The 57,671-nt window shown below is 73.1% G+C and carries 47 protein-coding genes and 1 tRNA gene (2 of these 48 cut by a window edge); 21 read left to right on the plus strand and 27 right to left on the minus strand.

Features of this window, described 5'->3' with window-relative positions; all coding sequences use genetic code 11:
• The 4 genes from AC3EVP_RS07575 to AC3EVP_RS07590 all read right to left on the minus strand — a co-directional run.
• Positions 1 to 206, minus strand: the 5' portion of a protein-coding gene (locus AC3EVP_RS07575; RefSeq protein ID WP_435127465.1) for a hypothetical protein. 181 nt of this gene lie to the left of the window's left edge; the window shows 206 of its 387 coding nt (coding positions 1–206); it begins with the start codon at positions 204 to 206; its stop codon lies beyond the left edge, outside the window.
• A 93-nt stretch (positions 207 to 299) separates the two neighbouring features.
• Positions 300 to 1,094, minus strand: a complete 795-nt coding sequence (locus tag AC3EVP_RS07580) for a hypothetical protein (RefSeq protein ID WP_435127467.1) — start codon at positions 1,092 to 1,094, stop codon at positions 300 to 302.
• Positions 1,095 to 1,252: 158 nt separating this feature from the next.
• Positions 1,253 to 2,368, minus strand: coding sequence for a metallophosphoesterase (locus tag AC3EVP_RS07585; RefSeq protein ID WP_335971706.1), 1,116 nt, complete (start codon positions 2,366 to 2,368; stop codon positions 1,253 to 1,255).
• A 142-nt stretch (positions 2,369 to 2,510) separates the two neighbouring features.
• On the minus strand, positions 2,511 to 3,617 hold the full coding sequence (locus tag AC3EVP_RS07590; RefSeq protein WP_335971704.1) for a LacI family DNA-binding transcriptional regulator: 1,107 nt from the start codon (positions 3,615 to 3,617) through the stop codon (positions 2,511 to 2,513).
• Between the two features lie 293 nt (positions 3,618 to 3,910).
• Between AC3EVP_RS07590 and hisC the strand changes: the two genes are divergently transcribed.
• The 4 genes from hisC (at position 3,911) to cydD (ending at position 11,368) form a co-directional block, all read left to right on the plus strand.
• Positions 3,911 to 4,996, plus strand: a complete 1,086-nt coding sequence (gene hisC / locus AC3EVP_RS07595; protein WP_435127470.1) for a histidinol-phosphate transaminase — start codon at positions 3,911 to 3,913, stop codon at positions 4,994 to 4,996.
• A gap of 195 nt (positions 4,997 to 5,191) precedes the next feature.
• Positions 5,192 to 6,721 (plus strand): cytochrome ubiquinol oxidase subunit I, encoded by a 1,530-nt coding sequence (locus tag AC3EVP_RS07600; protein WP_335971700.1) that lies wholly within the window; start codon positions 5,192 to 5,194, stop codon positions 6,719 to 6,721.
• Between the two features lie 38 nt (positions 6,722 to 6,759).
• Positions 6,760 to 7,764: a cytochrome d ubiquinol oxidase subunit II gene (cydB, locus tag AC3EVP_RS07605; protein WP_435127473.1), complete on the plus strand. Its 1,005-nt coding sequence runs from the start codon at positions 6,760 to 6,762 to the stop codon at positions 7,762 to 7,764.
• Between the two features lie 67 nt (positions 7,765 to 7,831).
• Entirely contained in the window at positions 7,832 to 11,368 is a 3,537-nt protein-coding gene (gene cydD / locus AC3EVP_RS07610) for a thiol reductant ABC exporter subunit CydD (protein WP_435127475.1), read from the plus strand.
• 23 nt (positions 11,369 to 11,391) lie between these two features.
• Here cydD and AC3EVP_RS07615 read toward each other — a convergent pair whose 3' ends face one another.
• The 3 genes from AC3EVP_RS07615 to AC3EVP_RS07625 all read right to left on the minus strand — a co-directional run bounded on the left by AC3EVP_RS07615 (position 11,392) and on the right by AC3EVP_RS07625 (position 14,432).
• Positions 11,392 to 12,294 (minus strand): HAD family hydrolase, encoded by a 903-nt coding sequence (locus AC3EVP_RS07615; RefSeq protein ID WP_335972217.1) that lies wholly within the window; start codon positions 12,292 to 12,294, stop codon positions 11,392 to 11,394.
• A 360-nt stretch (positions 12,295 to 12,654) separates the two neighbouring features.
• Positions 12,655 to 13,236, minus strand: coding sequence for a DUF6344 domain-containing protein (locus AC3EVP_RS07620; RefSeq protein ID WP_435127477.1), 582 nt, complete (start codon positions 13,234 to 13,236; stop codon positions 12,655 to 12,657).
• Positions 13,237 to 13,448: 212 nt separating this feature from the next.
• A complete protein-coding gene (locus AC3EVP_RS07625) occupies positions 13,449 to 14,432 on the minus strand; it encodes a tellurite resistance/C4-dicarboxylate transporter family protein (protein WP_435127479.1) in 984 nt (327 codons plus the stop codon).
• A 176-nt stretch (positions 14,433 to 14,608) separates the two neighbouring features.
• Here AC3EVP_RS07625 and AC3EVP_RS07630 point away from each other — a divergent pair, with 176 nt between their 5' ends.
• From AC3EVP_RS07630 to narI, 4 genes are read left to right on the plus strand one after another with little or no spacing between them, the layout of a single operon-like run.
• Positions 14,609 to 18,490 carry a nitrate reductase subunit alpha gene (locus AC3EVP_RS07630; RefSeq protein ID WP_435127481.1) on the plus strand — a complete coding sequence of 1,294 codons (3,882 nt, stop codon included), beginning with the start codon at positions 14,609 to 14,611 and terminating at the stop codon, positions 18,488 to 18,490.
• Positions 18,490 to 20,193 (plus strand): nitrate reductase subunit beta, encoded by a 1,704-nt coding sequence (locus AC3EVP_RS07635; protein ID WP_435127483.1) that lies wholly within the window; start codon positions 18,490 to 18,492, stop codon positions 20,191 to 20,193. The genes AC3EVP_RS07630 and AC3EVP_RS07635 overlap by 1 nt, the downstream gene beginning before the upstream one ends.
• Positions 20,190 to 20,969 carry a nitrate reductase molybdenum cofactor assembly chaperone gene (gene narJ / locus AC3EVP_RS07640; RefSeq protein WP_435127485.1) on the plus strand — a complete coding sequence of 260 codons (780 nt, stop codon included), beginning with the start codon at positions 20,190 to 20,192 and terminating at the stop codon, positions 20,967 to 20,969. Before AC3EVP_RS07635 ends, narJ begins: the two co-directional genes overlap by 4 nt.
• Entirely contained in the window at positions 20,969 to 21,688 is a 720-nt protein-coding gene (gene narI, locus AC3EVP_RS07645; RefSeq protein WP_335971684.1) for a respiratory nitrate reductase subunit gamma, read from the plus strand. Before narJ ends, narI begins: the two co-directional genes overlap by 1 nt.
• Here narI and AC3EVP_RS07650 read toward each other — a convergent pair.
• Both AC3EVP_RS07650 and AC3EVP_RS07655 read right to left on the minus strand, forming a co-directional pair.
• A complete protein-coding gene (locus tag AC3EVP_RS07650) occupies positions 21,613 to 22,032 on the minus strand; it encodes a hypothetical protein (protein WP_435127488.1) in 420 nt (139 codons plus the stop codon). The genes narI and AC3EVP_RS07650 overlap by 76 nt on opposite strands.
• A gap of 66 nt (positions 22,033 to 22,098) precedes the next feature.
• Positions 22,099 to 22,320, minus strand: coding sequence for a hypothetical protein (locus tag AC3EVP_RS07655; protein WP_335971679.1), 222 nt, complete (start codon positions 22,318 to 22,320; stop codon positions 22,099 to 22,101).
• A gap of 113 nt (positions 22,321 to 22,433) precedes the next feature.
• Between AC3EVP_RS07655 and AC3EVP_RS07660 the strand changes: the two genes are divergently transcribed.
• A complete protein-coding gene (locus AC3EVP_RS07660) occupies positions 22,434 to 23,336 on the plus strand; it encodes an LLM class flavin-dependent oxidoreductase (protein WP_435127490.1) in 903 nt (300 codons plus the stop codon).
• Positions 23,337 to 23,375: 39 nt separating this feature from the next.
• Here AC3EVP_RS07660 and AC3EVP_RS07665 read toward each other — a convergent pair whose 3' ends face one another.
• The 3 genes from AC3EVP_RS07665 to AC3EVP_RS07675 form a co-directional block, all read right to left on the minus strand.
• Positions 23,376 to 24,392 (minus strand): MerR family transcriptional regulator, encoded by a 1,017-nt coding sequence (locus AC3EVP_RS07665; RefSeq protein ID WP_435127492.1) that lies wholly within the window; start codon positions 24,390 to 24,392, stop codon positions 23,376 to 23,378.
• A 34-nt stretch (positions 24,393 to 24,426) separates the two neighbouring features.
• Positions 24,427 to 25,338, minus strand: a complete 912-nt coding sequence (locus AC3EVP_RS07670; protein WP_435127494.1) for a metal-dependent hydrolase — start codon at positions 25,336 to 25,338, stop codon at positions 24,427 to 24,429.
• A 146-nt stretch (positions 25,339 to 25,484) separates the two neighbouring features.
• Entirely contained in the window at positions 25,485 to 27,401 is a 1,917-nt protein-coding gene (locus tag AC3EVP_RS07675) for an SDR family oxidoreductase (RefSeq protein WP_435127496.1), read from the minus strand.
• 212 nt (positions 27,402 to 27,613) lie between these two features.
• On the opposite strand from AC3EVP_RS07675, the gene AC3EVP_RS07680 reads away from it, so the two are divergent.
• The 5 genes from AC3EVP_RS07680 to AC3EVP_RS07700 all read left to right on the plus strand — a co-directional run bounded on the left by AC3EVP_RS07680 (position 27,614) and on the right by AC3EVP_RS07700 (position 32,084).
• On the plus strand, positions 27,614 to 28,591 hold the full coding sequence (locus tag AC3EVP_RS07680; RefSeq protein WP_335972216.1) for an ABC transporter ATP-binding protein: 978 nt from the start codon (positions 27,614 to 27,616) through the stop codon (positions 28,589 to 28,591).
• Positions 28,588 to 29,487, plus strand: a complete 900-nt coding sequence (locus AC3EVP_RS07685) for an ABC transporter permease (protein ID WP_335971669.1) — start codon at positions 28,588 to 28,590, stop codon at positions 29,485 to 29,487. The genes AC3EVP_RS07680 and AC3EVP_RS07685 overlap by 4 nt, the downstream gene beginning before the upstream one ends.
• Positions 29,484 to 30,401: an ABC transporter ATP-binding protein gene (locus AC3EVP_RS07690; protein ID WP_335971667.1), complete on the plus strand. Its 918-nt coding sequence runs from the start codon at positions 29,484 to 29,486 to the stop codon at positions 30,399 to 30,401. Before AC3EVP_RS07685 ends, AC3EVP_RS07690 begins: the two co-directional genes overlap by 4 nt.
• A 12-nt stretch (positions 30,402 to 30,413) precedes the next feature.
• Positions 30,414 to 31,205: an ABC transporter permease subunit gene (locus AC3EVP_RS07695; RefSeq protein WP_435127499.1), complete on the plus strand. Its 792-nt coding sequence runs from the start codon at positions 30,414 to 30,416 to the stop codon at positions 31,203 to 31,205.
• Between the two features lie 114 nt (positions 31,206 to 31,319).
• The gene (locus tag AC3EVP_RS07700; protein ID WP_435127501.1) at positions 31,320 to 32,084 is read left to right on the plus strand and encodes a rhomboid-like protein; all 765 of its coding nucleotides are present in this window, start codon (positions 31,320 to 31,322) and stop codon (positions 32,082 to 32,084) included.
• On the opposite strand, the gene AC3EVP_RS07705 is transcribed toward AC3EVP_RS07700, so the two are convergent.
• From AC3EVP_RS07705 to AC3EVP_RS07745, 9 genes are all read right to left on the minus strand, one after another.
• Positions 32,062 to 32,913 (minus strand): HAD family hydrolase, encoded by an 852-nt coding sequence (locus AC3EVP_RS07705; protein WP_435127503.1) that lies wholly within the window; start codon positions 32,911 to 32,913, stop codon positions 32,062 to 32,064. The two genes, AC3EVP_RS07700 and AC3EVP_RS07705, sit on opposite strands and share 23 nt — an antisense overlap.
• A complete protein-coding gene (gene serS / locus AC3EVP_RS07710; protein ID WP_335971659.1) occupies positions 32,910 to 34,208 on the minus strand; it encodes a serine--tRNA ligase in 1,299 nt (432 codons plus the stop codon). Before serS ends, AC3EVP_RS07705 begins: the two co-directional genes overlap by 4 nt.
• Positions 34,209 to 34,876: 668 nt before the next feature.
• On the minus strand, positions 34,877 to 35,806 hold the full coding sequence (pheA, locus tag AC3EVP_RS07715; protein WP_435127505.1) for a prephenate dehydratase: 930 nt from the start codon (positions 35,804 to 35,806) through the stop codon (positions 34,877 to 34,879).
• A 141-nt stretch (positions 35,807 to 35,947) separates the two neighbouring features.
• Positions 35,948 to 37,282, minus strand: a complete 1,335-nt coding sequence (gene efeB / locus AC3EVP_RS07720; protein ID WP_435127507.1) for an iron uptake transporter deferrochelatase/peroxidase subunit — start codon at positions 37,280 to 37,282, stop codon at positions 35,948 to 35,950.
• Complete coding sequence (locus AC3EVP_RS07725; RefSeq protein WP_435127509.1) at positions 37,279 to 39,333, minus strand: copper resistance protein CopC; 2,055 nt, start codon at positions 39,331 to 39,333, stop codon at positions 37,279 to 37,281. Before AC3EVP_RS07725 ends, efeB begins: the two co-directional genes overlap by 4 nt.
• A gap of 7 nt (positions 39,334 to 39,340) precedes the next feature.
• Complete coding sequence (locus AC3EVP_RS07730) at positions 39,341 to 39,907, minus strand: copper chaperone PCu(A)C (RefSeq protein WP_435127511.1); 567 nt, start codon at positions 39,905 to 39,907, stop codon at positions 39,341 to 39,343.
• On the minus strand, positions 39,904 to 40,563 hold the full coding sequence (locus AC3EVP_RS07735) for an SCO family protein (protein WP_335971654.1): 660 nt from the start codon (positions 40,561 to 40,563) through the stop codon (positions 39,904 to 39,906). The genes AC3EVP_RS07730 and AC3EVP_RS07735 overlap by 4 nt, the downstream gene beginning before the upstream one ends.
• Positions 40,564 to 40,655: 92 nt before the next feature.
• Entirely contained in the window at positions 40,656 to 41,474 is an 819-nt protein-coding gene (locus AC3EVP_RS07740) for a YcnI family copper-binding membrane protein (RefSeq protein ID WP_435127514.1), read from the minus strand.
• 233 nt (positions 41,475 to 41,707) lie between these two features.
• A complete protein-coding gene (locus tag AC3EVP_RS07745) occupies positions 41,708 to 42,586 on the minus strand; it encodes a hypothetical protein (RefSeq protein ID WP_435127516.1) in 879 nt (292 codons plus the stop codon).
• Positions 42,587 to 42,787: 201 nt separating this feature from the next.
• On the opposite strand from AC3EVP_RS07745, the gene AC3EVP_RS07750 reads away from it, so the two are divergent.
• Complete coding sequence (locus AC3EVP_RS07750) at positions 42,788 to 43,231, plus strand: ATP-binding protein (RefSeq protein ID WP_335971649.1); 444 nt, start codon at positions 42,788 to 42,790, stop codon at positions 43,229 to 43,231.
• A gap of 81 nt (positions 43,232 to 43,312) precedes the next feature.
• On the opposite strand, the gene AC3EVP_RS07755 is transcribed toward AC3EVP_RS07750, so the two are convergent.
• Together AC3EVP_RS07755 and AC3EVP_RS07760 are read right to left on the minus strand one after the other, a co-directional pair.
• Positions 43,313 to 44,725: an aminopeptidase P family protein gene (locus AC3EVP_RS07755; protein ID WP_335972214.1), complete on the minus strand. Its 1,413-nt coding sequence runs from the start codon at positions 44,723 to 44,725 to the stop codon at positions 43,313 to 43,315.
• Between the two features lie 386 nt (positions 44,726 to 45,111).
• Positions 45,112 to 46,812, minus strand: coding sequence for a PP2C family protein-serine/threonine phosphatase (locus tag AC3EVP_RS07760; RefSeq protein WP_435127518.1), 1,701 nt, complete (start codon positions 46,810 to 46,812; stop codon positions 45,112 to 45,114).
• 585 nt (positions 46,813 to 47,397) lie between these two features.
• Here AC3EVP_RS07760 and AC3EVP_RS07765 point away from each other — a divergent pair.
• Together AC3EVP_RS07765 and AC3EVP_RS07770 are read left to right on the plus strand one after the other, a co-directional pair.
• Positions 47,398 to 48,132, plus strand: coding sequence for a bifunctional DNA primase/polymerase (locus tag AC3EVP_RS07765; protein ID WP_435127520.1), 735 nt, complete (start codon positions 47,398 to 47,400; stop codon positions 48,130 to 48,132).
• 257 nt (positions 48,133 to 48,389) lie between these two features.
• The gene (locus AC3EVP_RS07770) at positions 48,390 to 48,644 is read left to right on the plus strand and encodes a hypothetical protein (protein ID WP_435127522.1); all 255 of its coding nucleotides are present in this window, start codon (positions 48,390 to 48,392) and stop codon (positions 48,642 to 48,644) included.
• Between the two features lie 266 nt (positions 48,645 to 48,910).
• Here the strand turns inward: AC3EVP_RS07770 and AC3EVP_RS07775 are convergent, their stop codons facing one another.
• The 3 genes from AC3EVP_RS07775 to AC3EVP_RS07785 form a co-directional block, all read right to left on the minus strand.
• Entirely contained in the window at positions 48,911 to 49,882 is a 972-nt protein-coding gene (locus AC3EVP_RS07775) for a DUF5926 family protein (RefSeq protein ID WP_335971643.1), read from the minus strand.
• A gap of 239 nt (positions 49,883 to 50,121) precedes the next feature.
• A complete protein-coding gene (locus AC3EVP_RS07780) occupies positions 50,122 to 50,688 on the minus strand; it encodes an ATP-binding protein (RefSeq protein WP_435127525.1) in 567 nt (188 codons plus the stop codon).
• Between the two features lie 445 nt (positions 50,689 to 51,133).
• Entirely contained in the window at positions 51,134 to 52,036 is a 903-nt protein-coding gene (locus tag AC3EVP_RS07785) for a glycerophosphodiester phosphodiesterase (protein ID WP_435127527.1), read from the minus strand.
• A gap of 235 nt (positions 52,037 to 52,271) precedes the next feature.
• On the opposite strand from AC3EVP_RS07785, the gene AC3EVP_RS07790 reads away from it, so the two are divergent.
• Together AC3EVP_RS07790 and AC3EVP_RS07795 are read left to right on the plus strand one after the other, a co-directional pair.
• Positions 52,272 to 54,122, plus strand: coding sequence for a S1C family serine protease (locus AC3EVP_RS07790; RefSeq protein WP_435127529.1), 1,851 nt, complete (start codon positions 52,272 to 52,274; stop codon positions 54,120 to 54,122).
• 84 nt (positions 54,123 to 54,206) lie between these two features.
• Positions 54,207 to 54,293: transfer RNA gene (locus tag AC3EVP_RS07795), tRNA-Ser, on the plus strand.
• Between the two features lie 88 nt (positions 54,294 to 54,381).
• On the opposite strand, the gene AC3EVP_RS07800 is transcribed toward AC3EVP_RS07795, so the two are convergent.
• Positions 54,382 to 54,807: an EthD domain-containing protein gene (locus AC3EVP_RS07800; RefSeq protein WP_435127531.1), complete on the minus strand. Its 426-nt coding sequence runs from the start codon at positions 54,805 to 54,807 to the stop codon at positions 54,382 to 54,384.
• 71 nt (positions 54,808 to 54,878) lie between these two features.
• Here AC3EVP_RS07800 and AC3EVP_RS07805 point away from each other — a divergent pair, with 71 nt between their 5' ends.
• Both AC3EVP_RS07805 and AC3EVP_RS07810 read left to right on the plus strand, forming a co-directional pair.
• Positions 54,879 to 55,268: a MerR family transcriptional regulator gene (locus tag AC3EVP_RS07805; RefSeq protein WP_435127533.1), complete on the plus strand. Its 390-nt coding sequence runs from the start codon at positions 54,879 to 54,881 to the stop codon at positions 55,266 to 55,268.
• Between the two features lie 579 nt (positions 55,269 to 55,847).
• Positions 55,848 to 57,671 carry the 5' portion of a phosphocholine-specific phospholipase C gene (locus AC3EVP_RS07810; protein WP_435127535.1) on the plus strand. Its footprint extends 240 nt past the window's final position, so the window shows 1,824 of its 2,064 coding nt (coding positions 1–1,824); the start codon lies at positions 55,848 to 55,850; its stop codon lies off the right edge, out of view.

Here is a 57,671-nt window from a genome sequence, read left to right on the forward strand (position 1 = left end):
GTGTTGTTGGTGACGTGGTCGACCCCGCTCGGGGCGAAACGGTGGCAGGCGCCGTTGCCCTGGGCGGGGTTGGCGATGGTCTGGCTGAAGTGGAGGCCCCGGGTGCCGGTCACCTGGCCCGCGGACGAGTCGGAGCAGCCCGCCACCGCGACGGCGAGCGGGACGGTCGTGAGCAGAGCAGCGAGCGTACGGCGGCGGACGCGCATGGGCCTCTCCCGTTCTGACCAGGTACGGGAGCAGTCAAGCAACGGCGGACGCCCACCGCGAGCTGGGACGGCCATCCGTGCGGGCTCCCGAGCTCACACCGGCGGCCGCCGATGGGCCGTCCCGCGGCTCGGGTGCTGCGGGGAGGAGAAGTCCGGCCGGGTGTAGCCCAGGTGCGGCATGCGCGGACCCGTGGTGGGCGCGGCGGGCGGCGGCACGACGGCCCGCCCGGCCAGCGCGTCGTCGAGAAAGGGCAGCAGCCCGCGGTCGAGCAGGGCGCGCTGCCACGCGTCTCGGGCCCCGGCGACCTCCGGCGGGAGCGAGTCGGGCGCGTCCCGGATCGCGGTGGAGCCGTCGCGCAGCGCGGTGATCAGCAGGCCGATGCCGCCGAGCACGATCGAGGCGGCGGTCACCGCGGCGAAGAACCAGCCCGCGGTGCGCAGCGGCGCGGCGATCCCCGGCTCCGGGGACACCGCCTGGAGCGCGTATCCGATCAGCAGGAAGATCAGTGCCGCGGCGCCGGCGAGCAGCGGTGTGAGCACGGCCAGCACCGCGAGGAAGCCGGCGCCGGAGCCGGCGCGGTCCGCGACGCCCATCGCCGCGTAGCTGAACGCGCGGCTGTCGCGGGCGCGGGCGGACTCGCGTACCGCCTCGCGGCTGTCGGCCCGGACCCGGCGGTACGCCTCGTACTCCTCGGCGGCCCGGGCGCTGATCGACTCGGCGGCGGCGAGCGCCATGGTGCGCAACTGCTCGGCGTTCAGCGGGGCGCCGGGCGCGCGGTCATCGGCCCCCTGGGCCTCGACGCCGTCCAACGCGATGCGCAGCGCCTCGTCGAGGACGTGCTCGAAGTCCGGGCGGTCCTCGGTGAGCAGGTGTGGAGCGCTGGTCATGTGCATCCCCCGATGCTCCGACTCTCCGCGTGCGGCCGGTGTTCCACGTGGAACATCCGCCTTCTGCCGGATACCCGGAGAGCGGTGGGACTACGGATACAGCCGATGGTAGGGCGGTACCCGGGGCCTTGACAGGGCGCAACCAGGAAATGTGGAAGCTATCCCACCAGCGGGAGTTGGGCAACGAGCAACCGGCCGTCCATCGTGACGCCGCCGTCCATCGCGACCGCGAGGTTCTCCGCGTAGACCATGGGTCCCTGGACCACGGGCGCGGCCGACTCGCCGTCCGCGAGCGGTTCCCCGCCCTCGCCGAGCAGGTAGGGGATCGGGCTGTGCCCGTGGACGACCCGCTCGCCTCCGTAGGTGCCGAGCATCTCGCGGGCCGCTTCGGCGCCGCCGTCGCCGCGGAAGGCGAACCGCTTGGTGAACTTGCGGAACAGGTCCCAGCATTCGTCGGCGTCGGCGCGCTGGAGCACACCGGTGACCGCGTCGTTCATCTCCTCGATGCTGCGGCCGTAGTCGAGGTAGGCGGTGGTGTCGGAGTGCAGCAGCAGGTGGCCGTCGGTGAGATGGGCGGCGTCGAGCCGGGAGATCCAGGTCAGGTGCCGGTCCTCCAGCCGCTCCATGTCCGACGGCTGGCCGCCGTTGAGCCGCCAGGCGGCGAGGAAGGAGGCGGTGCCCCCGGTGGAGTTGACCGGGGTGTCGCCGAACCGGTGGGCGCCCAGCAGCAGCAGTTCGTGATTGCCCATCAGCGCGCGGCAGTAGCCGCCGGCCGCCGCGGCCTCGGCGGACAGCTGCATCACCAGCTCGATCACGCCGATGCCGTCCGGGCCGCGGTCGGTGAAGTCCCCGAGGAACCACAGCCGGGCGCTGCCCGCCGACCAGTGGCCGTCCTCGTCGACGAGCCCCGACTCCCGCAGGGCGGCGAGGAGTTCGTCGAGGTAGCCGTGCACGTCACCGACCACGTAGAGCGGGCCGGGGCGCTCGCCCGGCAGCGCGGCGTCGCCGATCACCGGCAGGTCGTGGGCGGTGGGGGTGTAACCCGGCGGCACCAGCGGGGTGTCGGGGCGGGTCGGTTCGTAGCCGGGCGGAGCCGCGACCGGTGCCGGGGCGGCAGGGGCCGCGGGCGGCGGTGCTCCCTCGTAGCCGGCCGGGGCCGGCTGGTAGCCCGGTTCGTACCCGGCGGACGGCTGGAAGTCGGGCGCCGTCCCGTAGCCGGGCGCGGGCTCGTACCCGGTGTCGGGCTCATGCCCCTGACCTGCCCCCTGAGTCATCGACCCCTCCACGCTCGCGCCGCCATCCGCCCATCATAGGAATGCGGCTGGCGCGTTGTGACATACCCAGGCACCTCGTTTTCGTGGGCCTCGGACAAACCGCCACGTAGTCACCCGGCCGGGCGTGTCGGATCACGGCTGATCACGCCTCCCCGCGGGCCGGGCCGCGCGGCGGGCTGACGGTGGTGCGGTGCGCCCGCCGCTGCGAGGACGCCCGCACGATCAACTCGGTGGGCATGACCTGCTGTACGGGGTGGCTGGGTCCGATTCCCTCGATCGCGTCGATCAGCAACTGGACGACGGCGGTGCCGATCCGCCGGGGTTGCAGCGACAGCGTGGTGATCGGCGGGTCGGTGCCCGCGTAGCCGCCGCTCTCGCTGCAGCAGACCAGCAGCAGGTCGTCGGGGACGCGCAGGCCGTAGCGGCGGGCGGCGGCGAGCAGGTCGGTGCCGTTGGGGTCGAAGAGGCCGTGCACGGCGTCCGGGCGGTCCGGGCGGGCGAGTAACCGGTCGGCGGCCACGGCCCCGGCGCACGGGTCGTGGGCGGGGTACGCCTCGTACACCGGCTCCTGGCCGACGCGTTCGCACCACTCCAGGTAGGCGGTGGTGGACAGCCGGGTGTACGTGTCGGTGCTGGTGCCGGTGAGCAGGCCGATCCGCCGGGCCCCGGCCGCGGACAGGTGGTCGAGGATGCCGAGGACGGCCTCCTCGTGGTCGTTGTCGACCCAGGCGTGCACCGGCAGGCTGCCGGCCGGGCGGCCGTCGCTGACCACCGGCACGCCCTGCCGGACGAGTTCGGCCACCAGCGGGTCCTGGTCGGACGGGTCGATGACCACGGTGCCGTCCAGCGCCACGTTGCCCCACACGTCGTGCCGGGAGGACGCGGGCAGGATGACCAGGGCGTAGCCGCGGGCCAGTGCCGCGGAGGTGGCGGCTCTGGCCATCTCCGCGAAGTACGCGAACTCGGTGAAGGTGAACGGTTCTTCGCCGTATGTCGTCACTGTCAGGCCGATCAGGCCCGATCTCCCGGTGCGCAGCGTGCGGGCGGCGGCCGACGGGCGGTAGCCCAGCCGGTCGGCGACCTCGCGGACGTGGCGCCTGGTGCTGTCGGGCAGTCGGCCCTTGCCGTTGAGCGCGTCGGAGACAGTCGTGATCGAGACACCGGCGGCGGCGGCGACGTCTCTGATCCCCGCGCGTTCCAGCCGGCGTCCGACGGGGCGGCTCGCCTGGTGATTCCCTGCTGCTGTCATGGCGAGCCGATAGTAGGGCGGCACTGGTCCGTACGGCTTCCGGCGACGTGGCCCCCGTGCAGAACAGTTTCTGCAAGATCGAAAGCCGTATGCGAGGTGGAATATGCAGGCGGCAGGGCGGTCGGTCGAGGCGGATGGCGGCCGCGGGCGGCCTTCGCCCGGCCATTGGCCCGCCGCTATCGACCTCGGCAACTCACTCCTACGGGGGACGTGCGCCAGGGCGCGCACTACCAGCGCACTTCGCGGCGGCACGCACCTGCCGGGTGGTGCGGCCGCCCTCGTAGGGTGGGCGCATGACCACCCCGAAGCTGCGCGCGGAACTGGACGGCATCCCGACGTACAAGCCCGGGCGACCCCCGGCAGCGGCGGAGGGCGGCGCGTCGCGGCCCGCCTTCAAGCTGTCCTCGAACGAGAACCCGTATCCCCCGCTGCCCGGCGTCCTGGAGGCGGCGGCCACCGCCGCGGCCTCCTTCAACCGCTACCCCGACCTGTCCTGCGCTGCGCTGACCGCGGAGCTGGCGACGAGGTTCGACGTGCCGGCCGGGCACCTCGCCACCGGCACCGGATCGGTCGGCGTGGCCCAGCAACTGCTGCAGATCACCTCGGGGCCGGGCGACGAGGTGATCTACGCCTGGCGCTCCTTCGAGGCGTACCCGATCGTCACCCAGATCAGCGGTGCCCGGGCGGTGCAGGTGCCGCTGGACGCGGCGGAGGTGCATGACCTGGACGCCATGGCGGACGCGATCACCGAGCGGACCCGGCTGATCTTCGTCTGCAACCCGAACAACCCGACCGGGACCGTGGTGCGCCGGGCGGCGCTGGAGCGCTTCCTGGACCGGGTGCCGTCGGATGTGCTGGTCGTCCTGGACGAGGCGTACCGGGAGTTCAACACCGACCCCGACGTGCCCGACGGCGTCGACCTGTACCGGGACCGCTCCAATGTCGCGGTGCTTCGCACCTTCTCCAAGGCGTACGGCCTGGCGGGCCTGCGGATCGGCTTCGCGATCGCGCACGACCCGGTGGCCGAGGCGCTGCGGAAGACCGCGGTGCCGTTCGGGGTGAGCCAGCTCGCGCAGGACGCGGCGATCGCCAGCCTGCGGGCCGAGGCGGCGCTGCTGGAGCGGGTCGAGGGACTGGTCGCGGAGCGCACCCGGGTCGCCGCGGCCCTGGCCGGCCAGGGCTGGACGGTGCCTGAGACGCAGGCGAACTTCGTGTGGCTGCGGCTGGGGGAGCGCACCGGGGACTTCGCGGCGGCCTGTGAGCGGGCGGGCGCGACGGTGCGGCCGTTCGCGGGCGAGGGGGTGCGGATCACCGTCGGGGAGACCGAGGCGAACGACATCGTGCTGCGGACCGCGGAGGAGTTCCGCAAGGAGCTGTAGCGGTTCGCCCGGGTCCCGGTGCCGCGTCCTGGCACCACGTCCCGACACCGGCCCCGGGCAGAAAGTATGCTGACCTGCCGATTCGCCCCCTCTCACCCCCCCGGTAGAAGGGGGCGAACGCATGTGCGCGATACTGCTTGTGAATGAGTTCACGTTCACAAGCAGAACGCGTATCGGCAGCAAAGGAGACGTATCGTGCAGCTCGCACTGGAGCCACTGAGCGTCGCCAGGTGGCAGTTCGGCGTGACGACCGTCTACCACTTCCTCTTCGTCCCCCTGACGATCTCGCTCTCCGCGCTCACCGCCGGACTGCAGACCGCCTGGGTGCGCACCGGCAAGGAGAAGTACCTCGGGGCCACCAAGTTCTGGGGCAAGCTCTTCCTGATCAACATCGCCATGGGCGTCGTGACCGGGATCGTGCAGGAGTTCCAGTTCGGCATGAACTGGTCGGACTACTCGCGCTTCGTGGGCGACGTCTTCGGCGCCCCGCTGGCCTTCGAGGCGCTGATCGCGTTCTTCTTCGAGTCGACCTTCATCGGCCTGTGGATCTTCGGCTGGGACAAGCTGCCCAAGCGCATCCACCTCGGCTGCATCTGGATGGTGTCGATCGGCACCATCCTTTCCGCGTACTTCATCCTGGCCGCCAACTCCTGGATGCAGCACCCGGTCGGCTACCACTACAACCCGAAGACCAAGCGGGCCGAGCTCACCGACTTCTGGCAGGTCCTCACCCAGAACACCGCGCTCGCCCAGTTCTTCCACACCATGTCCGCGGCCTTCCTCACCGGCGCCGCGTTCATGATCGGCATCGCCGCCTACCACCTGGCCCGCAAGCAGCACATCGCAGTGATGCGCTCCTCGCTGCGGATGGCGCTGGTCGTCGCGGTGGCCGCTGGCGCGCTCACCGCGATCAGCGGCGACACCCTCGGCAAGGTGATGTTCAAGCAGCAGCCGATGAAGATGGCGGCGGCCGAGGCGCTGTGGGACGGCCAGAGCGGCGCGCCGTTCTCCGTCTTCGCGGTCGGCAACGTGAACAAGGGGCACAACGAGGTCGCCATCGACATCCCCAACCTGCTCTCCTTCCTCGCCACCGACGACTTCACCAGCTACGTCGGCGGCATCAACGACGTGAACAAGGCCGAGCAGCAGAAGTACGGCCCCGGCGACTACCGGCCGAACATCCCGGTCGAGTACTGGGGCTTCCGCTGGATGATCGGCTTCGGCGTGGTCTCCATCGGAGTCGGCGCGGCCGGGCTGTGGCTGACCCGGCGCCGCTTCTGGCTCGCGCCGGACCGGCGCACCGGGGAGGACGAGGTGCCGCATCTGATGCTCACCCGCACGGTCGGGCTCGGCGCACGGCTGTCCCCCTGGTACTGGCGGATCGCGCTGCTGACCATGCTCTTCCCGCTGGCGGCCAACTCCTGGGGCTGGATCTTCACCGAGACCGGCCGCCAGCCCTGGGTGGTCTACGGGGTGCTGCGCACCAAGGACGCGGTCTCCCCCGGGGTCTCCGTCGGCTACGTGCTGACCTCGCTGATCGTCTTCACCGCGCTGTACGGGCTGCTCGCCGTGGTCGAGGTCCGGCTGCTGGCGAAGTACGCCAAGCAGGGGCCGCCCGAGCTGACCGAGGCCGACCTGAACCCGCCGACCCGGATCGGCGGCGGGCCCGGCGGCAGCGCCGGCGAGGCCGCGGACGCCGACCGGCCGATGGCCTTCTCGTACTGACGGACCGACGGATCGACGACGGAAGGGAAGGGACAGACATGCACCTGCACGACGCGTGGTTCGTCATCATCGCCGTCCTGTGGACGGGCTACTTCTTCCTGGAGGGCTTCGACTTCGGGGTCGGCGTCCTCACCAAGCTGCTCGCCCGCGACCGCACCGAGCGGCGGGTGCTGATCAACACGATCGGGCCGGTGTGGGACGGCAACGAGGTGTGGCTGCTCAGCGCGGGCGGGGCGACCTTCGCGGCCTTCCCGGACTGGTACGCCACCCTCTTCTCCGGCTTCTACCTGCCCCTGCTGCTGATCCTGGTCTGCCTGATCGTGCGCGGGGTCGCCTTCGAGTACCGCGCCAAGCGGCCCGAGGAGCGCTGGCAGCGGAACTGGGAGCACGCGATCTTCTGGACGTCGCTGCTGCCCTCGGTGCTGTGGGGCGTGGCCTTCGCGAACATCGTGCGGGGCGTCAAGATCGACGCGCACCAGGAGTACGTCGGCACCCTCGGGGACCTGCTCGGGGGCTACGCGCTGCTCGGCGGGCTGGTGATGCTGGCGCTGTTCACCTTCCACGGCGCGGTGTTCACCGCGCTCAAGACGGTCGGGCCGATACGCGAGCGGGCGCGGGCGCTGGCCACGAGGATCGGCCTGGTCACCGCGGTGCTCGCAGCGGTCTTCCTGGTCTGGACGCAGATGCACAGCGGCGGCGGCCGCAGCCTGCCGGCCCTGGTCGTCGCGCTGGCCGCGCTGCTCGCCGCGCTCGGGACCAACCGGGCCGGGCGCGAGGGCTGGTCGTTCGCCCTGTCCGGGGTGACGATCGCCGCCACCGTCGCGATGTTCTTCCTCACCCTCTTCCCGGACGTGATGCCCTCCTCGCTCAACGGCGCGTGGAGCCTGACCGTCGGCAACGCGTCCGCCACTCCGTACACGCTGCGGATCATGACCTGGTGCGCTGCCATCGCCACGCCGCTGGTGCTGCTCTACCAGGGCTGGACGTACTGGGTGTTCCGCAAGCGGATCGGCACCCAGCACATCGCGGAAGCGGCGCACTGACCATGTCCGGACCGGTCGGGCCCGGTGCGTCGGTGTTCCACGTGAAACACGAAAGGGGATGTTCCACGTGAAACCGGTCGACCCTCGGCTGATGACATACGCGCGGACCACCCGGGTCTTCCTCGCCGGTGCGGTGCTGCTGGGCCTGGCGGGGGCCGGGCTGGTCGTCGCCCAGGCGGTGCTGATCGCCGACGTGGTGGTCGGCGGCTTCCAGCAGGGCCGCGGCGCGGGCGCGCTGCGCGGCGACCTGATCGCGCTGGCCGCCGTGGCGGTGGGGCGGGCGCTGGTGGCCTGGCTCACCGAGCTGTGCGCGCACCGGGCCGGCGCGGCGGTCAAGTCCCAGCTACGGCAGCGGCTGCTGGCCCACGCCACCGCGCTCGGCCCGAACTGGCTGACCGGGCGGCGCAGCGGCGAGCTGACCACGCTCGCCACCCGCGGTGTGGACGCGCTCGACGACTACTTCGCCCGCTACCTGCCCCAACTCGGCCTCGCCGCGGTGGTGCCGCTGGTGGTGCTGGCCCGGATCGCGACCGCGGACTGGATCTCCGCGCTGACCATCGTGGTGACACTGCCGCTGGTGCCGCTGTTCATGGTGCTCGTCGGGTGGGCGACCCGGGACCGGATGGACCGCCAGTGGCAACTGCTGGCACGGCTGTCCGGCCACTTCCTCGACGTGGTCGCCGGTCTGCCCACGCTGAAGGTCTTCGGCCGGGCGAAGGCGCAGGCCGACAACATCCGGAAGATCACCGACGACTACCGCCGGGCAACCCTGCGCACCCTGCGGATCGCTTTCCTCTCCTCTTTCGTGCTGGAGCTGCTCGCCACGATCTCGGTCGCGCTGGTCGCCGTCGGCATCGGCATGCGGCTGGTGCACGGCGAACTCGACCTGCGCACGGGCCTGCTGGTGCTGGTGCTCGCCCCGGAGGCGTATCTGCCTCTGCGGCAGGTGGGGGCGCAGTACCACGCGGCGGCCGAGGGGCTGGCGGCGGCGGAGGAGGTCTTCGAGGTGCTTCAGACCGCGCTGCCGGGCGCGCCTGCCGAAGGCGGCGGCCGGGTGGCGGCCCCCGACCTGCGGACGGCCACCATCAGCGTCGAGGACGTGGAGGTGGCACGCGACGGGCAGTTGGGGCCCACCACGCTGGAGCTCGCGCCCGGCCGGACGGTCGCCGTCACCGGGCCGAGCGGCGCGGGCAAGTCCACGCTGCTTCGGGCCCTGCTCGGGTTCGTCGAGCCCTCCGCCGGGCGTATCACGGTGGACGGGATCGACCTCGCCGACATCGACCGCGCGTCCTGGCACCGGCAGATCGCCTGGGTGCCGCAGCGGCCGCACCTGTTCGCCGGGACCGTCGCGGAGAACGTGCGGCTGGCCCGGCCCGACGCGAGCGACGCGGACGTACGGTCCGCGCTGGCCGCCGCGGGCGCGGGCGGGTTCGCGGCCCCGGACGACGCCATCGGCGAGGACGGCGCCGGGCTGTCGGCCGGCCAGCGCCAGCGGCTCGCCCTGGCCCGCGCCTTCCTCGCCGACCGGCCGCTGCTGCTGCTCGACGAGCCCACCGCGAACCTCGACGGGGACACGGAGGCCGAGGTCGTGGAGGCCCTGCGCGAACTGTCCGCCACCCGCACGGTGCTGCTCGTCGCACACCGCCCCGCTCTGCTGCCCCTCGCCGACGACGTCCATCCGATAGGTGCGGACGCGCCCGCGCGGCCGGTTCCGGCCGCCGCCCGGGAACTCCACCGGGCCGCCGGGCCGGCCGGAGCAGGGCAGCAGCCGTCCGGGGCGCCGGACGGGGCGGCCGCAGGCGCGGCGGAAGCCGAACCGCACATCGGCGGCAAACGGCGCGGCGGTGCCGGCGGCGTCCGCGGCTTCGTCCAGGCCGGCGAGGCCCGCGGATTCCGGGCCCGGTTCGCCGGGGCCTGCGCACTCGGCGTGCTCGCGCTGGGCTGCGCGGTCGGCCTGATGGGCACCTCGGGCTGGCTGATCAGCCGCGCCGCCCAGCAACCGCCGGTGCTCTACCTGATGGTCGCCGTCACCGCGACCCGCACCTTCGGCATCGGCCGCGCCGCGTTCCGGTACGGGGAGCGGCTGATCGGCCACGACGCGGTCTTTCGGGCGCTCGGCGGCGTACGGGTGGCCGTCTTCCGCCGGCTGGAGCGGCTGGCACCCGCCGGGCTCGGCCGTACCGGCCGCGGCGACCTGCTCTCACGGCTGGTCGCGGACGTGGACGGCGTGCAGGACCACTACCTGCGCTGGCTGCTGCCCGCCGTGACCGCGGCCGTGACCGGGCTCGGTGCGGCCGCCTTCACCGGGTGGCTGCTGCCCGCGGCCGGTGCCGTCCTGGGCGCCGGGCTGCTCGTCGCGGGTGTCGGCGTGCCGGCGCTGTCCGTCGCGGTGGCCCGGCGGACCGAGGACCGGTTGGCGCCCGCCAGGGGCGAGCTGTCCACCCGGGTGCTCGGGCTGTTCACCGGCACCGCCGAACTGACCGTGGCCGGCGCCCTGCCCACCCGCCGCGCGCGGGCCGCGGAAGCCGACCTCGCGCTGCGCCGGATCACGGCCCGCTCGGCCGCCGCCACGGCGCTCGGCGCCGGGCTCACCGCGCTGGTCACGGGCCTGACGGTGACCGGGTGCGCGTGGGTCGGCGTGCGGGCGGTGGCCGCCCACCAGCTGCACGGCGTCCTGCTCGCCGTCCTGGTGCTGCTGCCGCTGGCCGCCTTCGAGGCCGTCGCGGGCCTGCCGCTCGCCGCCCAGCAGCGGCAGCGCAGCCGCCGGGCCGCCCAGCGGGTGCGCGATGTGCTGGACGCGCCGCTGCCCGTACGGGAGCCGGAACGGCCGCAGGGCGCGCCGGAGGCACCGTATCCGCTGGTGCTGCGCGGGCTGACCGCGTCCCACCCGGGGCAGTCGCGGCCCGCGCTGGAGGGCGTGGACCTGACGTTGTCACCCGGACGCCGGATCGCGGTCGTCGGGCCGTCGGGGGCGGGCAAGACGACGCTGGCGCACGTGCTGCTGAGGTTCCTCGACGCCGAGCGCGGCACCTACACCCTGGCCGGGCAGGACGCCGCGGCGCTGGACGGCGACGACGTACGGCGGCTGGTCGGGCTGTGCGCACAGGACGCGCACGTCTTCGCCAGCACCGTGCGGGAGAACCTGCGGCTGGCTCGGCCCGGCGCACCCGACGCCGAACTGCGGGAGGCACTGGCCGCCGCGCGGCTCGACCTCGACCTGGACACGGAGGTCGGGGAGCACGGCGCCCGGCTGTCCGGCGGCATGCGGCAGCGGCTGGCGCTGGCCCGCGCGCTGCTGGCCGACTTCCCCGTGCTGGTGCTCGACGAGCCCGCCGAGCACCTGGACCTGCCCACCGCCGACGCCCTCACCGCGGACCTGCTGGCGGCCACCCGCGGCCGTACGACCCTGCTGATCACCCACCGCCTGGCCGGGCTCGCGGACGGCGCCGTGGACGAGATCCTGGTGCTGTCCGGCGGCCGGGTGGTGCAGCGCGGCGGGTACGCCGAACTGGCCGCCGTCGACGGGCCCTTCCGCCGGACCCTGGAACGGGAGCGCCGCGCCGAGGACAGCGCGCGGACGGCCGCGGAGCCGGTGGGCGTGTAGCTCCGCGGCGCTGCGGGCCGGGGCTACGGGAGGCGGTTCTCCCCGCCGTCCCCGCTGTCCCGGTCGGCGCGGTCATCCCGGTCGGCGCGGGCCGCGAGCAGGCGCTCGATGACGCGGGCCACACCGTCGTCGTTGTTGGACTCGGTGCGGTACGTGGTGGTGGCCAGCACCCGCGGATGGGCGTTGGCGACCGCGTACGACAGGCCCGCCCAGCTCAGCATGGCCAGGTCGTTCGGCATGTCCCCGAAGGCGACCACCTCGGCGGCGGTCACCCCGCGTTCGGCGCAGCACTTGGCCAGGGTGGTGGCCTTGCTGACGCCCGTACCGCTGATCTCCAGCAGCGCGGACTCGCTGGAGCGGGTCACCTCGCCGTGCCGGCCGACGAGCGTGTGCGCGGTGGCCAGGAACTCGTCCGGGTCGAGGGAGGGGTGCTTGGCCAGCAGCTTCAGCAGCGGCTGCTCGCGGTCGGAGGCGAGCAGCTCCTCGATGTCCGCGCGGGCCGCGGAGCCGTCCGCCTCGATCTGCGGATAGCCGGGCTCGCGCCGGAAGCAGAAGGTGCGCTCGACCGCGAAGGTGGTACCGGGAATCGCCGCACGCAGCGCGTGCGCGATCGCCAGCGCGTCGTCCTCGGGCAGCGGGAACGCCTCGATCAGCGTGCCGGCCCGCAGGTCGTAGACCGCGGCACCGTTCGCTGCGATGGCCATGCCGTGCCCGGCGAGGTGCTGTGCGACCACGCCCATCCAGCGCAGGGGGCGGCCGGTGACGAAGAAGACCTCGACGCCTGCGTCCTCGGCGGCGGCCAGGGCGGCGGTCGTCCGCTGCGAGATCGTCTTGTCGTCCCGCAGCAGCGTGCCGTCCAGATCGGTGGCGATCAGCCGCGGTCCGGGGTCGGCGAAGGTCTTTTCGTAAGTCTGGCGGTGGTGCAGGTCGAGTTGCTCGTGCTGGCTGTGCCGTTGGTGCTCGCCCTGCTCAGCGGGCCGTCCTGGCCGGCTCTGCTCGGGCGCCGTCCTGGGGTCCGGGTGGGCCTCGGGCCGGTGGTGGGCGTCGGAGGACTCGGCTGGCTCGGTGGCTGGGGTCACTGCCCCATCCTTCCGCACCGCAACCTTGTCCCGCTCGGGGGTGCGCAGATCCGCTCAGCGGAGCCGCTGTTTCAAGCCGTGTGTCAGGTGGATCGACGGGTCAAGCGCGCTGTCGCGTCGGCGGCGTGCGAGGTGCCGTGTGGTCCGGTCCGGCGGACCGGGCGCGAAGTACGCGGGGCGGGCACGGGGTGCGTCCAGCCGGGGCGTTCAGGCGGCGCGGGTGAACAGTTCGCGGGTGGCCTTGGCGCCGGACCGACCGGTGTAGTTCGCGCGGTGCGCGCGGGCACCGCGGTCGGTGGCGGAGGCAGCGGCGGCAGTGGCGGCCGCGGGGGCGCCGGCCGCGGTAGCGAGGGCACTGAGATCGCCGAACCCGTCGAGGCCGTCGAGGTCGTCGGCGGTGCGCAGGCTGCGGGCACTGGGCGAGGTGCCGTGGGCCTCGGCACCGATGCGCTGCTTCATCGTGGGCGGCAGCGTTCGGCCGCGGCTGCGGCGCACCAGGCGCGATTCGGCAGGGCGCGGTGCGGGGACGCGGGCCGCGCGTGCCTGCCCGCGGCTCGGCGGTGCGGCCGGTGCGTGCGCGGGTGCTCCGGCGGCCACCTCCTCCCGGGTCGTCGCCGCGACCTGCGCGACCTGCGCGACCTGCGCGGCGGGGGCGGTCGGGGCGGCGTCGGCGGCGACGGCCCGCCCGCGGGCGGCGGCACGGTCCGCGGTGGTGAATCCGAGTGCGGCGATGCACTTGAGCAGCACGCTGAGCAGCGCGCCCCAGAACGTCTTGATGTCGGCAGCCATCGACCTCTCGCTTCCTGGCTCGTATCCGGTGAACTGACTAATCCGATGATGCGGAAGCGAGCACACAAATCATGGCGCCGCACCTCGGGATCGGTGATATTCACATCAACGCCACTCGGATGGGGCAATCACGGCATCGCGGGCGGTCGCGAGCGGTTGCGAGCGGTTGCGGGTCAGGCGGCGGATCTGGTGTCGGACCGGGCGGCGGGGTCTCAAGCGGTGTGCGCCCACCGGGCGGTCGCGGCGACCCACCCGGCCGCCGTGAGCAGCCAGGCCGCGACCGCGATCCACAGCAGCACGCTGCTGACGCCGTGCAGCCAGCCGACATGGGCCGCCTGCCCGGTGGACAGCCCCGCGACGGCAGTCATGCCCAGCGGGAAGACCGTGGACCAGCGGCGCAGGTCGTAGCCCGGGCGCGGCCGGACGAACTCGGCGCAGGCCAGCACCGCGTACCAGGCGAAGTCGAGCGCGAGCAGCACGAAGGCGGCCACGCGCAGGGCCTGGTGAACGCTGCCCGTCCACAGCGGCGAGGCGACGAGCTTCGACGCGGCGAGCGCGGAGATCGCCAGCGCACCGGCGGCCACCCACTGGTCGCCGTGGCCGGTGAACACCTGCCGGAAGTCGAAGCGGACCAGCGCCTCCCCGTACAGCAGCACTCCCAGGCAGCCGACCGCCAGCGCCGCGCGGGCCAGCCAGTCGCCGCGCCCGGCCAGCGCGAGGGTGCCGCCCAGCACCGCCAGGCCCTGGGTGGCGACGCACACCAGGAACGCCACGCCCGGCACCGGCCGCTTCCAGTGCCGCAGCACCGACACCAGCAGCCACGGCCAGGCGGCGGTCGCCACGGCCAGCAGCGCCAGGGCGAGGGACTGCCGGCCGGCCAGCGAGAGGCGGGTGCCGAGCACGCAGGTCGCCGCCACGGCGGTCAGCGCGGGCGGGTTCGCGGCGCTCGCCTGCCACCCGGCGCGGTCGTAGGCGAGTTCGAGGACGAAGGCGAGGGCCAGCACCAGCCACAGCGCGGCCGCGACGGCCAGCGCGACCGCGGACAGCACGCCGTAACCGGTCAGGCGCAGCCCCACCGACAGGATGCCGGTCGCCATCACGGCCGCGCCCGCGCCGGGCGGCACCGTACGCAGGCCCTCCAGCGCCCGTGCGACCGGGGAGCCGTGGGCGGGGCGGTGCGCCGCAGGTGTGCTCACCGTTTCATCGGATCGCACGGGGTGCCGCTACGCCACCTTGGGGGGCCGAAGGGAGGAACCCGAGCGCGTGGCGCCCGGACGGCGGGCGGGCATCGGCCAAGTTGGGAGGGCCGACACGGTGCGGCGGGACCGGCGGTTCGGCAGGCGGGCCGGCGGTCCGATCCGGAAGGGGCGGTATGCGCAGGAGCACGGACGGCTCGGGCCGCCACGACCAGGCGGCGCCCGCCCGGCAGTCGGCCGGCGGCGGACCCGGCGGCGGCCGACCCGGCGACGGCGGACCCGGTGAGCAGGGCCCCGGCGAACAAGGCCCTGGCGAGCCCGGCGCCCTCCTGCTCCGCGCCGGCCGCCACTTCCGGCGCGGCCGGACCGCGCCCGACCTGCACAGCGAGCGCCTCGAAGGAGGCCGTGAGGGCGACCGCTTCTACCGCGACCGCTGGAGCCACGACAAGGTCGTCAACTCCACCCACGGCGTGAACTGCACCGGTTCCTGCCGCTGGAAGGTGTACGTCAAGGACGGCATCATCACCTGGGAGACCCAGGGCACCGACTATCCGACGACCGGACCGGACCGCCCCGAGTACGAGCCCCGCGGCTGCCCGCGCGGCGCCGCGTTCTCCTGGTACACCTACTCGCCGACCCGCGTCCGCTACCCCTACGTCCGCGCGGTGCTGCTGGAGATGTACCGGGAGGCGCGGGAACGGCTCGGCGACCCCGTGCTCGCCTGGGCCGACATCCAGGCAGACCCCGGGCGCCGCCGCCGCTACCAGCAGGCCCGCGGCAAGGGCGGCCTGGTGCGGGCGCGGTGGGAGGAGGCCGTCGAGATCGTCGCGGCGGCCCATGTGCACACCATCAAGGAGTACGGCCCGGACCGGGTGGCCGGCTTCTCGCCGATCCCGGCGATGTCGATGGTCTCGCACGCGGCGGGCGCCCGCTTCATGTCGCTGATCGGCGCCCCGATGCTGTCCTTCTACGACTGGTACGCGGACCTGCCGGTGGCCTCGCCGCAGGTGTTCGGCGACCAGACGGACGTACCGGAGTCCGGCGACTGGTGGGACGCCGCTTATCTGATGATGTGGGGCTCCAACGTCCCCGTCACCCGCACGCCCGACGCGCACTGGATGGCCGAGGCCCGCTACCGGGGCCAGAAGGTCGTCGTGGTCGCACCGGACTACGCCGACAACGCGAAGTTCGCCGACGAGTGGCTGCACCCGCACCCGGGGACGGACGGGGCGCTGGCGATCGGCATGGGCCACGTGGTGCTGAAGGAGTTCTTCGTCGACCGGCAGGTGCCGTTCTTCACCGACTACGTGCGCCGCTACACCGATCTGCCGTTCCTCGTCACGCTGACCGGGCACGAGGGCGGGGGCGAAGCAGGCGGCGGCGGGTATGTGGCGGACAAGTTCCTGCGGGCGGCCGACCTGGAGGCCGGCGGCGGCGCAGAGCCCGATGCCGATGCCGACGCAGAACCCGATGCTGCTGCCGATGCCGATGCCGCTGCCGCTCAGTGGAAGACCGTCGTCTGGGACGGCGCGACCGGCCGTCCCGCGGTCCCCGGCGGCTCCGTCGGCTTCCGCTGGACCGCCTCCGGCCAGGGCCGATGGAACCTCGACCTCGGCGCGGTCGAACCGGCGCTGACCCTGCTCGACGTCGAGGGCGCCGTCCCCGTCGAGGTGCTGCTGCCCCGCTTCGACACGGACGGCGGCGCGCACGGGCAGGGGCGCGGCTCCGTCGTACGCCGCGGGGTGCCCGCCCTCCGGCTGCCCGGCGGGCGCCTGGTCACCACCGTCCACGACCTGCTGCTCGCCCAGTACGGGGTCGGCCGCGCCGGACTGCCCGGCGACTGGCCCGCCTCGTACGAGGACCCGGACACCCCGGGCACCCCCGGCTGGCAGCAGGTCCATACCTCGGTGCCGGCCGCGGCCTGCGTCCGTATCGCGCGGGAGTTCGCGGCCACCGCCGAGCGGTCGAAGGGCCGCTGCATGATCCTGATGGGCGCGGGCACCAACCACTGGTTCCACTCCGAGACGATCTACCGCGCCTTCCTCGCGCTGCTCCAGCTCACCGGCTGCCAGGGCCGCAACGGTGGCGGCTGGGCGCACTACGTCGGCCAGGAGAAGACCCGCCCGTCGACGGGATGGGCGACTCTCGCCGGCGCCGCCGACTGGTCCCGGCCGCCCCGGCAGGCGATCGGCACCGCCTACTGGTTCCTGCACACCGACCAGTGGCGCTACGACCGCTTCCCGGCCGATGTGCTCGCTTCGCCGCTCGGCCGGGGCCGGTTCGCCGGGATGACCGCCGCGGACTGCCTCGCCCAGGCCACCCGGGCCGGCTGGATGCCGTCCTACCCGACGTTCGACCGCAACCCCCTCGACCTCGGGGACGCCGACGACCCGGTCCGCTCGGCCGTCGACGAACTGCGCGCGGGCACGTTGAAGTTCGCGGGCGAGGACCCGGACGCCCCGCGCAACTGGCCGCGCGTGCTCACCTTGTGGCGCGCCAACCTGCTGGGCTCTTCCGCCAAGGGCGCGGAGTACTTCACCAAGCACCTGCTCGGCACGCACTCCTCGTTGCGCGCGCAGGAGGCGGACCCCGAGGTCCGGCCGCGCGACGTCGTATGGCACGAGCAGGCGCCCGAGGGGAAGCTCGACCTGCTGCTGTCGCTGGACTTCCGGATGACCTCCTCCACGCTGCTGTCCGACATCACGCTGCCCGCCGCGACCTGGTACGAGAAGCACGACCTGTCCAGCACGGACATGCACCCCTACGTGCACGCGTTCTCGCCGGCCATCGACCCGCCCTGGCAGACCCGTACCGACTTCGACTCCTTCCACGCGATCGCGGCGCGGTTCAGCGAGCTGGCCGCCGGGCACCTGGGCACCCGGCGGGACCTGGTGGCGACCGCGCTCCAGCACGACACGCCCGCGGAGACCGCCCAGCCCGGCGGGCTCGCGCTGGACTGGCGGCGCGGGGAGTGCGAGCCGGTGCCCGGCGTCACCATGCCGGGGCTGACCGTCGTGGAGCGCGACTACACCGCGATCGCCGCGAAGATGGCCGCGCTCGGACCGCTCGCGGAGGAACTCGGGCTGCCCGCCAAGGGGCTGGCACTGCGCCCGGACACCGAGATCGAGGTGCTGCGGGCACTCAACGGCGCGGTCACCGGCGGCGGCCCGGCGGGCGGGCGGCCGCTGCTGGACACCGCGGCCAAGGCGGCCAACGCGATCCTGGCCCTGTCCGGCACCACCAACGGCCGCCTCGCCGTCCAGGGCTTCCGCACCCTGGAGAAGAAGACCGGCCAGGCCATGGCGCACCTGGCGGCCGACAGCGAGGCGCGGCGGATCACGTACGCCGACACGCAGACCGCGCCGGTGCCGGTGATCGCCTCCCCGGAGTGGTCCGGCAGCGAGGCCGGCGGGCGGCGCTACAGCCCCTTCACCCAGAACGTCGAGCAGCTCAAGCCGTGGCACACCCTCACCGGCCGCCAGCAGTTCTTCCTCGACCACGACTGGATGCACGAACTCGGCGAGGCACTGCCGGTCTACCGGCCGCCGCTGGACATGCACCGGCTCTTCGGCGAACCCGCCCTCGGCCCGGACGGCCGACGGGAGGTGACGGTCCGCTACCTCACCCCGCACAACAAGTGGTCCATCCACTCCGAGTACCAGGACAACCTGTTCATGCTGTCGCTCTCGCGCGGCGGTCAGGTGATCTGGATGGCGCAGCAGGACGCCGAGGCGATCGGGGTGCGCGACAACGACTGGATCGAGGCGGTCAACCGCAACGGTGTCGTCGTCGCCCGCGCGATCGTCTCGCACCGGATGCCGGCCGGCACCGTGTATATGCACCACGCCCAGGAGCGCACCGTCGCCGTCCCCCGGGCGCAGTCCACCGGCCGCCGCGGCGGCACCCACAACTCGCTCACCCGGCTGCTCCTCAAACCGACCCACCTCATCGGCGGCTACGCCCAGTTGAGCTGGGCCTTCAACTACCTCGGCCCGACCGGCAACCAGCGGGACGAGGTCACCGTGATCCGCCGCCGCCCCCAGGAGGTGACGTACTGATGCGGGTCATGGCGCAGGTCGCGATGGTGATGAACCTCGACAAGTGCATCGGCTGCCACACGTGTTCGGTCACCTGCAAGCAGACATGGACCAACCGGCGCGGCATGGAGTACGCCTGGTTCAACAACGTGGAGACCAGGCCGGGGCAGGGCTACCCGCGGCGCTGGCAGGACCAGGACCGGTGGCGGGGCGGCTGGCGGCTCAACCGCCGCGGCCGGCTCACGCTGCGGGCCGGCAGCCGGGTCGCGCGGCTGGCGAACATCTTCGCCAGCCCGGTGCTGCCGGGCATCAAGGACTACTACGAGCCGTGGACGTACGACTACGCCAACCTCGTCAACGCGCCGCTGGGCGAGGACTATCCGGTGGCAGAGCCGCGCTCGCTGCTCACCGGAAAGCCGATGAAGATCGAGTGGAGCGCCAACTGGGACGACGACCTTGGGGGGTCGGTCGAGCACGCCGACGCGGACCCGGTGGCGGCGGGCGCACGGCCGGGTGCGGGTGCGGGTGCGGGTGCGAGCGTAGGCGCGGGCGTAGGCGAGGGCGCGGGCGCGGATGCGGGGCAGGCCGCGCGGGATCAGCAGGCCGCGCGGGTCGCCGAGAAGGTGCGGACATCCTTCGAGGAGACCTTCATGTTCTACCTGCCGCGGATCTGCGAGCACTGCCTTAACCCGGCGTGCGTCGCCTCCTGCCCCTCCGGCGCCCTCTACAAGCGCGAGGAGGACGGCATCGTCCTGGTCGACCAGGACCACTGCCGCGGATGGCGGCAGTGCGTGACGGGCTGCCCCTACAAGAAGATGTACTTCAACCACCGCACCGGCAAGGCCGAGAAGTGCACCTTCTGCTATCCGCGGATCGAGATCGGGCTGCCCACGGTGTGCTCCGAGACGTGCGTGGGCCGGCTGCGCTACCTCGGGGTCGTGCTGTACGACGCGGACGCGGTGACGGCCGCCGCCTCGGTGCCGGCCGAGCACGACCTCTACCGGGCGCAGCTCGGTGTGTTCCTCGACCCGGAGGACCCGGAGGTGCGGCGGGCGGCCGAGCTCGACGGCATCGCGTACGACTGGATCGAGGCGGCCCGCCGCTCCCCGGTGCACGCGCTGATCAGCCGCTACCGGGTGGCGCTGCCGCTGCATCCGGAGTACCGGACGCTGCCGATGGTCTGGTACATCCCGCCGCTGTCGCCGGTGGTGGAGGCGCTGACCGGGACGGGCTTCGACGGGGAGGACGCGGGCAACCTGTTCGGCGCGATCGACGCCCTGCGCATTCCGGTGGAGTACCTGGCCGGGCTGTTCACGGCGGGCGACCCGGCGCCGGTGCGGGCGTCGCTGGAGAAGCTCGCCGCGATGCGCGCGCACATGCGGGCGATCAACCTCGGTGACGCCGAGGCGGGTTCGCGGTCGGACGCGGCCGACGCGGTCGGCATGAGCGGACCGCAGATCGAGGAGATGTACCGGCTGCTGGCCATCGCCAAGTACGAGGAGCGGTACGTCATCCCGACCGCCGCCATGGGCGACGCGCGGCGGCTGGAGGAGTCGGCGCTGCCGGCGGAGTGCTCGCTGGACGGCGAGGGCGGCCCGGGAATGGGAGGCGGCCTGGGGCCGTTCGGCGAGGACTCCGGGCGGCGGCAGCTCCCGCTGGTCAGCCTGGAGAGCTTCCACGCGCTGCGCAGACGGCAGACCAGCGACGACGAGGGGGAGCGGTGAGCGCGCCGGCGATGGCGGCCGCGCGGCCGATCCCGTACCGGGCGGCGGTGCTGTACCAGGCGGCTGCGCGGCTGCTGGCCTACCCGGACACGGAGCTGGCCGGTGAGCTGCCGCTGCTTCGGGAGGCGCTGCGGGCGGTGGGGACGCCGGAGGCGGAGGCGCTGCTGCCGGTGGTGGCGTATCTCGCGGGGGACGGGTCGGCGGGGGTGGCCGAAGCGGCCGGGCAGGGGTCGGGAGTGGCGGAAGCGGCTGGGCAGGGCTCGGGGGCCGAAGAGGCGGCGCGGGGCCCGGAGGTGGCGGCCGCGCCGGCGGACCTGTCCGGCCTGGCGGCCGCGTACGTCGCCACCTTCGACTTCACCAGCCGCCACTGCCTGCACCTGACCTGGTGGACCGAGGGCGACACCCGGCGCCGCGGTGCCGCGCTGGTCCGCTTCAAGGAGCACTACCGCCGGTACGGCATGGACCCGGTGGATGGTGACCTGCCCGACTTCCTGCCGGTGGTACTGGAGTTCAGCGCGGCCACCCGCACCGACGCGCTGCTGCGCGAGCACCGGCCCGCCCTCGAACTGCTGCGGCTGGCCCTGACCGAGAACGGCACGCCCTACGCCCGAGTGCTGGAGGCCGTGTGCGGCACGCTGCCCGGCGCCTCCCCGGCGGACCGGGCGCAGGCGATGGCGATGGCCCGCGGGGGACCGCCGAGCGAGGAGGTGGGGCTGGTGCCGTACGGCCACCTCGGACTGCTGCCGCTGCTGACCGACCGATCGGAGAGCCGCTGATGAACACCCTGCTGTGGGGCGCCCTGCCGTACGTCGCCTTCGCGCTGCTGGTCACCGGCCTGATCTGGCGGCACCGCTACGACACGTTCGGCTGGACCACCCGCTCCTCGCAGATCTACGAGTCCCGGCTGCTCTCGGTGGCGTCGCCCGTCTTCCACTACGGCATCCTGTTCGTGCTCGCCGGCCACCTCCTGGGGCTGTTCGTACCGGCGTCCTGGACCGACGCGATCGGTGTCGACGAGCACGTCTACCACCTGCTCTCGCTGATCGGCGGCACCCTCGCGGGCCTGCTGGCGATCGTCGGCATCGCGCTGCTGGTCTACCGGCGCCGCACCAACGCGCCGGTGCTGCTGGCGACCACCCGCAACGACAAGTTCATGTACGTCCTGCTGCTCGGCGAGATCGCGATGGGCCTGTACGCCAAGCTCACCAACTCCTCCTTCAGCCACGGGTACGACTACCGCACCACGATCGCGCCCTGGGCCCGCAGCCTCTTCACGCTCGACCCCAGCACCGACCTGATGGCCGGTGCGCCGCTGACGTACCGCATCCACGCGGTCATCGGCATGGTGCTGATCGCGGTGGTGCCGTACACGCGCCTGGTGCACATGTTCAGCGCGCCGGTGCAGTACCTCTTCCGCCCCTACCTCGTGTACCGCAGCCGCGGCCCGCTCACCGAGCAGCCGCAGCCGCGGGGTTGGGACCGCGTGGACGCGTGACGCCGTGCGGCCCCCGACTCGTCTCCGCTGAACGACCCGTGCTCGTCCTCGTATCTCCGCAGGCCGGCCCCGAGCAGCTGGATGCCGAAGTACTCGGCGAAGGCGGCCCGGGGGTAGGAGGACATGGCGCCGGAGACGAGCCATGCGCCGGGCACCGGTGCCAGGGCTACCAGCCGGGCGCCGACGAAGCCTCCTTTCGTGACCCCGCGGAAGGACGCACGCCCGGCGTTGGTGTGGGTCCGGTGTTCCAGGTCGTCCAGCAGGTTGGGCAGGAGCAGGCAGTCACCGTCCTTGCCCCGTACCTCGAAGATCCCCTCCACCGGGTCACGCCACGCCAGGACCATCTGCCGGTCCGTGTCGGACAGGTCCGGCCCTCCCCGAACGCTACGAGGTCTTCCTTCAGTTCGGCGCTACGTCGTAGGACCGGTGCGAGATCGGTGACGGTGCTCATGTCGTCCTCCGCCGCGCCTCGCCGCCTGTCCGGGTCGCTCCAGGACGGTCGTGGCGAACGGAACGGCCAGGTACTCGTCGATGACCGCCAGGAATCCGTTGACCGCCTCGACCTCGTCGAACGTCTCAACGGTCGCTTTCTCGATCAGCGCGTCCAGTTCGGCGGTGCCGCGTGTGCTCATCTCAGCCGCGGTAGCGAGCCGATGCGCGCTTCGTCGTCCGCTTCCACGAGACTGCCGTCGTGGTACGGCCATGTGTTGTCGCCACTGGTACGGGGTTCGTTGCTCGTAAGGTCATGCCTATGCGACTGAGCACTGTGATCCTGCCGATCTACCGCTGGGCCGAGGGGCGGAAGGTGTGGGAGGGGGCGGAGGAGCTGGGCTTCCACGCGGCCTACACCTACGACCACCTGTCGTGGCGGGTCCCGTTCCGGGACCGGACGTGGTTCGGGGCGATCCCGACCCTGACCGCCGCCGCCGGGGCGACCACCTCCATCCGCCTGGGCACCCTCGTGACCTCGCCGAACTTCCGGCATCCGGTTCCGCTGGCGAAGGAGCTGATGACCCTGGACGACGTCAGCGGCGGGCGGGTGACGCTGGGGATCGGGGCCGGCGGGACCGGCTTCGACGCCTTGGTGCTCGGGCAGGAGGCATGGTCGCCGCGCGAACGGGCCGACCGGTTCGCGGAGTTCGTCGAACTGCTCGACCGGCTGCTCAGCCAGGGCGACATCACCTTCGGGGGCAGCTACTACTCGGCGGTCGAGGCACGCAATATCCCCGGCTGCGTGCAGAGTCCGCGGCTGCCGTTCGCCGTGGCGGCCACCGGGCCACGCGGCATGAAGCTGGCCGCGAAGTACGGCCAGGCATGGGTGACCACGGGCGACCCGGCGCTCTACGAGACGGGGACCCCGCAGCAGTCGCTGGCGGCGATCCGGGACCAGGTCGAACGGCTCGGCTCGGCGCTGCGCGACGCCGCCCGCGACCCGGCCGGGGTGCCCAAGGTGCTGCTGACCGGTTTCACCCCGGACCGGGCCGCCCCGTTCAGCTCGCTGGACGCCTTCGTCGACTTCGCCGGGCGGCACCTCGAGGCCGGGATCGACGAGATCGTCATGCACTGGCCGATCCCCGACTCCGACTTCGGCTACGACCACGCGATCTTCGAGCAGATCGCCATCGAGGCGCCCGGGCAGCTCGGCTGATACCGCTCGGCGCCGGCCAGGGACGTACGGCGCCGGGGGTCATGGTGCGGCTGCCCGCCCGGCCAGCGCGTCCATCCGGCGGGCGGCCGCCTCACGGTCGGCGGCCGCCGCGACGAACTCCGCGATGCGCTCCGCACCCACCAGGTCCCGTACGGCGCCGACGGTGGTGGCGGGCAGCAGGACGGAGACCGGCTCGGACGCGGCACGAGGTGCAGCGGCGGGGGCGGGCTGCGGCGTTGGGGCCGGTGGGGGTACAGGGGCCGGCGGGGGCGCGGGTGCGGGCTGCTGCTCGGGTGCTGCCGACTGCAGGGCGGCGTCGCCCAGGTGGCGCCGGATGTGCTCGGTGGCCCGCAGCCGCATCGCGCGCGCCAGTTCGGCGTCCACGGTCTGCTGGGCGAGCGGGCGCAGCCGCCGGATGAGGTCGATCGCCTCGGTGGCGTCCTCCGCCGTCGGCGGGTGCTGGAGGAAGCGCTGGAAGACGTGCTCGGTGGTGAACTCCAGGAACCGCTCGGAGATGTGCTCGACCTGGCCGCGCACTTCCTGCAGATGCCCGGTGATCGCGGACAGCGGCACCCCGGCGCGGTGCAGCTCGGCGGCGACGGCCAGTTCGCTGGGGCTCGGTGCCAGAAACTCGTCGTCATGCCCGGGCACCGCCTCCAGGACGCCCAGCCGCAGCGCCTCCTCGACCGCCCCCAGGTCCATCACCCCGCCGAACGACTCGGTCAGCTCCGCCAGTGCTATCCGGGCCGGCGACTCGTCGGACCACGGCCGGTCCACCTCCCCGACCAGCCCGAGCACGCCGCCGAGCCCGGTCCCGGAGTCCCAGGCGGCGAGCAACTCCTTGATGCTGGCCAGCGTGTACCCGCGCTCCAGCAGGTCGGCGATCTGCCGCAGCCGGACCAGGTGCGTGCCGTCGTAGACATTGGCCCGGCCCTGCCGCCCGGGTTTGGGCAGCAGGCCGCGGTCGGTGTACGCCCTGATGGTGCGGACCGTGGTGCCGCTGAGGCGGGACAACTCCTCGATCCGGTAGGCGCGCTGCTCTTCCGCGGTGGTCACGGTCGTGCTCCTCGCTGCTGTGCGGTGCGATGGGTCAGGAGGCGGCGGGCCGTCCCGCCGCTTGGTCGCGGGCGGTCGTCCCGGCGACGGCCTGCGCGGCCGGGGATATCGCCAGGTAGTCCACCGCCTTGTGCAACGACCCTTCCTGCGACGGATGGTACGACCGGCGCAGGTAGCGGGGCATGGCCGCGTGCAGCGAGGCCCAGGAGGGGACCAGGCCGCGGCGGGCGGCGGCGCGGTGGTCCTTGAAGCGGTAGCGCCCCTGCGCCAGCTGCGGGTCGTTTCGCAACAGGTACCGGGCGCCGGCCACCCACAGGTAGAACAGGGTGGGCCAGGCCAGCGCCATCCCCTCGGCCCGGCGCAGATAGCGCACCGCGCCCTTGCCACCGGTGTGCTGGTACATGTCGAAGGCGACCGAGCGGTGCTCGACCTCCTCGGCGCCGTGCCAGCGCAGCAGGTCGAGCATGACCTCGTCGCTGCCCGCGTCGTCGAGCGCCTCCGAGTCCAGTATCCAGTCGCCCAGCACCGCGGTGAAGTGCTCGATCGCCGCGATCAGCGACAGCCGGAAGCGCAGCCACTCGCGGCGCGGCACCGGCAGGCCCCACGGCGGCCGCTCGCCCAGCAGCACGTCGAACATCCACTCCACATGCCGGGTGTAGGACGCGGTGTCGAGCTGCTGCTCGGTCAAGTGCTCCAGCACGTAGGCGTGTTGGACGCTGTGCGTGGCCTCCTGCCCCATGAAGCCCTTCACGTCCTTGAGCAGGCGCTCGTCGGTGATCAGCGGCAGGGCTTCCTTGAACACCTTCACGAACCACCGCTCGCCCGCGGGCAGCAGCAGATGCAGCACGTTGATCACGTGGGTCGCGGTCGGCTCGCCCGGAATCCAGTGCAGCGGCGTCTGCTTCCAGTCGAAAGTGACCCGGCGGGGTTTGATCGCATGGCTCACGGGGTGTGGCCTCCTTACGGGGTTCTGCGGGTGGAGTGGACGGGACGAGGCGGGCCGGCTGGCCGGCAGGACGGACGGGTGGCTGGTCGGCGGACTGCGGTCGGCGGTGGGCGGTCGGTCGGAGCACGGGCGCCCCCACCGGCCGGCTACATCGGCGGGTCGACCCGGGCGAGGGCCCGCAGAGCTCCTGGCGACATCCGCGACAGCAACCGCGCCCCGCGTGCCTCCGGGGTGACCGGCACGACGGCGGTGTCCCGGAGCACCGCGCGCACCACGGCCCGAGCCACCTTCTCCGGCGGGTAGTTGCGCCGGGCGTACAGCTTGGCGCTCTTGGCCCGCCGCCGCTCCTGCTCCTCCTCGCTGACTCCTGTGTGCCGCGCGCTGCCGGTGATCGCGGTGTTGACCAGGCCGGGGCATATCGCGCTCACCCCGATGCCGTGCGGCGCCAGTTCGGCTCGCAGGCACTCGCTGAGCATCAGCACGGCCGCCTTCGAAGTGCTGTAGGCCGGCAACGCCTTGGACGGCTGGAAGGCCGCGGCCGAGGCGGTGTTGACGATGTGGCCGCCCTGGCCGCGCTCGGCCATCTGCCGGCCGAAGAGCCGGCAGCCATGGATCACCCCCCACAAGTTGACGTCCAGCACCTGCTGCCAGTCCGCCACTGTGGTGTCGAGGAACGGGCCGGCCAACCCGATGCCCGCGTTGTTCACCACAACGTCGGGCACCCCGCGCAGGTCGGCGGTGCGGGCCGCGAACTCCTCCATCGCCCCGGCGTCCGCGACGTCGACCACCTCCGGCCAGGCGTCGGCCGCGCCGGCCCGGCGGGCGTCCGCCGCGGTCGAGGCGGCGCCCTCCGCGTCCCGGTCCACCGCGACCACCCGTGCGCCGGCCTCGGCGAAGGCGAGTGCGGTCGCCCGGCCGATGCCGCTGGCCGCGCCGGTGACCACCACCAGCTGTCCGGCGAACCGCTCCCGCGCCGCCGCCAGCCCCCGGCCGAGCACCGTCCGCCGGGCGGGGTCCTGCTCCTCTTCCCCAGGGGCGGGGGCGCCCTCCGCCGCGGAGACGAAGTCCGTGATCCAGCGGCTGAGCTGGTCGGGGCGGGAACGCGGCACCCAGTGCTTCGCGGGCAGGGTCCGCCGGGTCAACCGGGGCGCCCAGCGGTCGAGGTCGTCGTAGAGCCGTTCGGAGAGGAAGGCGTCCTGGGTGGGGGTGATCAGCAGCACCGGCACATGGGCGACGGGGTCGGGACGCGGGTGGGCGAGCCGGCGCCGGACGTTGTCGCGGTAGAGCCAGGCTCCGTGTGCGGCGTCCTGCGGGAGGGAGCCGGTCGGATAGCCGTCGGACGGGACCTTCTCGGCCCGGGCGAGCAGCTTCGGCCACTGCTTGCCGAGCGGTCCCCGCCAGGCCAGTTCGGGAAGCACGGGGGTGTGCAGCGCGTACACGTACCACGACTTGGTGAGCTGGTTGAGGAGTTGGCCGGTGCGGCGGGGGGTGGGGCGGCGCAGCCTGCGTGCGATCCAGTGGCCGAAGTGGTCGAGGCTCGGGCCGGAGATCGAGGTGAACGAGGCGATCCGCCCCTCGGTGGCGGTGACAGTGGCGAACTCCCAGCCCTGCACGGAGCCCCAGTCGTGGCCGACCAGGTGCACCGGGCGGTCGGGGCTGACCGCGCCGGCGACCGCGAGGAAGTCCTCGGTCAGCTTCTCCAGGGTGAAGCCGCCCTTGAGCGGGTCCGGCGCGGACGAGCGGCCGTGGCCGCGTACGTCATAACTCACCACGTGGAAGTGGTCGGAGAGCCGCTCGGCGACAGCCGACCAGACCTCCTGGCTGTCCGGATAGCCGTGTACCAGGACGACCGTCGGCGGGCCGCCGGGCGGGGCCGCGGCGCCGTACTCGGTCACGCACAGGCGCACCCCGCCGGCGCCGGTCACGAAGCGGTCCCGCGCCGCTGCCGTCTCCCGCTCGGCACCGGCCCCTTCCACGCCCGCGCCCGTATCCGCACGCGCGCCCGTACCCGCGCCCGCGTCGTCCGTCCCGCCCTTGCCGTCCACGCCTTCTACGCCGTCCATGTCGTCACCGCCTCAGCACCGACCAACACTGTCAGTGATCAATGTGACATTGTCCGATGGCAGCGTCAAGACATCCGGTACCGCCCGACGGCGCTTTCACCCGATCGAGTGGCAACCCCTACGGGGGGGGGCAACCGTGAGTCGTACGGCAAGCACCGCCCCGCGGGCGACGCGCGGCGGCCGCACCGCCCGCTACCGTCGGGGCCGTGAATGTGATCGCTACCGAGAGCCTGAGCAAGCGGTACCCGAGGGTGACCGCGCTCGACCGGCTGACCGTGGACATCACGCCCGGTGTGACCGGGCTGGTGGGCGCCAACGGAGCCGGCAAGTCGACCCTGATCAAGATCCTGCTCGGTCTCGCCCCGGCCACCGAGGGCCGGGCCACCGTGCTCGGTCGCGACGTGGCCTCGGACGGAGCGGAGATCCGTGCCCTGGTCGGCTACATGCCCGAGCACGACTGCCTCCCGCCGGACGTCTCGGCGACGGAGTTCGTGGTGCACATGGCCCGCATGTCCGGGCTGCCGCCCACCGCCGCCCGCGAGCGCACCGCCGACACGCTGCGCCACGTCGGCCTGTACGAGGAGCGCTACCGCCCGATGGGCGGCTACTCCACGGGCATGAAGCAGCGCGTCAAGCTCGCCCAGGCGCTGGTCCACGACCCGGAGCTGGTGCTGCTCGACGAGCCGACCAACGGCCTGGACCCGGTCGGCCGCGACGACATGCTCGGCCTGATCCGCCGCGTGCACACCGACTTCGGCATCTCGGTGCTGGTCACCTCGCACCTGCTCGGCGAACTGGAGCGCACCAGCGACCACATCGTCGTCATCGACGGCGGCAAGCTGCTGCGGGCCTCTTCCACCAGCGACTTCACCCAGACCACGGGCTCCCTCGCCGTCGAGGTCACCGACCGCGAGGACGACCTGTACGCGGCGCTGACCGCCGCCGGGCTGACCGCCCACGGCACCGGCCACCTGCTGATGGTCGACATCGCCGGCGACGAGACGTACGACACCGTTCGCGACGCGGTGGCCGAACTGGGCGTCGGCCTGGTGCGGATGGAGCAGCGCCGCCACCGGATCGCCGAGCTCTTCTCGGACGAGGACGCGAACGAGGACGCGGATGTGGAGACCGGCGCCGGCACTGGCACCGGCGCCCCCGTCCCCGCGGGCACAGGAAGGAGCACCCGGTGACCCAGCCCGACCTGACGCCCACGGACGTCATCCACGACATCGGCTACCGCCCGTACCACGGCCCCCGCCTCGGCCGCGCGTACGCCCGCAAGTCGCTCTACGTGCAGAGCCTGCGCGGCGCGTACGGACTCGGCCGCAGCGCCAAGTCCAAGGTGCTGCCGATGCTGCTGCTCGCTGTGATGTGCCTGCCGGCGCTGATCATCGTGGCGGTCACGGTCTTCACGGACCGCAACGACCTGCCGCTGCAGTACACCCGCTACGCGATCGTGCTCCAGGCGGTCATCACGCTCTTCGTCGCCTCCCAGGCGCCGCAGGCCGTCTCGCGCGACCTGCGCTTCAAGACCACCCCGCTGTACTTCTCGCGGCCGATCGAGGCGGTCGACTACGTGGCCGCGAAGTTCGCCGCGATGGCCTCCGCGCTGTTCCTGCTGACCGCGCTCCCCCTGCTGATCCTCTACATCGGCGCACTGCTGGCGAAGCTGAGCTTCGGCCACCAGACCGCCGGGTTTGCGAAGGGCCTGGTGTCCACAGCACTGCTGTCCCTCCTGTTCGCCGGCATCGGGCTGGTGATCGCGGCCGTCACCCCGCGCCGGGGCTTCGGCGTCGCCGCGGTGATCACCCTGTTCGTGATCAGCTACGGCGCCGTCTCCGCGGTGCAGGGCGTCGCGGACAACCAGGAGAAATGGCACGTCATCGGCTGGCTCGGGCTCTTCTCCCCGATCACCCTGATCGACGGCTTCCAGACCTGGTTCCTGGGCGCCGCCTCCTCCTTCCCCCACGCCTCGGGGCCGCCGAACGCGGCGGCCGGCATCGCGTACCTGCTGGTCGTCCTGGCGATCCTGGCGGGCAGCTTCGGGCTGCTGATCCGCCGCTACCGGAAGGCGGGCCTGTCGTGACCACCATCGGTATCAACGCGGTCTCCCGCTGGTTCGGGAACGTGGTGGCCGTCAACGACGTCACCATGTCCATCGGCCCGGGCGTCACCGGGCTGCTCGGCCCCAACGGCGCCGGCAAGTCCACCCTCATCAACATGATGGCCGGCTTCCTCGCACCCTCCGGCGGCAGCGTCACCCTCGACGGCACCGTCATCTGGCGCAACGAGCAGGCCTACCGCCAGATCGGCATCGTGCCCGAACGCGAGTCCATGTACGACTTCCTGACCGCGCGCGAGTTCGTCGTCGCCAACGCCGAACTGCACGGCCTCGCCGACCCCGGCGCCGCCGCCCAGCGCGCCCTGGCCACCGTGGAGATGGAGTACGCCCAGGACCGGCGGATCGAGACCTACAGCAAGGGCATGCGGCAGCGCGCCAAGATGGCGTCGGCGCTGGTGCACGACCCGTCGGTGCTGCTGCTCGACGAGCCGTTCAACGGCATGGACCCGCGCCAGCGGCTGCACCTGATGAACCTGCTGCGCGCCATGGGCGCGGACGGCCGGACCGTGCTGTTCTCCTCCCACATCCTGGAGGAGGTCGAACAGCTCGCCCACCACATCGAGGTCGTCGTCGCCGGGCGGCACGCCGCCTCGGGTGACTTCCGCAAGATCCGCCGGCTGATGACCGACCGCCCGCACCGCTACCTCGTGCGCTCCAGCGACGACCGCGCGCTCGCCTCGGCGCTCATCGCGCACGGCTCCACCGCGGGCATCGAACTGGACGCCACCGAGCGGGCGCTGCGCATCCAGGCGGTCGACTTCGCCGGCTTCACCGCGTATCTGCCGCGGATCGCCCGCGAGCACGGCATCCGCCTGTACGCGGTCTCGCCGTCCGACGAGTCGCTGGAAAGCGTGTTCTCCTACCTGGTCACGGCGTAAGGAACGACCGACATGTCCACCACCTCCACGCTTCCCGACGCGCCCGCCGCCAAGCCCGCGGCACCCCGTACCGGCGGCTTCTCCTGCTACCACCCCACCGTGGCCAGGCTCACCTACCGCGCGCTGCTCGGCCGGCGCCGTGCCCTGCTGCTCTTCTCGCTGCCCGTCCTGCTGCTGGCCATCGCCGCCTTCGTCCGCGCCCTGGTCGGCGCCGACGACGGCACCGCGAGCGACATGCTCCAGGGCTTCGCGCTCAGCTCGATGCTGCCGCTGCTGGGCGTCATCGCGGGCACCGGCGCGATCGCTCCGGAGATCGACGACGGCGCCATCGTCTACCTCCTCGCCAAGCCGATCAGGCGTTCCACGATCATCTGCACCAAGCTGCTGGTCGCCATCGGTGTCACCCTCGCCTTCTCCGCGGTCCCCACCCTGCTCGCGGGTTATCTGCTCAACGGCAACAGCGCGAACATCGCGGTCGCGTACGGCATCGCCACCGCCGTCGGGTCCGTCGCCTATGCCGCGGTCTTCCTGCTGCTCGGGGTGGTCACCCGGCACGCGGTCGTCGTCGGGCTCGTGTACGCGCTGGTGTGGGAGACGGTGATCGGCAACCTGGTGCCCGGCGCGCAGACGCTCAGCGTCCAGCAGTGGGCGCTCGCCGTCGGCGCCGAGGCCGCGCACGGCGGCCTCGTCACCTCGGCGGTGTCGCTGCCGACGGGCATCGTCCTGCTCGTCGCGGTCACCGTCCTGGGCACCTGGTACGCGGCGCGGCGGCTGAGCACCCTGAAGCCGGTCGGCGACGAGTAGGGCGGCGCGAACCGCCCGCCGAAACCGCGGCGCCCCGGCTGCCAGGAGGCGAGGACTCCAGGCGGCCGGGGCGTTCGCCTGCGGCACACAGCGAACGGTCCGAGACTGGAAGGGATGGTCCAGGACTCCTCTCCCCGCACGCCGCCGTCCCAGGGCGGTGTCCCCGGATCGGCCGCCCCGCGCCACCGGCCGGCCCCCGCCGACCTGCGGCGCGCCGCCGTCGCCTGGGTGCGCTCCACTCCTGGCACCCATATCTGGCTGCTGATCATCCTGGTCACCAGTACGGTCGCCGCGCTGCTGCCGGCCGATGTGCGCACCCACCTGTTGCACGAGGTCAGCACCAACCTGGTGGAGCTGCGCCTGCACCCGATCCGGGTGCTGGTCGCCAGCGCGCTGTGGATACAGGGGCCGTCCGGCCTCGCCTTGTACGTGGTGCTGTTCGAGGTGGTGCACGCCACCGCGGAGCGCTGGCTGGGCACCGCGCGCTGGCTCGCGACCGCCGTCTTCGCGCACGTGGGCGCCACACTGCTCAGCCAGAAGGCGGTCTTCCTCGACATCCGGGACAACCGCCTGCCGCACTCCCTGGCGTACACCGTGGACATCGGCGTCAGCTACGGCCTCGCGGGGGTCGCCGGGGTCCTCACCTACCGGCTGCCGCGCCGCCTGCGCTGGCCCTACGCGGTGGTGCTGGTCGGGCTGTTCGGCTACCGCCTGGTGGACAACGACACCTTCACCGACCTCGGCCACTTCACCGCGGTGCTGATCGGGCTGTGCTGCTACGCCCTGACGCCCTTGCCGCCGCCCCCGACCCCGGCTCCCCCTCCGGACCCGGACCAGGCCGCGGACCGCCGAGGGGTCAGGAAGCGGCCGCGCCCATGAGGCGCTCCAGCACCACAGCGATGCCGTCCTCGTCGTTGGACAGGGTGATCTCGTCGGCCACGGCCTTCAGGTCGGGGTGGGCGCCTGCCATCGCCACGCCGTGCCCGGCCCAGCGGAACATCGGCACGTCGTTCGGCATGTCCCCGAACGCGATGGTTCGGGCCGCGGCCGCGCCCAGCCGCCTGGCGGCCAGGGACAGCCCGGTCGCCTTGGTGAGGCCGAGCGGCAGCAGTTCCACGATGCGCCGGCCGGCCATGACGACGCCCACCAGGTCCCCGGCGACGGCCCTGGCCGCGTCGGCGAGCGCGTCGTCGTCCAGGTCGGGGTGCTGGATGTAGAGCTTGTTGATCGGCTCGGCCCACAGCTCGTCGCTCCCGGTCATGTGGATGACCGGCAGCTCGGGGTTGTAGACGTAGCCCTCGCCGACCAGCACCTCGCCCTCGAGGCCGTCCCGGCTGGCCGCCACGGCGAGGCGGCCGACCTCGGCCTCGATCTTGGCGAGCGCCACCGCGGCCAGCTTGCGGTCCAGCGTGACCGAGGTGAGCAGGCGGTCGCTGCCCGCGTCGTACACCTGGGCGCCCTGGCCGCACACGGCGAGCCCCTGGTAGCCGAGGTGGTCCAGGATGTGGCGGGTCCAGGGCACCGAGCGGCCGGTGACGATGATGTGCGCCGCGCCCGCTCCGGTCACGGCGGCGAGAGCGGCGCGGGTGCGCGGCGAGACGGTGCCGTCCTCGCGCAGCAGGGTGCCGTCGAGGTCGGTGGCGACCAGCCGGTACGGCAGCGGGCCGGTGGCGGGGACGTCGGCCGCGGCCGACCCGGGCGCGGTCACTTGGCGGCGGACTTCGCGACGGCCGCGGTGGGCTCCAGCACCTCGCGCCCGCCCAGGTACGGCCGCAGGACCTCGGGCACCCGGACCGAGCCGTCGGCCAGCTGGTGGTTCTCCAGCAGGGCGACGATGGTGCGGGTCACCGCGCACAGCGTGCCGTTGAGAGTGGCGAGCGGCCGGGTGCCGTCGCTGTCGCGCATCCGGATGCCGAGGCGGCGGGCCTGGAACTGCGTGGTGTTGGAGGTGGAGGTCAGCTCGCGGTACTTGCCCTGGGTGGGCACCCACGCCTCGCAGTCGAACTTGCGCGACGCGGAGGCCCCCAGGTCGCCCGAGGCCAGCTCGATCACCTGGAACGGCAGTTCCAGGGAGGACAGCCACTGCTTCTCCCACGCCAGCAGCCGCTGGTGCTCCGCCTCGGCCTCCTCCGGCGTGGTGTAGACGAACATCTCGACCTTGTCGAACTGGTGCACCCGGAAGATGCCGCGGGTGTCCTTGCCGTACGACCCGGCCTCCCGGCGGTAGCAGGCGGAGAAGCCCGCGTACCGCAGCGGCAGCCTGGACGCCTCGATGATCTCGTCCATGTGGTAGGCGGCGAGCGGGACCTCGGAGGTGCCGACGAGGTAGAGGTCGTCCTTCTCCAGGTAGTAGACGTCGTCCTCGACCTGGCCGAGGTAACCGGTGCCCGCCATAGCGGCGGGCCTTACCAGGTTCGGGGTGAGCACCGGGGTGAAGCCCGCCGCGGTGGCCTGCGCGATGGCCGCGTTGACCAGGGCCAGCTCCAGCAGGGCGCCGATGCCGGTGAGGTAGTAGAAGCGCGAGCCCGACACCTTGGCCCCGCGGTCGGTGTCGATCGCGCCGAGCAACTCGCCCAGTTCCAGGTGGTCCTTGGGGGTGAAGCCCTCGGCCGCGAAGTCGCGGGGGGTGCCGACGGTCTCGAGGACGACGAAGTCCTCCTCGCCGCCGATGGGGGCGTCGGGGTGCACCACGTTGCCCAGCCGCAGCAGAAGCTGCTGGGCCTGCTCGGCAGCCTCCTGCTGCTCGGCGTCCGCGGCCTTCACCGAGTCGGCCAGCTCCTTGGTGCGCCTCAGCAGTTCGGCGCGCTCCTCGCCCTGCGCCTTGGAGACCAGGCGCCCCAGCTGCTTCTGCTCGGCGCGCAGCTCGTCGAAGCGGGTACTGGAGGACCTGCGCCGCTCGTCGGCGGAGAGCAGCGCGTCGACGAGCGCGACGTCCTCTCCACGGGCGCGCTGCGAGGCGCGCACTCGGTCGGGGTCCTCACGAAGCAGGCGAAGGTCAATCACGGTCCACAGGCTACCCGGCGTCAGTCGGCTCAGGCGACAACTTAAAGGCGGCAATGTGTGCAATGTCCGATTCGCTGGAAAAGCGAAAGAAGGTAGCTAAGGTGGCGATAAAGCCATGCGTCAACGCAATTCCGGCGGTCGCCCGGTGGGGTCGGTCGGCCTGTGGAGAAACGGAGTTGATCCACTGCGGAGGTCGCTTCCGGAGGGGGCGCGGGCCCCTCTGCGGCTGAGTTATCCACAGGCGGTGGGGAAATCTCGGCCCGTTGTCCACAGGGTGTGGGAGAGATCTGTGGAGAAGTGGAGAGATCATTTCCCGGGGTCGGAGTTCGGCTATGGATTCCCCGCGCAAACCCGTTCCACACTCACTTTCGGGTGAGATCTGTTCCCCCGGGAGGATGGCGAGGGGGATTTGGGGTGACGCGGGGTGATGTGTCGCACTCCGGGGCGAGCTGGCGGCTGTGTACCAATTTGTCGACTTGGCCGCTTTTCGCTGTCGACTTGTCCCCAGTTACCCACAGGCTGCGCGCCGGCCCTGTGGATAACTCTGTGGACAACTCGCAAGATGGCTGGTGGGCAAAGCCAAGGCAAACGCCAGAGGGCGCGGGGTGGTGGTCACGCCGTGTCACACTGCGGCCCTTGGTCGCGGCCCGTCTCTGCCCGGGAAGACCTCAGGCGCGGCCGTCGAGCGCCCGGTTGAGCCAGTCCGCCGCCGCGGTGAACTCCTCGTCGCTCGCACCGCGGCGCACCACGGGCGCGATCTCGTCCGCACGCGGGTACGACCCGAGCAGCCGCACCTTCAGGCAGCGCCGGTGCAGCCCGAGCAGCGTCTCGCTCACCCGCCGGTCGGTCAGGTGGCCCTCCGCGTCCACGGAGAAGCAGTACTGCCCCAGCCCCTGGCCGGTCGGCCGGGACTCGATCCGCATCAGGTTCACCCCGCGGATCGCGAACTCCTGGAGCAGGTCGAGCAGCGCGCCCGGGTGGTCGTCGCGCAGCCAGAACACCGCCGACGTCTTGTCCGCCCCGGTGGGTGCCGCCATCCGCGCCGGCCGGCCCACCAACACGAAGCGGGTGGTGGCGTTCGAGGCGTCGTGGATCTCGGTGGCCAGCGGTTCGAGCCCGTAGGTCGGAGCGGCGAACTCGCCGGCGAAGGCGCCGTCGTAGCGCGACTCCTGGACCAGCCGGGCGCCGTCCGCGTTCGAGGCGGCCGACTCCCAGACCGCGTCCGGCAGGTGCTTCGTCAGCCACTGCCGGACCTGCACCTGGGCGGCGGGGTGGCCGGTCACGGTCTTCACGTCCGACAGCTTCGTGCCCGGCCGGACCAGCAGCGCGAACGCGATCGGCAGCAGCACCTCGCGGTAGATCATCAGCGGGGTGCCGAACGCCAGCTCGTCGAGGGTCGTGGTGATGCCGCCCTCCACCGAGTTCTCGATCGGCACCAGCGCGCCGCCCGCCTCGCCGTTGCGCACCGCGTCCAGCGCCGCTGCCACGGACACCATCGGGACCAGCTCGCGGGTGGCGGACTCGGGCAGCGTGCGCAGCGCGGCCTCGGTGAAGGTGCCCTCAGGCCCCAGATACGTGTAACGGCTCGCCGACGACATGAGTTCAGCCTAATGGCCCACGCGGCCGCACCCGCCCGTCCCGTACGGTTGTTCCCAGGACGTCGCACGGACGTACGAGACACGCGGGAGCCCAGCGCCGGGCGCCCGCGCGCCAGCCCTCCCGCCGTGCGGGCTCGACGCTCAGCCCTCCAGCAGGCGCTGGCCCACGTACTCCCCTTTCCCCGCCCCGCCCGGCACCGCGAACAGCCCGCTCGCCTCGTGGCGCAGGAAGCGGGACAGCCCGTCGGCGCCGTCGAGCTTGCGCTGGACCGGCACGAAGCCCGTCATCGGGTCGGCCTGCCAGGCGACGAACAGCAGCCCCGCGTCCGGGGTGCCGTCCGCACCGAACCCGTCGTGGTAGGAGAAGGCACGGCGCAGCATGGCCGCACCGCTGTTGGAGGCGGGCGCGGCCAGCCGGATGTGGGCGTCACCGGCGATCGCGAGCGACCGGTCGGCGTTGATCTTGTCGAGCTGGACGGGGGTGGTCTCCACGCCGCCGGACAGGGGAGCGCCGTCGGACTTGCGGCGCCCCACCACCCGCTCCTGCTCGGCCACCGACAAGCGGTCCCAGGTGTCCAGCAGCATCCTGATCCGGCGGACGACCGCGTACGAGCCGCCCGCCATCCAGTCGGGAGAGCCGGTCGCCGGTACGAAGATCCGCTTGTCGAAGTCCGCGTCGGTCGGCTTGGGGTTGTTCGTGCCGTCGATCTGCCCCATGAGGTTGCGCGCGGTGCGGGGCCGGTCGGTGGCGCCGGGGGTGCGGTTGAAGCCGTTCATCTGCCAGCGCACGGTCGCGGTCCCGGCGGCGGCCTTCTGGAGCACGCGCAGGGCGTGGAAGGCGACCAGCGCGTCGTCGGCGCCGATCTGCACCCACAGGTCGCCGTTGCTGAGCTTGGGGTCGAGCCGGTCCGCGGGGAAGTCCGGCAGCGGCGCCAGGGCGGTCGGCAGCTTGGACGTCAGCCCGGTCCGCGTGAAGAAGCTGCGTCCGAAACCGAAGGTGACGGTCAGGGAGGAGGGGCCCGCGTCGTCGGCCACCTGGTCGTCGTACGCCGCCGGCGTGGTGGGGCGGTCGGCCGCGGTCATGTCCCGTGCCGCGTTCGACCAGCGGCGCAGCAGGGCGGCTGCCGCCTTGCGGTCCGCGCCCGCCTTGAGGTCGAAGGCGACCAGGTGGCCGCACGCTTGCGCGGGGTCGGCGATCCCGGCCTGGTGCACACCCTCGAACGGGACGTGCGCGGAGCCGACGGTCGTCAGGGCGGTCGGCTCGTCACGGGTGCCGGTCGCCACCGCGGCGCCCGCGCCGCCGCCGACCACCAGCCCGGCAGCTCCCGCCGCGCCGGCGGTGCCCAGCAGCCGTCGGCGGCTGACCCCGGGCCGGGCCGCCGCTTCGGCGGCTTCGGGGCCGGCCCCGCCCGCGCCTGAGACCTGACCGGAGGTTTTCCCGGCGGAGCGTCCCGCCGTCCTGTCCGTGGCACTCACGAAGTGACCTTCACCTTCTTCGTCTCCGTCACCTCGTCGATGTCCGAAGTGCGGACCGTGACCGACATCTGCCAGGTGCCCGGGAGCGGCAGTTGGGCCGCGCTCGCCGTCCAGCGGCCGGTGCCGGTGTGCTTGAGCGTGATCGGGATGGGACCGAGGTTCTGCGCGGGCAGCGTGAAGGCCAACCGCACCTCGGGCACGTCGACCGGGGTCCCGGCGGTGTTCTTGAGGACGAGCCGCACCTGGTTCGGGGTGGCGGCGCGTCCCGGCGTCACCGTGACCGCCGCGGTGCCCTTCCCCTTCGGGCCGCCGGTGTCGTAGGGGACGGTGACCGCGATCGGCGCCTGGCCCGAGGAGGTGGTGCCCGTGCCGGAGGACGCGGACGGCGCCGGGGCCAGGGCCTTCTGCTCCTCCGCGGCCCGCCCCGGCTGCGAGCCGGACAGGACCGTGGTCACACCGAGCAGTACCACCGCGACCGCCGCCTCGGCCAGCACCGAACGGCGCAGCGCCCCCCGGAAGGGGTCCGCGGCCAGCACCTTGCGGGCCCGCGCCGCGCTGCGGGCGGCCTGCTGGCGCCGCAGTTGCTGGGCCCGGGCGCTGTCCGCGCCACCCGCACCGCCGCTGCCGGAGGCCGCGACCGCCGGTTTCGTACGGTCGGCGGCCGCCGCCGGGACCGAGGCGGGCGCCGCCGTCGCGGCAGCGGCAGCGGCCGTGGCTGTGGCCGTGGCCGTGGCCGTGGTCGCGACTGCGGCCGTGGCGGTGGCCGGGGTCCGGCCGAGCCGCGCGGTCCAGCGGCGGGAGAACCAGGCGACGGCCACCAGCGCGCAGACCAGCCCGATCTTGATCAGCAGCAGCCGCCCGTAGGAGGTGTCGGTGAAGGCCCGCCAGCTGCCCATCTGGCGCCACGCCTGGTAGACACCGGTGCCGACGAGCAGGGTGACCGCGATGAGCCCGAGCAGCGAGAAGCGGCGCACCGCGTACGGCTCGATCGGGCGGCCCGCGAGAGAGGGCGCCCACAGCGCGGTCAGCAGCGTGATCAGCCCGCCCAGCCAGACCGCCATGGACAGCAGGTGCACCACGTCGACCGGCATCGCGACCTGGTGCTGGATGCCCACCGAGGCGTGCTCGGCCATCGCCCAGGTCGCCGCGATGCCGACGGCGATCACCGTGCCGCCGATGCCCAGCCCCCAGGCGAGGTCCGCCCGTTCCTCCGGGTCCTCCCGCCGGGCGTAGGAGCCGAACAGCACCGCGAGGAACACCGCGGCCGCCGCGAGCAGCAGCAGTCGGGACAGCAGCGCGGCCCCCGGCCTGGTCTGGAGCTGGTCCCGCATCACCCCGAGGTCGAGCGCCTGCCCGAGCCCCTTGCCGTTGACGTAGGGCCCGCGCAGCAGCAGCAAGGCGATCGTGGAGGCGGCCATCGCCACCCAGCCGGTCGCCGCGATCCGCTGGAGCGGCCGCAGCAGCGCACCGCGCGGCCAGCACACCGACAGGAACACCGAGGCGCCGACGAGCAGCGCGAAACCGGCGTAGGCGACGTAGCGGCCGACACCGTAGAGCGTGCCGGCCGCACCGCCGCCGCGCGCCGCGACGCCCGACAGGTCGACGTCGGTCCGGGAGGGCGCGCCGATCGAGAAGGTGAAGGCGCCGGAGACGGGGTGGCTGTCCTGGGAGATCGCCCGCCAGGCGACGGTGTAGGTGCCGTCGCCCAGGCCCGACTTGAGGGCGACGGTCGAGGTCGCCCCCGAGTTCTTGCCCTGCGCGTGCCCCGGGGTACCGGCGGCGACATCGGTGCCGTGCGGGTCGAGCACCCGCAGCGAGTCGTCGGACAGCAGCACGCCCTCGGAGAAGGTGAGCACCACCCGCTGCGGCGCGGTCTTGACCACCGACCCGTCGGCGGGGTCGGTCCCGATCAGTGCCGCGTGCGCCGAGGCGGGCACGGCGGTGCCGAGCAGCAGCCCGACCAGCGCCCCGAGCCCGACGAGCAGCGCCGCCGCGCGCCGCGGCCACGACCGCCGGGCGCCGGGCGGTCCTGCGTACGACCGTGTGTCCATCGGCGGGTCAGCCCTCCGGTTGGTACGTCGTCGGGCGCACCGGCACGGTGACGGTCACCGCGGCGGGCGTGGCGTGTGCGAAGTGCAGGGTGAGCGTCACCTTGTCGCCTACCGCGGGCTTGTGGGTGAGGTCCTCCAGCATCACGTGGTCGCCGCCGGTGCTCAGCGTGAGCTTGCCGCCGGCCGGCACGGTCAGCGACATCACCTGCTGCATGGTGTCGTTCGAGGTGGTGTGCAAGGTGGCGTGCGCGGCCAGGCCGCTGGTCACCGACGTGAGCTGGGCCGCGGTCCCGCCGGTGTTGGTGACGGTGAAGTACGCCGCGGCCATGTCCGTCAGCAGCGGCTGCGGTATGTAGCCGCCGCTGACCGCGAGCGCGGCGGGACTGCCGGCCTTGGCGTTCGCGCCGTCGGCGCCCGACGCGCCGGACGAGGCCGACGTCGAGCCCGCCGCCGAGCCTGCCGAGGACGAGCAGCCGGTCAGCGCCATGCTGCCGCCGGTGGCCACCGCGGCGAGCACCACCAGCGCGGCCGCGCCGACCCGGGTGCGCCGCCCCGCGGACCTGGTCGCGGTCACGACCGCTCACTCCTGATGATCTTCGGCAGGGCGCGCGCGTACTGGTCCGCGCTGGTGCCGGACATGTACAGCACGTGGGCCTTGTTGTCCTTCGGCCAGAAGGCCAGCACCTCGGCGCCGTGGGTGACGGTGATGCTGCCGTCCTTCTCCTTGACCGGCGGGTCGATGCCGACGCCGAGCGTGCGGGCGGCGGCCTGGATGGTGCTGAACTTGCCGGTCAGCCCGATGAAGCTCTTGTCGATCGCGCCGAGCCAGGAGTTCAGCCGGGCCGGGGTGTCGCGGGTGGGGTCGGAGCTGATGAAGACCACCTGGAGCTTCGCCTGGTCGGCCTTGGACAGCTTGGACTTGGCCAGTGCGATGTCGCTCATCGTGGTGGGGCACACGTCGGGGCAGTGGGTGTAGCCGAAGTAGAGCAGCACCGGGTGCCCGGCGGTCTGCTTGACCAGGTCGAACTGCTTGCCGTGGTTGTCGGTGAGGACCAGCGCGGGCTTGGCGAACGGCGTGTCCAGGGCGACGCCGGGTCCCTGGGAGGCGGCGGTCGACACGACGGCCGCGGCGTTGGAGTCGCTGCCGGAGGAGGAGCCCCCGCACGCGGTGAGCAGGAGGGCGGCCGAGGCGGTCACGGCGACGGCGCCGAGTTTGACGGTGGTGCGCATGAGAGATGTGGTTCCTGTTCGCGAGTGCTCGAAGGGGCCGGGCGGCCGCGGTCGTACGGTGCGCGCACCGCGGCCGCCCGGCAGGGGACCGGTCAGGCCGAGGGCGAGGAGCCGTCACCGGAGCCGTCACCGGCGCCCGCGGACGAGCCCGAGCCGCCGCTGCCGCCGGTGCCGGCCGGGGCCGTACGCCGCCGCCCGCCGTACACGCCGAAGCCGACGCCGATCACGCCGACCACGATCCCGGCGATGCCCAGCGCGCGGGCGGTGCCGTCGCTGTCACCGGCCGCCGCGGTGGTGCTCGCCGCGGCGGTGCCGGACTGCGGGGCCGACGCGGCGCTGCCGGTGGCGGTGGGCGTCGCGCCGGAGCCGCTGTCCGCTTCGGTGAGCTGGAGGGAGGGCGCCGGGTTCTGCGGCTCGGGCTGCCCGGCCTGCGGGATCTCGATCCACCGCACCACGTTGCCGTCGCTGTAGGTCTGGAGCGCCTTGAACGTCAGCGTGCCGGTGTCCTCCGGCAGCGGCCCGAGGGAGACCGGGAACTGCTGGAACTGCCCGGGCTCGATCTTCCCCCCGGTCCAGGTGATCTTGGTGACGGCCGAGGTGACCGTGCCGTCGTCGGTCTTCAGCGGGGTGGTGAGCTTGGTCGTGGTGACCTTCGCGGTCCACCCGGGCACCGGCTGGATCGACACCGAGGCGATCGGGTGGTCGGTGGGGAGGTTCACCTCCAGCTTGACGGTGGAGGCGTTGTCCTCCTCGCACGGCACCTTGAACGAGACGGTGCTGTAACTGCCCTTGGCGGCCGTGCTCGGCTGCACGGTGACATGGGCGAAGGCGGGTACGGCGGCCAGCAGGACGGCCGAGCCGGCGAGCGCGGCGACGGTCGCGGCACGGCCGCGCATACGGGAACTGCTCATGGCAGGGGTATCTCCACGTGGAAGTGGTGCGCTGACGGTGGGCCGCGCACACAGGTGCGCGGGATGACGCGGGCAGCCGCCCCGAGTCCGTGCGCGTACCCGTGCCCGGGCTCCGCGGCCGCGCGTCCTCAAGGGCGTGCGGTGCGGGGACCTCGGGGGAGGAAGGCACTCGTGGGAGGGCGGCAGGCGACCCGCGCTTCCGTCGGCGCTCCCCGTGAGGAGCCGACGCCGCGTCAGGCCGCCAGTGCGACCGCCGGGGGACCGCGCCTGGCCAGGCAGTGCCGCAGCCAGACGGTACGGTGCCGGGCCGCCACCGGCCACGCGGCGCCTCGTATCGGTCGGCGGGCGCAGGGCACGGCCGCGGCGAGCGCCGCCAGCAGCGCGCAGGCCCGGCGCAGCGCGGACGGCGGCAGCGAGGCGAGTTCCGTGGCGCTGCGCACCGACAGCCGGACCAGCCGCCACAGCGCGGCCTCGCCGCGGCGCAGCAGCAGCCCGGCGACCACGGCGGCCAGCAGGTGGCCGAGCAGCATGGGCAGCGAGCACATCGACAGCAGCATCGCGGGCAGCGACATGTGGGCGCCGTGGACGGCACCCGTGCCGGACGAACCGGCGGACATGCCGGGCATCAGCGTGTCCCCGGCGGGCGCGGCGCCACCGAGCCCGGCCGGGTCGAGGCCGGCCCGCAGGACGACCTGCCGCGCGGCCCCCGGGGTGAGCGCCGTGCCGCTGCCGCCGCTGTTGCACACCAGCCGGGCGGCGACGGCGACCAGGCTGCTGCCGGTGGCGGCGCCCCGCACGGAACCGGTGGCCGAGGCGCACATCTGGCCGGTGCTGAACACCAGGTGCAGGGCGAGTTGGCCGAGCGCGAGCAGCGCGGTGATGCCGGGCAGTCCGCGCTCCCGGCCGGCGAGCGGCGCGACGACCGCGAAGACCGCGAGCCAGCCCAGCGCCAGCGAGGCGGCCGGCACCGTACGGCCCGACGCCATGGCGTGCCCGGCCGCCGCGAGCAGCACGCAGACCGCGGTGAACACCGCGGTCCGCAGCAGTCGCATCCCGGCACCCGCGCGCACGGTGGGCGCAGGCAGGCAGGAGGCGGAGGAAGGCGCAGCCATGACAGCCGTCATCATCTCACTGCCGCTTCCGCCCGCGTACGGCGCCCTTGCTCCCCTCACACCCGCGGTGCGGCATCTACACCCCGGCGGGTGGCAAACGCATCCGCCGAATGAGCGGCATCACGCCAACATCGCGCTTACTCCAGGGCCTTCGCGGCAATACGTAACCGTATGTCGAGCCGGGGGCCAGGAGGCTGGAGCATGAGCATCTGGTGGTCACTCCATCTGCGGCGGGAGGCCGCGAGCGTCCCGCTGGCCAGGAAGCTGCTGCTGGGGACCATGGATTCGGCGGGGGTCGACCCCGACATCTCCTTCGACCTGTCGGTGGCGCTGACCGAGGCGTGTGCGAACGCCGTGGAGCACGCCGGCTCGGCCACGGGTTACGTCGTCACCGCCGAGATCGACGGCGACTGCTGCCGGATCGAGGTGGCCGACTCGGGGCCGGGCCTGCCGCGCGAACGGGGCCGCAGACCGGCCCGGCCGCTGACGCTGCGCGGCCAGTACGCCGAGCACGGCCGCGGGCTGTTCCTGATCGAGACCCTCGTCGACCACGTGCAGTACCACGACCGGCCGGGGCACGGCACGGTCGTGGCCTTCGACAAGGTGCTCAAGTGGCGTCAGGACGCCCTGCTCGAAGCATCCTGACGCCGGCTCCGCGCGAGCGGACCGGACGCCCCTGCCGAGGACAGGGCGCCGCCCCACCGGTCCGGCCCGCGCCGCGGGCGCTCAGCCGGACAGCCCCGCCATCCACTCCTCGACCTCGTCCGAGCGGCGCGGCAGCCCCGCCGACAGGTTCCGGTTGCCGCTTTCGGTGACGAGGATGTCGTCCTCGATCCGCACCCCTATGCCGCGGTACTCCGCCGGCACCGTCAGGTCGTCCGCCTGGAAGTACAGCCCCGGCTCCACGGTGAGCACCATGCCCGGCTCCAGTACGGCGTCCACATAGGTCTCGGTGCGGGCCTGGGCGCAGTCGTGCACGTCGAGGCCGAGCATGTGGCCGGTGCCGTGCAGCGTCCAGCGCCGCTGGAGGGCGAGTTCGAGTACCCGCTCCACCGGGCCCTCCAGCAGGCCCCACTCGACCAGCCGCTCGGCGAGCACGCGCTGCGCCGCGTCATGGAAGTCGCGGTAGGCGGCGCCGGGCTTGACCGCCGCGATACCGGCCTCCTGTGCGTCGTACACCGCGTCGTAGATCTTCTTCTGCAGGGGGGTGAAGCGGCCGTCGATCGGCAGGGTGCGGGTGACGTCGGCGGTGTAGAGGGTGTGGGTCTCCACGCCCGCGTCCAGCAGCAGCAGTTCGCCGGCGCGGACCGGGCCGTCGTTCCGCACCCAGTGCAGCGTGGTGGCGTGCGGACCCGCGGCGCAGATCGAGCCGTAGCCGACGTCGTTCCCCTCGACGCGGGCGCGCAGGAAGAAGGTGCCCTCGATGTACCGCTCGCTGGTGGCCTGGGCGCGGTCGAGGACCTTCACCACGTCCTCGAAGCCGCGGGCGGTGGAGTCGCACGCCTTCTGCAGCTCGCCGATCTCGAACTCGTCCTTGACCAGGCGGAGTTCCGACAGGAACGTCTTCAGCTCGGTGTCCCGCTCGGCGGTGACCTTGTCGGTGAGGGCGGCCTCGACCCCGGCGTCGTAACCCCGCACGACGCGCACCGGGCCCGTCGCCTCGCGCAGCACGTCGGCGATCGTGCGGACGTCCTCGCAGGGCAGGCCGAGGAGCTGCTCGCCCTCGGACAGGCTGTTGCGCCGCCCGACCCACAGCTCGCCCTGGCCGTCCAGCCAGAACTCGCCGTTCTCCCGGTCGGAGCGCGGCAGCAGGTAGGCGGTGGCGGTGTGGCCGCCCTCCTCCAGCGGTTCGAGGACGAGGACGGCGTCCTGGGTCTGGTCCCCGGTCAGGTGCACGTACTCCGTGGAGGCGCGGAAGGGGTAGTCCGTGTCATTGGCGCGGGTGCGCAGATTGCCCGCGGGGACCACGATCCGCTCGCCCGGGAAGCGCGCGGACAGTGCGGCGCGGCGCGCGGCCGCATAAGGAGCCTGGGCTATCGGCTCCAGGCCGCGCCGCTCGGTGTCGGCCCAGCCGCTCTTCATGGACGCGGCCAGTTCGTCGGAGACACCGGGGTACAGCCCGTTCTTGCGCGTCTTGATCGCGCTCTCCTGCCCCTCGGCGACCTCGTCACCGGACGCGTCACCGGACGCGTCGGCGGCAGCGCCCGCCGCCTCGCCCGCCGCGGACCGCGCCGCCGCTTCGGCTTCCTCGCCCCGGCCCCCCGCCGTGTCCTGCCTGTCCTCGGCCTTCGCCACGTCCTGCCTCCTCGCAATGGTCCCTTTCGTCCATCGTATGGGCGCCGCCCCTGACAGGTCCGGGGGCCTGTGGACAACCGGGACCGCCCCGCGGTCCGGCCTGTGGAAAACCGGCGGCGCCGGGGTGCGGCAGGGGGAGAATGGACGGCGGAAGGACCCATCGGACCCGGAGACCCGTGGACTCGTGGGCCGGTGGACCCGTGGGCCCGGGGCCCGCGGGCCCGCGGCCGTCAGTCGTCGAAGCGGACGGCCAGCAGCACCAGGTCCTCCATGTGCTCCGCCCGGTCCCGCCCGTCCGGGAGGAGCACGCGCAGCACATGGTCGGCCAGCGCCTCCGGGTCGGCCCGCACACTCCTGGGGGCGAACTGCGCCGCCGAGTGCAGCCGGGACAGCGCCCGGTCCGCGGGCCCCCCGGTGCGGTGCAGCAGGCCGTCGGTGTAGAGCAGCAGGCTCTCGCCCGGCCGGAGGACCAGCTCCGCGCTGGGCGCCTCCCAGCAGGTGAGCATGTTCAGCGGCGCGGACAGCGAGGTCTCGACGTACTCGCAGCGGCGTTCGCCGACGATCAGCGGCGGGCAGTGCCCGGCGCCCGCCATGGTCAGTTTGCGGCCGCCGCCCGGCAGCGCGGTGGCGTACGCGAACAGCGCGGTGGCGCTGCGGGCCGGCTCGGTCAGCCGCATCAGCAGTTCCAGGTCGGAGAGGACGGCGACCGGGTCCTCACCTTCCATCACGGCGTACGCCCGCAGGGCCGCCCGCAGCCGTCCCATCGCGGCGACCGCGCCCGGTCCGGCACCGGTGACCCCGCCGACGGTGAGTCCGAGTGCCTCCTCGGGCAGCGTCAGCGCGTCGAACCAGTCGCCGCCGCCGCGCGGGCCCGAGGTGTGGCGTACGGCCATCCGCAGGCCGGGCACGCGTGGCAGCCGGGTGGGCAGCAGTTCCTCGGACAGCGCACGGGCGGCGGCGCGGGCCCGGTGAAGCGCCAGGCAGCGCGCGATGTGCTCGACGGCGAACCGCAGGTAGAGGCCGGCCAGGCGGCGCTGGCGGTCGGTGGGGGCGGTGGGGTCGTCGTAGAACCAGACGGCGGTGCCGAGGTGGCCGGCGGGGCGACTGCCGGTCCGGCTGTCGGACCGGTCGGCGGGGTCGCCGGAAGCGGGGCCGTGGTCGGCAGCGGGGCCGTACGGGGCCGGATCGTAGGGTGCCGCATCGTAGGGACCGGTGCCGGAGTCGGCGCCGTACGCAGGTTCGTACGTGTGCTCGTACGACGGGCCCGGTCCGGCCGGGGGCTGCCCGGCGTCCTCGGCGGCGCCCTCCGCGACGAGCGGCACCGCGTAGCTGGCGGCCAGGCCCAGTTGCGCGGCGACCTCGCGGTGCCGTGTGGACGGGCCCGGGCCGTGCAGCAGGTCGGGCAGCAGCGTTTCGGCACGCGCGGCGGCGAGCGGGACCGTCTCCAGGGTGCCGAGGTCGCTGCGGCCCAGGCCCAGCCCGACGGCCGTCGCCGGGCCCAGCCCGTCCGCGGGGTCGAGGGTGACCAGGCCGCGCCGGGCGCCCACGAGGGTGGCGCCCGCCCGCAGTACCTCGTGCAGCGCGTCGTCGAGCGCCGCGGTCCGCGCCAGTTGCTCGGTCAGGCCGTGCAGCAGGGACAGGTCGCACACCCAGGCGGCCAGCCGGTCCTGGACGGCGAGGGAGTGGTCAAGGGTGCCGCGGGGCGGGGCCGCGCGTGTCGCGGCGCCCTGCGCGTGCGGCACCGGAAGCGGCGCGTCCTGTGGGAAGGGGCCGGCCCCGGTGGCGGCAGCGCCCGGCCCGGAGATCACGGCCGCGGTGGCCGCGACGGTCGCCGCCGCGGCGGCCGGTGCGGGGACAGGGGCGCCAGTGTCCGCCCGGACGGGAGCGGACGGCTCGCTTCCGGCCACTTTTCCGACGCGTGCGGTGCTCATGGCCGAAGGCTTTCGGCCGGGTGCCGGCCGGTGGAACAATCGTCGCTTTTCGTCCGCAATGCGCGGCGCGTCTGCATGAATAGCATCGCAAACCCCCATGGTGTGCTGCGCTGCTGTCAAGACCCCACTTCTACACGCACGATCGCGGGCATGTCCAGGATTGTCCCGGTACACGGAGTGGTGTCGGAAGCGTGCCCCGGACGGCTCTGTTTTCCGGATGTTGGCCGAAAACAGCCGCCCCCGGTGTATGCGCACGATCGACTGGCCCCAGCCAACAGCGCGTCATTTCGCGGGTGCTGGGTAGGAACCCGAAGTCCGGCTCAAGCGTCGTAGCACGTATACAGTTGACGGCCGACCCAACCCCGAGTGGCAAAGGGTGCGGCGTCCGGTACGGACCATGCGACATGGCCCGCGACCAGGGCGCGGTGAGTTCAGCGCGAGCCAAGAGCGCCGATGACGCGCCACCCTCCGCCACGTTCCACGCTCGGCTGGCAGTGCGGTGCGCTGCCTCGTATGCGGTGTGCTCGACAGTTACGTTGTGCAGTGGGCAGATCCCTGGGCGTTAACGGAAAGGAACGAGCGCTGATGCGCGAGATCCTCGGAAGGCGACGCAAGATCTCTCTTCGGCGAAGGGAGCGGACCGCGTACGTCGACGCGGCGCTGACCTACGCCGAACGGTGGCAGTGGCGCGTGGTACCCGGCGTCGGGCTCGACAGACAGGACCCGCACAACTCCGGCTGCGCCTGCGGGCGCCCCAACTGCGTGGTGCCCGGCGTCCATCCGGTCGATCCCGGGCTGCTCGCCGCGACCCGCGACCCGCGCATGGTCCGCTGGTGGTGGACCCGGCGGCCGGACGCCCCCGTGGTGCTCGCCACCGGCGACCGGGTCTCGGCGGCGAGCCTGCCCGCGACCGCGGGCGCGCGCGCCCTGGAGGCGATGGGGCAGCTCGGCTGCCGGCTCGGCCCGGTCGTGGCCACCCCGACCCGCTACGTCTTCCTCGTCGCGCCCTACTCGCTCGCCGAGTTGGGCGAACTGCTCGACCGCCAGGAATGGGTGCCGACCTCGCTGCGCTACCACGGCGACGGCGGGTACGTGGCGCTGCCGCCGGCCGGCGGGCTGCCGGGCCCGCTGCGGTGGGTGCGCCAGCCGGTCGTGCCGATCGTGCCGAGGGCGGCGGTGCGGGCCGGCCGGGTGGCCGACGCGGTCCGGGCGATGCGGACCGCCGAGCGCACCCCGTGGCTGCCGCAGATCGACGAACTCGTCGACGCGCTGGTCCGGGCCGGCCGCACCGCGCCCGACGGGGACCGGCTGCGCTACTGAGCGGTCCCGGGCCCGATGAACGGCACGGGTCTGATGAACGGCACCCGGTCTGATGAACGGACCGGTCCCGACCGAACGGCACCCGGTCCGTGGTCGGCGGGCGGGCGGCCCGTACCGCCAAAACGGCCTCCCGGGGACGGGAACAGGCCGCCGACAGGGTGCTGGACGGCCTTTGGCGGGGTAGGGGCCGGGTGTCGCCGGAACCACCGGCGGACGGTGGGCGTTATGTTCACCCGGACCCCGGACATCGAGCGCAGGTGAGCCCTTTGAAGTCGCAGCAGCCGTCAAACGCTTCGGGCCGGCGGGGGCGCGCCCGGGGTGCTAGCCACGACCAGTCGGGAGCCGACGGCCTGCGCCGGGTCGCCCTCGCGAGTGCGGCCGCGCTCGCCGCCGTACTGGCCCTCGCGGTGGCCACCGCCGGTTCCGGCCACGACGTCGAGCACCGCGGGGACGTCGGCCACAACACCGCCCACGCCAGCCCCTCCCCGGACAGCTCCGCGGGCGACGACTGAACCGGGCCGGACGACGAGATCAGTACCCGGAAGGCGGCGGCGCGACGGATTACGTCGGTGCGGCACGGGCCGGGGCATGGAAAGGCCCGGCCGCTGGCGACGGGGGATGCACCAGCGACCGGGCTGTTCAAACGGTAACAAGACTTCGGCGGTTAGCAAATTCCCCGTTCGGGGGAGCCGGGCCATGACCCGGTGTTTCCAGGGGAGTTGTGATCGGAATCACTGACCGACCGCTTGGTCGGTACCTTTCGGGGGGTGCGTCCGCGTCAACTCAGCGTGATCTGGCGGTTGGTGAAGCCGCTGCGCGCCCTGCGCTCCTCCGCGGTCAGCGGACCGGTACGGCCCAGCGTCTCCGCCAGCCGCTCCCCGAACGCCGCGGCGGGCTTCTCCACCTCCTCCGCGGACATGCCGACCGGCAGGTCCCACACCGGCACCATCAGGCCGTGCGCCCGGAAGGAGCCGACCAGCCGGGTGCCCTCGCCGAGCCCCGAGGCACCGGCGGCGTGTAGCCGCGCCAACGCGTCGAGCAGGTCGTCCTCCGGCTGCGGCATCACCCAGCGCAGATGGTTCTTCTCCGGCGTCTCGCACCAGTACGCGGCGTCCACGCCGGTCAGCCGGACGGTGGGGATCGCCGCCTGGTTGGCCCGCTCCAAAGACGCGGCCACCTCGCCGCCGGCCGCGCTCGCGTCCTCCAGCCAGAACTCGAAGCCGCTGTGCACCTGCGGCTCGAACGGCACGGACAGGTCGAGCAGGTCCTGCAACCGGGGCGCGTCCGGGGCGGGGCGCCGGCTCTCCACCGGGTTGCCCGGCTCCGCCGTCAGCGCCCGCGCCAGGGTGTCCGCGAGGTCGCGGCTGATGTCGCCGCTCGACGCGTCGTTCTGCAAGCCGAGCAGCACGGCGCCGGTGTCGCGGCGCAGCGCCGGCCAGGCCATCGGCAGCACCGTGCCCAAGGTCACCGACGGCACGCCCTCGGGCAGTTCGGCCTTCAGGGTGAGCGGAACCGTGGCGGCGGGCACCAGTTCGCGCAGCGCCACCCAGTCGCACTCCCCCGGCAGCCCCTCGAACGGGCGGCGCACCAACTCGGTGACGGCGTGCGCCGCTTCCCGGCCGTGGCACGCCTTGTACCGCCGCCCCGAGCCGCACGGGCACGGTTCGCGCGCGCCGACGACAGGTACGGCATCGCCTGCCGCCGCCTGTCGGCTGCTGGACTTGGTGGCGGTCGCGCGCTTCTTGGCCATGCTGGATGTCTCCCGGTCTCTCCCGGTACGGCGTTCTTCCGGCCAGCGAGCCTAGCGGTCGGCGGGCCCGGTCCTCGCCGCAACGACCCTCGCGCCGCGCGCGCGTCCTGGTTCGTACGGGTCAGGAGTGCCGGGGCGCGGCCGTACGACCTCGGCGCCGCGGTACGACGGACGGGCCGCCGTACGAGCCGACCCCGGCGCCGACGGGCAGGGTGGCCGCTCGTGCGGCGCCGAGCGTCCTAGCCCAGGTCGTCCAGGGACTCGGCGAGGTCGAGCGGGAGGCCGAGGGGGACCCCGAGGGGCAGGCCGATGCCGGTGCCCATGGGAGTGTCCCGGCGGGCGTGCCGGCCGCGCACCGGAAGCTGCGCCCAGACCGTCACCTCGCCCGGTGCGTCGCGCACGCCCCAGCGCAGGGCGAGGCTGCCGACGATGCCGAGACCCCGGCCGCCGTGGGCGGTCAGCGAGGGGCTCGACGGGCGCGGCCGGGTCGGGCCGCCGCCGTCGGTGACCTCCAGGACGAGCATTCCGCCGTCGTCCACCGACCAGGCCGCGAGTATGCGGCCCTGCGGCCGCGGGTCGCGCTCCGGTCGCTGCGGGCGGCCCGGATGGCGGGCGGGCGTCTGCACGCCCGCCCGGTCCTCCGGTGTCCGCATGGTGTCGCCCGTACCGCTACCTGTGCCGCTGCCCGCGCGGCTCGCGCCGAGCCCGTCGAGCACGTCGTCACCCAGCGGGCGGGCGTGCCGACAGGAGTTGCTGATGAGTTCCGAGAGGATCAGGACCGCGTCGTCCACGACCGGTTCGGGCACTCCGCGTGCGTACAGGTCCGTACGCAGCCTGCGCCTCGCCTCCGCGACACCCGCCGGGCCATGGGGCAGGGCCACGGCCGTGGACGTCGGCACCTCTTGCGCCACCATCAACGACACCCCCGAGACCTCCTTGTTTCACCCCACGCCACAGGGTGGATGCCCCTTGGCACTCGAGCGGAAACAGGCCAAGCGCGATCTTTTACGGCACACTGACGGCTGATATGGGACACGCCCTGGGTACGGCACGATCCGGCGCATGGCGTAACGATTCGGCCCGTGAGGCGCGCGCCTCGCGTGCGACGGCGGCGGAGCCCGTCGGCAACGCGGCGGAGGCGGAAGGCGGAGGGCGGTGACGACGGTGGCGATGGCTGCGGCGGTGACAGCGGTGACGGTGGCAGCGGCGAGGGCGCGGAAGGCGGCGCCGCCGTACGCGGCCGCCTCCCGTTCAGCGGCCGAGCTGGGACAGCACCCGGCGCGGGCGGTTGGTGATGATCGCGTCGACGCCCAGCCGCGCGCACAGCTCGACGTCCTCAGGGCTGTCCACGGTCCACACGTGCACCTGGTGCCCGGCACGGTGCAGCCGCGCCACGTACCCCGGGTTGGCGCGGACGATCCGCATGCTCGGGCCGGCCGTGCCCACGCCCGCCGGCAGCCGTCCGTCGCGGTGCCGCGGGGAGACGTACTGCATCAGGTAGACCGTCGGCAGTGCGGGCGAGGCGAGGTGGACGCGGCGCAGGGAGCGGGCGGAGAAGCTCATCACCCGCACCTGGGAGGGCGTCCCGGCCGCCGGGCGGTCCAGGCCGAACCGGCCGAGCAGTTCCAGCAGCCGTTCCTCCACCTGTCCGGCCCAGCGGGTCGGGTGCTTCGTCTCGATGGCCAGCTCGACCCTGCGGTCGGTGTCGGCGACGAGTTCCAGCAGCCGCCGGAGGGTCAGCACCCGGCTGCGCTCGCCCGGGTCGTTCGGGTCATCCGTGTTGTGCGGGGCGTGCGGGTTTTCCGGGCCGTCGCCGCCGAACCGGTCCTGGGTGAAGCGCTCCGGCGCCTCGGGGTCGGCGTTCTGGCCCTTCCAGGAGCCGAAGTCGAGTGCCGCGAGGTCCGCCAGCTCCATGGACGACACCGCGCCGCTGCCGTTGGACGTGCGGTTCACCCGCCAGTCGTGCACGCACACCAGCTCGCCGTCCGCGGTCAGCCGGACGTCGCACTCGAGCGCGTCCGCACCGTCCTCGATAGCCTTCCGGTACGCGGCGAGCGTATGTTCTGGTACGTCCTCGGAGGCGCCCCGGTGGGCGACGACCTGGACCGGCCGTCCCTCCGGGTACGGCTCCGGGGCCACGCGCGCAAACGTCACCCGGCCATGGTGCCACCGTGCGCCCGGCGGCCAGGAGCTGTGCCACGGCCGCCTGCGCCGCAGGGGGTGCGGAGGGCCGGGTGCGCGGCGGGTCCCGTACGGCCGACCGGCGGCATGCGTGCGCGTGCACAGGTACCTCTTACGGCGGTCCGACACGTCATAGGAAATGCTGGGTGCACGACGTGATCGGTCCCCATGTCTTTTGTCGTTCGTCATGACCCTGAGGAGAAACGCTGTGAGCACCGAGAACGAAGCCGGGTCGTCCGTACCGGCTGCGGAGTCGGCGGGCACGTCCGACGGTGCCCCGGCTGCGCACGTTCCGCCGGCCCCCGCCGCGCCGCCCGCCGCTCCGGCCCCCGCCGACCAGGTGCCGCCGCAGGCGCCGGACGCGGGTGCCGAGGGGCCCGCCGCGGCTCCGGCGCCCTCTCCTGCCGCCGCTGCGCCGGCCCATCCGGGCGAGCAGCGCACCGACGCCGTGCCGCCGCAGGCGCCACCGCCGGTCGGTCCGCCGTCGCCGTACGGCCCGCCGCCGAGCGCGCTGGCCGGGCAGGGGGCTCCGTCACCGTACGAGGCGGCGAAGGCGCCGTCGTACGAGGCGCCTCAGCCGGTGCCGCCGGCTCAGCCCGTCCAGCCGGCCCACCCGGTCCAGCCCGCGCCGCCCGCGCCGCCGCAGTACGCGCAGCCGGCGGCTCCGGCGGCCGCTCCGACGCCTGCGTACGGTGCTCCCGCGGCGGCGTACGGCACGGCGCAGGGCGGCGAACCCGGTCAGCCCGGTCAGCCCGGCCAGCAGGGGGGTCCGCAGGGGCCTGAGCACCAGGGTTCCCAGGAGGGCTCGGCCGCGCACGACCCGTACGCGGTGCCGTCCACACCCTCGTACGCCACGCCGCAGCCCGGTTCCGGCACCCCCGGCTCGCCCGGCGGTCCGGTGTGGGGCACCCCGATGCCCCCCGGCTCGCCGTCCGGCGAGGGGCGCGGCAAGCGGCGCATCGGCGGGATGGTCGCCGCGGTGCTGGTCGCCGCCCTGGTGGCCGGCGGCGTCGGCGGCGGGATCGGCTACTACGCCGCCAAGAACAACGACGACTCCGGCTCCACCACGATCAGCGCCGCCAGCAGCAGCAAGGCGCTCAACCGCGCCCCCACCTCGGTGGCCGGCATCGCCAGCAAGACGCTGCCCAGCGTGGTGACCATCAAGGCGCAGAACAGCCAGGAATCCGACACCGGCACCGGCTTCGTCTTCGACAAGCAGGGCCACATCCTCACCAACAACCACGTGGTCGCCCCGGCCGCCGACAGCGGCAAGCTCACGGTCACCTTCTCCAACGGCAAGACGTACGACGCCTCGATCGTCGGCCGCGCCCAGGGATACGACGTGGCCGTCATCAAGCTGAAGAACCCCGGCAGCGTCAAGCTCACCCCGCTGCCGCTCGGCAACTCCGACAACGCCGCGGTCGGCGACGCCACCATCGCGGTCGGCGCGCCCTACGGCCTGGCCGGCACCGTCACCACCGGTATCGTCTCCGCCGTCCACCGCCCGGTCGCCTCCAGCGACGGCGAGGGCAGCAGCGCCTCCTACATGAGCGCCATCCAGACCGACGCCTCCATCAACCCCGGCAACTCCGGCGGCCCCCTGCTCAACGCCGACGGCGCCGTGATCGGCATCAACTCCGCGATCCAGCCCGGCGGCAGCTCGACGGCCGGCAGCCAGGGCGGCAGCGTCGGCCTCGGCTTCGCCATCCCGATCAACCAGGCGAAGCGCGTCGCCACCCAGCTGATCAAGACCGGCCAGCCGGTCTACCCGGTCATCGGGGTCACCCTCAACACCCAGTACGACGGCGACGGCGCCCAGATCTCCACGGACTCCAGCTCCGCGATCACCGCCAACGGGCCCGGTGCGAAGGCGGGACTCAAGCCCGGCGACGTGATCACCAAGTTCGACGGCACGCTCATCGACAGCGGCGAGACGCTGATCGGTGAGATCTGGCAGCACGAGCCGGGCGACCAGGTCACCCTCACGTACACCCGTGACGGTTCCTCGCACACCACCACCCTGACGCTCGGCCAGCGCACCGGCGACAGCAACAGCTGACGGCCCTCCCTCCCCCCGCCCGCCCCTTCCCGCCCCGCCCGGACAACCCGATACGCTGTCCCCGGGTGCCCCACCGGCACCCGGGGAGGCTTGCCCGAGCGGCCGAAGGGAACGGTCTTGAAAACCGTCGTGGCAGCGATGTCACCGTGGGTTCAAATCCCACAGCCTCCGCAGCGCTAACGCTTCAGCAGGTTCGATGGGGTGCCCCGGATGCCGGGGTGCCCCATCGGGCTTTTGGTGGCGGCGGGTTGGGTGGGGGTTAGAGTATCGATTTTTCTTCGGTGACCATTGCTGTGACCGAGGCCATGTCGATGAACGTGCTCTCGTCCGGGTTCACCAGTTCCTTGTAATTCGCGGACGCGAAGAATGCGTTGTGGTCGGCCCAGTTGTCGAACCAGATTTCGGTGATGCCGTCGTAGGCGGGGTGCGGGTAGCCTTCGGCGGGTACGGGGTGGGAGACGGTGTACTTCTTGACGTACTGGTGTGCCTCGGGGATCGAGATGAACAGCGGGGCGTGGCGGTTTCGGTGGTGGTCGACGAATTCCTCGAAGGTCATCCCGTCGATACGGTTGATCATGAAGACGAACTTGATCACGGACTTCTTCTCTTCCTGCTCGGGGAGGCGGGAAACGGGAGGCGGGAGGTCGGCGGCCTCATGCCCTGGGGCGAGGCGCCGGCCGGTCATGGGGTTAACCTAGACGCTCACATTGATGTCAAGGGCAAGTCGCTGTGACCCAATGCACACGAGGTGTTGAGATGCGGATCGGTGAACTGTCCGCCCGGACCGGGGCAAGCCGTCGATCGCTGCGCTACTACGAAGAGCAGGGCTTGCTGGTCAGCGCGAGGTCGCCCAGTGGCCAGCGGTACTACGACGACGAACATGTCCAACGGGTGGCGCTGATTCAGGTGTTCCTGGCCGCAGGAATGTCCAGCAGAACCATCGCCGGGATGGTTCCCTGCATGACGGAGCCCAACGTGAAAAGGGCCAGGAATGCCCTGACCGCAATGAATCAGGAGCGGACTCGCCTTTCCGCCACGATTGACGGCCTCGTCGCCGCCAGGGAAGCGCTTGACCGCCTGATCGACGTCAACCGGGATTATCTGGTGGACGCCGTGCGCACCGTGGACGGCCAGGTCCCGGAATAGGCGCGCGGGCCGGGGCGATTCCTTCGGCGCCCCGCGTACGTGCCCGCTCATGCGGATACGCGCCACGCGCGGGACAATGGTGAGGGTGGAACGACGGTACGGGCTCGCTCGGAGCCGGGTCGGGAGGTTTCGCCATGGGATCTGCGGATGCGCACGGGGCTGTGCGGGTCGGAAACGGCGTCGGAAGCGGCGTCGGGGGTCGCGCCGGGGGCCGCGGGGGGTCCGGTGGGGGAAAGCTGAAGTGGCCGGCGGGGTGGGCGGCCACGTGGGCCGTACTCTCGGGGCTGCTCGCGTGGGGCGCCGCCGAGACCGACACGGGTGACACACAGAACGTGATCGCCGTGATGTCGTTCGTCTGCTTCGTCTTCTTCTGCATGGCGCTGGTGCACGTGGTGCGGGCCGTCAGGCGGCGGTGACAGCCGTCAGGCGGCATTGACACCGGGCTGGGGCCGTCCCCATCATTGCCGCGGCATGCCTGCGCGGGCATGTCGCGAAGACCTCCTCAGCGTGCACGTTCGCGCAAGTTCGGCGTGCTCGCCGCCTGGGGCCGACCCCACCGGACCGTCAGGAGAAGAGTTCGTGCCCGACATCGACCGCCGCAGGTTCCTCCAACTCGCCGGCGGTACCGCCGCCGCGTCCGTGCTCACCGGTGGCATCGCGAAGGCCGCCGCGTTACCGGCGGTGGCCGGCAGCGGCACCTTGCAGGACGTCGAGCACGTCGTCGTGCTGATGCAGGAGAACCGTTCGTTCGACCACTACTTCGGCACGTTGCGAGGGGTGCGGGGCTTCGGCGACCCGCGCCCCGCGGTGCTGCCGAGCGGGAAGACGGTCTTCCACCAGGCGGACGGCGCCGGGCGCGAGACGCTGCCGTTCCGGCCCACCGCGGACAACCTGGGCCTGAAGTTCATCCAGGACCTCGACCACAGCTGGTCCGGCACCCACACGGCGTGGAACGGCGGCAACTACGACGCCTGGGTGCCCGCGAAGAGCACCACGACGATGGCGTACCTGACGCGGAACGACATCCCCTTCCACTACGCGCTCGCGGACGCGTTCACCATCTGCGACGCCTACCACTGCTCGATGCTCAGCTCGACCGACCCCAACCGCTACTACATGTACACCGGTTACGCGGGGAACGACGGCAAGGGCGGCGGCCCCGTGCTCGGCAACGAGGAGGCGGGCTACGGCTGGACCACCTTCCCCGAGATCCTGGAGAAGGCCGGCGTCACGTGGAAGGTCTACCAGGACATCGGCACCGGCCTTGACGCGGCGGGCAGTTGGGGCTGGACCAGCGACGCGTTCATCGGCAACTACGGCGACAACTCGCTGCTCTACTTCGACCAGTACCGCTCCGCCCAGCCCGGCGACCCGCTGTACGACAAGGCCCGCACCGGCACCGACGCCGCCCACGGCGACGGCTTCTTCGACCAGCTCAAGTCCGACGTGCTGAACGGGAAGCTGCCGCAGGTCTCCTGGATCGCCTCGCCCGAGGCGTTCTGCGAGCACCCCAACTGGCCCGCGAACTACGGTGCTTGGTACGTCTCCCAGGTGCTGGACGCGCTCACCGCCGACCCGGACGTGTGGAGCCGTACCGCCGTCTTCCTCACCTACGACGAGAACGACGGCTTCTTCGACCACGTGGTGCCGCCGTTCCCGCCCGCCTCCGCCGCGCGCGGGCTGTCCACCGCCGACGTCACGCAGGACCTGTACACCGGCGGTGTCTCCGGATACGCGGCCGGGCCGTACGGGCTCGGCCCCCGGGTGCCGATGATCGTCATCTCACCCTGGAGCACCGGTGGTTGGGTCTGCTCGCAGACCTTCGACCACACCTCGATCGTGCAGTTCGTCGAGAAGCGGTTCGGCGTGCACAACCCGAACGTCTCACCGTGGCGGCGCGCGGTCTGCGGCGACCTCACCGCCGCCTTCGACTTCACCCGCAGCGACGCCTCGGCGCCCACACTGCCGGGCACCGGCGGATACGCCCCGCCGAACCACGACAACCCCGGCGACTACGTGCCGACTCCGCCGTCCGCCGGCGCCCTGCCCCCGCAGGAGTCCGGGCTGCGCAACGCCCGCGCGCTGCCGTACGACCTGGCCGTCGGGACCAGGCCGGTCGACGGGCGGATGCAGTTCACCTTCGCCAACTCCGGTGCCGCGGGCGCCGCCTTCCTCGTCACCTCGGCGGTGCGCTCGGACGGGCCCTGGCCGTACACGGTCGAGGCGGGCAGGACGCTCACCGACACCTGGGCGATGCCCGCCGCCTCCTCGCGGTACGACTTCTCCGTGTACGGGCCGAACGGCTTCCTGCGCCGGATGGCCGGTACGGCGGGCTCGGTCGGGCCCGAGGTGGCCGCGCGCAACGACGCCTCGGCCGGCCAGGTGACCCTGGTGTTCACCAAC

It is taken from the genome of Actinacidiphila sp. bgisy144, assembly GCF_057708105.1.

What these genes read in the sequence shown, in the direction of transcription:
- AC3EVP_RS07580 (WP_435127467.1), bottom strand. Translation starts at nt 1,094, where the DNA reads ATGACCAGCGCTCCACACCTGCTCACCGAGGACCGCCCGGACTTCGAG.
- AC3EVP_RS07585 (WP_335971706.1), bottom strand. Translation starts at nt 2,368, where the DNA reads ATGACTCAGGGGGCAGGTCAGGGGCATGAGCCCGACACCGGGTACGAG.
- AC3EVP_RS07590 (WP_335971704.1), bottom strand. Translation starts at nt 3,617, where the DNA reads ATGACAGCAGCAGGGAATCACCAGGCGAGCCGCCCCGTCGGACGCCGG.
- hisC (WP_435127470.1), top strand. Translation starts at nt 3,911, where the DNA reads ATGACCACCCCGAAGCTGCGCGCGGAACTGGACGGCATCCCGACGTAC.
- cydB (WP_435127473.1), top strand. Translation starts at nt 6,760, where the DNA reads ATGCACCTGCACGACGCGTGGTTCGTCATCATCGCCGTCCTGTGGACG.
- AC3EVP_RS07620 (WP_435127477.1), bottom strand. Translation starts at nt 13,236, where the DNA reads ATGGCTGCCGACATCAAGACGTTCTGGGGCGCGCTGCTCAGCGTGCTG.
- AC3EVP_RS07630 (WP_435127481.1), top strand. Translation starts at nt 14,609, where the DNA reads ATGCGCAGGAGCACGGACGGCTCGGGCCGCCACGACCAGGCGGCGCCC.
- AC3EVP_RS07635 (WP_435127483.1), top strand. Translation starts at nt 18,490, where the DNA reads ATGCGGGTCATGGCGCAGGTCGCGATGGTGATGAACCTCGACAAGTGC.
- narI (WP_335971684.1), top strand. Translation starts at nt 20,969, where the DNA reads ATGAACACCCTGCTGTGGGGCGCCCTGCCGTACGTCGCCTTCGCGCTG.
- AC3EVP_RS07650 (WP_435127488.1), bottom strand. Translation starts at nt 22,032, where the DNA reads ATGGTCCTGGCGTGGCGTGACCCGGTGGAGGGGATCTTCGAGGTACGG.
- AC3EVP_RS07655 (WP_335971679.1), bottom strand. Translation starts at nt 22,320, where the DNA reads ATGAGCACACGCGGCACCGCCGAACTGGACGCGCTGATCGAGAAAGCG.
- AC3EVP_RS07660 (WP_435127490.1), top strand. Translation starts at nt 22,434, where the DNA reads ATGCCTATGCGACTGAGCACTGTGATCCTGCCGATCTACCGCTGGGCC.
- AC3EVP_RS07675 (WP_435127496.1), bottom strand. Translation starts at nt 27,401, where the DNA reads ATGGACGGCGTAGAAGGCGTGGACGGCAAGGGCGGGACGGACGACGCG.
- AC3EVP_RS07695 (WP_435127499.1), top strand. Translation starts at nt 30,414, where the DNA reads ATGTCCACCACCTCCACGCTTCCCGACGCGCCCGCCGCCAAGCCCGCG.
- AC3EVP_RS07700 (WP_435127501.1), top strand. Translation starts at nt 31,320, where the DNA reads ATGGTCCAGGACTCCTCTCCCCGCACGCCGCCGTCCCAGGGCGGTGTC.
- pheA (WP_435127505.1), bottom strand. Translation starts at nt 35,806, where the DNA reads ATGTCGTCGGCGAGCCGTTACACGTATCTGGGGCCTGAGGGCACCTTC.
- AC3EVP_RS07725 (WP_435127509.1), bottom strand. Translation starts at nt 39,333, where the DNA reads ATGGACACACGGTCGTACGCAGGACCGCCCGGCGCCCGGCGGTCGTGG.
- AC3EVP_RS07735 (WP_335971654.1), bottom strand. Translation starts at nt 40,563, where the DNA reads ATGCGCACCACCGTCAAACTCGGCGCCGTCGCCGTGACCGCCTCGGCC.
- AC3EVP_RS07740 (WP_435127514.1), bottom strand. Translation starts at nt 41,474, where the DNA reads ATGAGCAGTTCCCGTATGCGCGGCCGTGCCGCGACCGTCGCCGCGCTC.
- AC3EVP_RS07745 (WP_435127516.1), bottom strand. Translation starts at nt 42,586, where the DNA reads ATGGCTGCGCCTTCCTCCGCCTCCTGCCTGCCTGCGCCCACCGTGCGC.
- AC3EVP_RS07750 (WP_335971649.1), top strand. Translation starts at nt 42,788, where the DNA reads ATGAGCATCTGGTGGTCACTCCATCTGCGGCGGGAGGCCGCGAGCGTC.
- AC3EVP_RS07760 (WP_435127518.1), bottom strand. Translation starts at nt 46,812, where the DNA reads ATGAGCACCGCACGCGTCGGAAAAGTGGCCGGAAGCGAGCCGTCCGCT.
- AC3EVP_RS07765 (WP_435127520.1), top strand. Translation starts at nt 47,398, where the DNA reads ATGCGCGAGATCCTCGGAAGGCGACGCAAGATCTCTCTTCGGCGAAGG.
- AC3EVP_RS07775 (WP_335971643.1), bottom strand. Translation starts at nt 49,882, where the DNA reads ATGGCCAAGAAGCGCGCGACCGCCACCAAGTCCAGCAGCCGACAGGCG.
- AC3EVP_RS07800 (WP_435127531.1), bottom strand. Translation starts at nt 54,807, where the DNA reads ATGACCGGCCGGCGCCTCGCCCCAGGGCATGAGGCCGCCGACCTCCCG.
- AC3EVP_RS07805 (WP_435127533.1), top strand. Translation starts at nt 54,879, where the DNA reads ATGCGGATCGGTGAACTGTCCGCCCGGACCGGGGCAAGCCGTCGATCG.